Annotated in this window: 44 protein-coding genes, 1 pseudogene and 1 riboswitch (1 of these 46 running past the window's edge); of the genes and pseudogenes, 22 read left to right on the top strand and 23 right to left on the bottom strand. The window is 38.5% G+C overall.

What is annotated here, in order from left to right:
• The 6 genes and pseudogenes from AC27IF_RS17380 to AC27IF_RS17355 all read right to left on the bottom strand — a co-directional run.
• On the bottom strand, positions 1-167 hold the beginning of the coding sequence (locus tag AC27IF_RS17380; protein ID WP_487055610.1) for an AAA family ATPase. 649 nt of this gene lie to the left of the window's left edge; 167 of the gene's 816 nt are visible here — the first part of the coding sequence; the start codon lies at positions 165-167; the stop codon falls past the left edge of the window.
• 115 nt (positions 168-282) lie between these two features.
• The gene (locus AC27IF_RS17375) at positions 283-591 is read right to left on the bottom strand and encodes a cupredoxin domain-containing protein (protein WP_487055609.1); all 309 of its coding nucleotides are present in this window, start codon (positions 589-591) and stop codon (positions 283-285) included.
• Positions 592-606: 15 nt separating this feature from the next.
• Complete coding sequence (locus AC27IF_RS17370) at positions 607-1554, bottom strand: 4Fe-4S binding protein (protein ID WP_487055608.1); 948 nt, start codon at positions 1552-1554, stop codon at positions 607-609.
• Positions 1555-1732: 178 nt separating this feature from the next.
• Positions 1733-2977, bottom strand: a complete 1245-nt coding sequence (locus AC27IF_RS17365) for an ethylbenzene dehydrogenase-related protein (RefSeq protein WP_487055625.1) — start codon at positions 2975-2977, stop codon at positions 1733-1735.
• 3 nt (positions 2978-2980) lie between these two features.
• Positions 2981-3532: pseudogene (locus tag AC27IF_RS17360) on the bottom strand (NapC/NirT family cytochrome c); the annotation flags it as partial.
• Between the two features lie 242 nt (positions 3533-3774).
• Positions 3775-5403, bottom strand: a complete 1629-nt coding sequence (locus AC27IF_RS17355) for a cytochrome D1 domain-containing protein (protein ID WP_487055607.1) — start codon at positions 5401-5403, stop codon at positions 3775-3777.
• 295 nt (positions 5404-5698) lie between these two features.
• On the opposite strand from AC27IF_RS17355, the gene AC27IF_RS17350 reads away from it, so the two are divergent.
• The 19 genes from AC27IF_RS17350 to AC27IF_RS17260 all read left to right on the top strand — a co-directional run bounded on the left by AC27IF_RS17350 (position 5699) and on the right by AC27IF_RS17260 (position 26082).
• Positions 5699-6265, top strand: a complete 567-nt coding sequence (locus tag AC27IF_RS17350) for a bacteriohemerythrin (protein ID WP_487055606.1) — start codon at positions 5699-5701, stop codon at positions 6263-6265.
• 343 nt (positions 6266-6608) lie between these two features.
• On the top strand, positions 6609-7001 hold the full coding sequence (locus tag AC27IF_RS17345) for a c-type cytochrome (protein ID WP_487055605.1): 393 nt from the start codon (positions 6609-6611) through the stop codon (positions 6999-7001).
• A gap of 10 nt (positions 7002-7011) precedes the next feature.
• Positions 7012-8259, top strand: a complete 1248-nt coding sequence (locus AC27IF_RS17340) for a cytochrome D1 domain-containing protein (RefSeq protein ID WP_487055604.1) — start codon at positions 7012-7014, stop codon at positions 8257-8259.
• A gap of 2 nt (positions 8260-8261) precedes the next feature.
• Positions 8262-9371, top strand: coding sequence for a siroheme decarboxylase subunit beta (gene ahbB, locus AC27IF_RS17335; protein WP_487055603.1), 1110 nt, complete (start codon positions 8262-8264; stop codon positions 9369-9371).
• A complete protein-coding gene (locus AC27IF_RS17330; protein ID WP_487055602.1) occupies positions 9364-9855 on the top strand; it encodes an Lrp/AsnC family transcriptional regulator in 492 nt (163 codons plus the stop codon). The genes ahbB (AC27IF_RS17335) and AC27IF_RS17330 overlap by 8 nt, the downstream gene beginning before the upstream one ends.
• Positions 9830-10390 carry a siroheme decarboxylase subunit beta gene (gene ahbB / locus AC27IF_RS17325; RefSeq protein ID WP_487055601.1) on the top strand — a complete coding sequence of 187 codons (561 nt, stop codon included), beginning with the start codon at positions 9830-9832 and terminating at the stop codon, positions 10388-10390. The genes AC27IF_RS17330 and ahbB (AC27IF_RS17325) overlap by 26 nt, the downstream gene beginning before the upstream one ends.
• Before the next feature lie 25 nt (positions 10391-10415).
• A complete protein-coding gene (gene nirJ, locus AC27IF_RS17320; protein WP_487055600.1) occupies positions 10416-11630 on the top strand; it encodes a heme d1 biosynthesis radical SAM protein NirJ in 1215 nt (404 codons plus the stop codon).
• A gap of 38 nt (positions 11631-11668) precedes the next feature.
• The gene (cobA, locus tag AC27IF_RS17315) at positions 11669-12544 is read left to right on the top strand and encodes a uroporphyrinogen-III C-methyltransferase (protein WP_487055599.1); all 876 of its coding nucleotides are present in this window, start codon (positions 11669-11671) and stop codon (positions 12542-12544) included.
• A 16-nt stretch (positions 12545-12560) separates the two neighbouring features.
• The gene (locus tag AC27IF_RS17310) at positions 12561-14165 is read left to right on the top strand and encodes a cytochrome D1 domain-containing protein (protein WP_487055598.1); all 1605 of its coding nucleotides are present in this window, start codon (positions 12561-12563) and stop codon (positions 14163-14165) included.
• 623 nt (positions 14166-14788) lie between these two features.
• Positions 14789-15184: a MerR family transcriptional regulator gene (locus AC27IF_RS17305; protein ID WP_487055597.1), complete on the top strand. Its 396-nt coding sequence runs from the start codon at positions 14789-14791 to the stop codon at positions 15182-15184.
• Positions 15185-15224: 40 nt separating this feature from the next.
• Positions 15225-16394: an isovaleryl-CoA dehydrogenase gene (locus tag AC27IF_RS17300; protein WP_487055596.1), complete on the top strand. Its 1170-nt coding sequence runs from the start codon at positions 15225-15227 to the stop codon at positions 16392-16394.
• 150 nt (positions 16395-16544) lie between these two features.
• Positions 16545-18152, top strand: a complete 1608-nt coding sequence (locus AC27IF_RS17295; protein WP_487055595.1) for a carboxyl transferase domain-containing protein — start codon at positions 16545-16547, stop codon at positions 18150-18152.
• Between the two features lie 25 nt (positions 18153-18177).
• Positions 18178-18972 carry an enoyl-CoA hydratase/isomerase family protein gene (locus AC27IF_RS17290; RefSeq protein ID WP_487055594.1) on the top strand — a complete coding sequence of 265 codons (795 nt, stop codon included), beginning with the start codon at positions 18178-18180 and terminating at the stop codon, positions 18970-18972.
• A 33-nt stretch (positions 18973-19005) separates the two neighbouring features.
• Positions 19006-21021: an acetyl/propionyl/methylcrotonyl-CoA carboxylase subunit alpha gene (locus tag AC27IF_RS17285; protein ID WP_487055593.1), complete on the top strand. Its 2016-nt coding sequence runs from the start codon at positions 19006-19008 to the stop codon at positions 21019-21021.
• Positions 21022-21025: 4 nt separating this feature from the next.
• Positions 21026-21952 (top strand): hydroxymethylglutaryl-CoA lyase, encoded by a 927-nt coding sequence (locus AC27IF_RS17280; protein WP_487055592.1) that lies wholly within the window; start codon positions 21026-21028, stop codon positions 21950-21952.
• A gap of 38 nt (positions 21953-21990) precedes the next feature.
• Entirely contained in the window at positions 21991-22704 is a 714-nt protein-coding gene (locus AC27IF_RS17275) for a CoA transferase subunit A (RefSeq protein ID WP_487055591.1), read from the top strand.
• Positions 22705-22707: 3 nt separating this feature from the next.
• On the top strand, positions 22708-23364 hold the full coding sequence (locus tag AC27IF_RS17270; protein ID WP_487055590.1) for a 3-oxoacid CoA-transferase subunit B: 657 nt from the start codon (positions 22708-22710) through the stop codon (positions 23362-23364).
• Positions 23365-23460: 96 nt separating this feature from the next.
• Positions 23461-23558: riboswitch (cyclic di-GMP riboswitch) on the top strand.
• 61 nt (positions 23559-23619) lie between these two features.
• Entirely contained in the window at positions 23620-23979 is a 360-nt protein-coding gene (locus AC27IF_RS17265; protein ID WP_487055589.1) for a DUF3718 domain-containing protein, read from the top strand.
• A gap of 477 nt (positions 23980-24456) precedes the next feature.
• Positions 24457-26082, top strand: a complete 1626-nt coding sequence (locus AC27IF_RS17260) for a methyl-accepting chemotaxis protein (RefSeq protein WP_487055588.1) — start codon at positions 24457-24459, stop codon at positions 26080-26082.
• 133 nt (positions 26083-26215) lie between these two features.
• Here the strand turns inward: AC27IF_RS17260 and AC27IF_RS17255 are convergent, their stop codons facing one another.
• From AC27IF_RS17255 to AC27IF_RS17240, 4 genes are read right to left on the bottom strand one after another with little or no spacing between them, the layout of a single operon-like run.
• Positions 26216-27190 carry an aldose epimerase family protein gene (locus AC27IF_RS17255; RefSeq protein ID WP_487055587.1) on the bottom strand — a complete coding sequence of 325 codons (975 nt, stop codon included), beginning with the start codon at positions 27188-27190 and terminating at the stop codon, positions 26216-26218.
• A gap of 13 nt (positions 27191-27203) precedes the next feature.
• A complete protein-coding gene (galE, locus tag AC27IF_RS17250) occupies positions 27204-28223 on the bottom strand; it encodes a UDP-glucose 4-epimerase GalE (RefSeq protein WP_487055586.1) in 1020 nt (339 codons plus the stop codon).
• A gap of 16 nt (positions 28224-28239) precedes the next feature.
• Positions 28240-29388: a galactokinase gene (gene galK, locus AC27IF_RS17245; protein WP_487055585.1), complete on the bottom strand. Its 1149-nt coding sequence runs from the start codon at positions 29386-29388 to the stop codon at positions 28240-28242.
• A gap of 9 nt (positions 29389-29397) precedes the next feature.
• Positions 29398-30444 (bottom strand): UDP-glucose--hexose-1-phosphate uridylyltransferase, encoded by a 1047-nt coding sequence (locus tag AC27IF_RS17240; RefSeq protein ID WP_487055584.1) that lies wholly within the window; start codon positions 30442-30444, stop codon positions 29398-29400.
• Between the two features lie 119 nt (positions 30445-30563).
• On the opposite strand from AC27IF_RS17240, the gene AC27IF_RS17235 reads away from it, so the two are divergent.
• On the top strand, positions 30564-31601 hold the full coding sequence (locus AC27IF_RS17235; protein WP_487055583.1) for a LacI family DNA-binding transcriptional regulator: 1038 nt from the start codon (positions 30564-30566) through the stop codon (positions 31599-31601).
• Positions 31602-31754: 153 nt separating this feature from the next.
• Complete coding sequence (locus tag AC27IF_RS17230; protein ID WP_487055582.1) at positions 31755-32660, top strand: hypothetical protein; 906 nt, start codon at positions 31755-31757, stop codon at positions 32658-32660.
• Here the strand turns inward: AC27IF_RS17230 and AC27IF_RS17225 are convergent.
• The 13 genes from AC27IF_RS17225 to AC27IF_RS17165 form a co-directional block, all read right to left on the bottom strand.
• Positions 32647-34506 carry a CRTAC1 family protein gene (locus tag AC27IF_RS17225; protein WP_487055581.1) on the bottom strand — a complete coding sequence of 620 codons (1860 nt, stop codon included), beginning with the start codon at positions 34504-34506 and terminating at the stop codon, positions 32647-32649. The genes AC27IF_RS17230 and AC27IF_RS17225 overlap by 14 nt on opposite strands.
• A 50-nt stretch (positions 34507-34556) precedes the next feature.
• Entirely contained in the window at positions 34557-35909 is a 1353-nt protein-coding gene (locus AC27IF_RS17220; protein ID WP_487055580.1) for a family 16 glycosylhydrolase, read from the bottom strand.
• Complete coding sequence (locus tag AC27IF_RS17215) at positions 35909-38698, bottom strand: Ig-like domain-containing protein (protein WP_487055579.1); 2790 nt, start codon at positions 38696-38698, stop codon at positions 35909-35911. Before AC27IF_RS17215 ends, AC27IF_RS17220 begins: the two co-directional genes overlap by 1 nt.
• 97 nt (positions 38699-38795) lie before the next feature.
• Entirely contained in the window at positions 38796-39506 is a 711-nt protein-coding gene (locus tag AC27IF_RS17210) for a DUF6445 family protein (protein WP_487055578.1), read from the bottom strand.
• A 6-nt stretch (positions 39507-39512) separates the two neighbouring features.
• Positions 39513-40268, bottom strand: a complete 756-nt coding sequence (locus AC27IF_RS17205) for a hypothetical protein (protein WP_487055577.1) — start codon at positions 40266-40268, stop codon at positions 39513-39515.
• A 10-nt stretch (positions 40269-40278) separates the two neighbouring features.
• Positions 40279-41673, bottom strand: coding sequence for a family 16 glycosylhydrolase (locus AC27IF_RS17200; RefSeq protein ID WP_487055576.1), 1395 nt, complete (start codon positions 41671-41673; stop codon positions 40279-40281).
• Between the two features lie 73 nt (positions 41674-41746).
• Positions 41747-43501: an Ig-like domain-containing protein gene (locus tag AC27IF_RS17195; protein WP_487055575.1), complete on the bottom strand. Its 1755-nt coding sequence runs from the start codon at positions 43499-43501 to the stop codon at positions 41747-41749.
• A 74-nt stretch (positions 43502-43575) separates the two neighbouring features.
• The gene (locus AC27IF_RS17190) at positions 43576-47223 is read right to left on the bottom strand and encodes a TonB-dependent receptor (RefSeq protein WP_487055574.1); all 3648 of its coding nucleotides are present in this window, start codon (positions 47221-47223) and stop codon (positions 43576-43578) included.
• 94 nt (positions 47224-47317) lie between these two features.
• A complete protein-coding gene (locus tag AC27IF_RS17185; protein WP_487055573.1) occupies positions 47318-48742 on the bottom strand; it encodes a sulfatase in 1425 nt (474 codons plus the stop codon).
• A gap of 10 nt (positions 48743-48752) precedes the next feature.
• Complete coding sequence (locus AC27IF_RS17180) at positions 48753-50186, bottom strand: aldehyde dehydrogenase family protein (protein WP_487055572.1); 1434 nt, start codon at positions 50184-50186, stop codon at positions 48753-48755.
• Positions 50183-51334, bottom strand: coding sequence for a mandelate racemase/muconate lactonizing enzyme family protein (locus AC27IF_RS17175; protein WP_487055571.1), 1152 nt, complete (start codon positions 51332-51334; stop codon positions 50183-50185). Before AC27IF_RS17175 ends, AC27IF_RS17180 begins: the two co-directional genes overlap by 4 nt.
• Positions 51335-51874: 540 nt before the next feature.
• Positions 51875-53329 carry a sulfatase-like hydrolase/transferase gene (locus AC27IF_RS17170; RefSeq protein ID WP_487055570.1) on the bottom strand — a complete coding sequence of 485 codons (1455 nt, stop codon included), beginning with the start codon at positions 53327-53329 and terminating at the stop codon, positions 51875-51877.
• A gap of 32 nt (positions 53330-53361) precedes the next feature.
• On the bottom strand, positions 53362-54879 hold the full coding sequence (locus AC27IF_RS17165) for a sulfatase-like hydrolase/transferase (RefSeq protein ID WP_487055569.1): 1518 nt from the start codon (positions 54877-54879) through the stop codon (positions 53362-53364).
• 379 nt (positions 54880-55258) lie between these two features.
• On the opposite strand from AC27IF_RS17165, the gene AC27IF_RS17160 reads away from it, so the two are divergent.
• On the top strand, positions 55259-57671 hold a 2413-nt coding region (locus AC27IF_RS17160), incomplete at its 3' end, for an alpha-amylase family protein (RefSeq protein WP_487055568.1).

Raw genomic sequence — 57671 nt, 5'->3', positions numbered from 1 at the left:
GCCATATGAGCAACAAAACGAGTTTTGCCGCAACCTGTAGGGCCTTTGATCAATACGGGCAATTGATGTTGATAGGCATAATCAAATAATGAGACTTCATTAGCCTGCTCTTGGTAATAAAGTTCATTTTTTGGTTTGATTGATGTTTGAAAATTAATAGCACTCATAATGACTCTGTTAGGTTTATAGTGTTAAATAGGTGATCTTAACCTTACGTTACGCTTAACACTTGTATTTAACAAACCTCAAATAACGCTTAGTTGATGCGGATCAATAGATTTTTTATTTGACGGTAACCACACCCTGCATTTTCGGATGTGGGCCACATTCATAAGCAAATTCACCCACATAATCAAAAGTTCGTTGATAAGACTCGTCAGGGAAAAAGTAATCTGGCTCGTCATTATCTAGCTGCTTAAACCAAACATTATGGTACTGGCGCTTTTCAATATTTTTCCAAATAACAGTATCACCTTTGTTAATGGTAACTTGAGCTGGCAGAAATTTTTTCTTATAAATTTCAACCACAACGTCTTTTGCTATGACATTCGTACTTATTAACAAGAGTATGAGTAGAGTAATTTTTTTCATATTTTTAGCCCTGTATTATTTTAATTCCTTAAAAGCTATTTCATTTTTTTTAATCGACCTAACGGCGCGATCAACCTCAGTAGCTTCTGGACCATTCACCCAAGTCAATAAGCTGCCCTGTGGATCATGCTGTTGTGCTTCACTACATGCAGAAATACATTGCACACATTGAGTACATGTAAACTTTGCTCGTTTCATATTTCTGGTGGGTAAACGCATTGGGCAAGCAACATCACAAGGCGCAGAGCCACCTTCAGTTTTTAAGATGCACTCTCGACATGCTTTAGCACGTTTGCGATTGAATTTAACAATTTGCGCTTGATTGTTTGCCATCCAGATCAAGCTTTGAAACAAACCTAAAGCACAGCCATATTTGCAAAATATATGACGTGCAAATAGAAAGTCTAAAGTGAAAACTATAGTGGAAGCGCTAATGAAAATGCTCGAACCAAAACCTAAGTTCCCTGTTACTAAATCAATCAATAATGTTTTCGGATCGAGCAAATAACTAAGTAAACCCACAGACCAAATAAAAGCCATACTGATAGCCGCAATAAAAACAATAAGCCATGGCAAAAAACCTCTACTCGCTTTACTGGCTTTTTCCCATATTGTTACTCGGTTGAGGTATTTCAGCATCAGCTCATTTATGAATTCGACGACTGAAAAATGTGGACAAAGCCAGCCGCAGTAAATTCTCCCAAACTTCCATATTAATGTTGCCGTTATGGCGATAAATGCTATTGCTGGAAGAAGCACTCGAGTAAAGATTTTGATTGCTGCATCAATCGCATTGCCATCGCCGTACAGGATTGGTTCGATAGAAATAGTCCATGCTTGCCCAAAAATAATGAAATGGCCAAGCTCTAGATCAAACCGAAATAGATCAAGTAAAGGAGCAAATAAAAAAAGTAAAAAAAATCCAAGCTTAGTAAGTGCTCGTGATTGTTGCAGCTTCAACAAAGGTGTAACCCTATGTAAGTAGATTAATCCTCATTATAAAAAACTTTATGTTTAGATAAATTAACCTAGATCAGAAAAAAGCCTCTTAACCTACCTTATTTTGGGGGTAAAATAAGGTTAATTAAGAGGCTGGTAATAAATTAATAGATAGCATTAATTTAAAAAACTTTGAGTAAATCTACTGCTTTATGGCATTAATTTCAGCTTGTTCGTTATCAAGTGCTAACTTGTAACCAAAAGATACATGGTGATAACGAGCACTTGAGTAATCATCATGAATAGCAAAGCCAAAGTTATAAACCTTTCCTGGTTCAATACTGACATCACCTGCACTATCTGAGACAAGTTTACGTTTAACCACTACCGACCAAGTGCCATTTTTTAGTGCCGCTTCAACGGTTGCACCTTGACCACCATGCATATCACGTGAAGCTAAGATTTGACCATCTTCTATTTCACCTGTTCCTGATTTATAACGAACAATATCCATAAATTGATCAGCTTCTTGAGCCGCATTAATATCAGCTTCATCTTTGAGCTTATCCCAACCACCTAATGCTTTTCCGCCACGACCTTTTAATTCTAATTTTGTACGAGACTCTTTTAAGTATTTGGTAATTCCCAAGCCAGTGCCCGTATCAAAGTTCAAACGTTTAGCTAAATCGCTACCTTTTAAAGTCTCACCATCGGGTGCAAATGGCATGGAGTTAGCATCTGCGTGACAAGTTCCCCAACAACCTGCTCTATCAGCATATTCTGCATCATCAGTCGCTATCATAAAGGCAAGCTTCATAGGATTTTCAGGATCCATTTTACCGCCGTCAACAAAAGGTACTGGCGCATGTTCACCGTCACTCCAAGAAAATCTTAAGTATAGATTTTCTTCATCATGGGTGGCGTCAATTTGAACATCAATACTGCCACGTTTACCTGGAATAAGGTTGGGCTCTTCAATTTTCTCAGATTCTCCCGTAACAATGTTTTGACCAATATCCGCAATCTCTTCACCATGACATTCAGTACAACGGTCGCCTTTAGTAAACGCTCGTTTTCCGCCATGCTTACGCCCTAATATCCATTCAATTGAAGCTGTACCAGGATAGAATACGCCTATATCTGTTGCGCTCGACTTACCCCAATCCACATCTATATTACTTGCTGACGATGATGATTTTTCTGCTTTCGGTTTTGGCTTAGCACTTGAGCTTTGATTCGCTAATGCTTGAGAGACGGCAGCAGAGATTTGTTGTTCAACCTTCTCTTGCTGTGCGATTTTTTCTGCCTTCACCTGCTCTTTTTCGGCTGCTTCTTTGGCTTCAATTCTTGCTAAACCATCTTTATAAGCTTGCGGTACCTCTCGGATATAATCAGGGTTTGGCGCTTCGAGTTTTTCTAGTTGTTCATCTGATAACTTATCTCGCACATCGTGGTGGGCTATACCTTTATGGCAATCGATACACGTTTGTCCGGTTTCGAAGGCATTTAAATGTTGCTTACGTGCACGCGGTTTTTGAAATTCAGGATTCATTGATTCAAAATTATGACAGTTACGACACTCTCTTGAGTCAGTATCCTTCATGGCCTTCCAAACATTTTGGGCTAAATCAAACCTGTGCTCTTCAAACTTTTCTTTAGTATCTATTTTTCCTGTTAGCCAAAAAAACACTTCTCGAGAAGCTTGGATTTTACGAACAATTTTATGAATCCAAGGTCTAGGCACGTGACAATCAGGACAACCAGCCCTAACTCCGGTACGGTTAGAGTAGTGAATAGTTGGTGTGTACTCTTGATAAACATTAGCTTCCATTTCATGACAGCCAATACAAAATTCGGTAGTGTTTGTTGCTTCCATTGCCGTATTGAAGCCACCCCAAAAGATAATACCAACAACGAAGAAGATGACGGCACCTGAAACGGTAGTACCAAGTATCAGTCGTCTAGACCAAAAACTTGGTTTTGAAAATTTGTTATTAGCCATAGTTAGCTCTCAGTGGGTAATACGTTTATAAATTGTTTTGCTAAGTATTTTCTTAATATCGTTAACAATAAAAAAGCATGACACCTGTCATGCCTTTAATGTTAAATTTGTCGCACTAATTCAAACTAGGGTTTAGCTTGCAGCCACTTCGTTCAAATTCGAGGAGAAAGCGCGGAGTTGACGTTAGTCATGAGCACTTTCGACAACTAAGTTGGACGAAATGGCAATAAGATAACCGTTATTTAAGTTTTGTGGTTCATACGGTTGTACACGTTGAACTTACCTGTTGGGGTAGTTAACCCTTTAATACGGGCAATTTCTTTAAGTGTTTTGGCATCATAAACTACGATTTCACCCGTTGGATTCTTCGCATCTTTACGATTCCAAACAGATACCCAAACTTCGGTACCACCTTTGTTAAATTCCATGTGTAATGCCGCTTTACCAGGCTCTTCTGTTACACGAATGGTTTTAACAATTTCACGTGTTTTCTTATCAAACACTTGCACAGATTGTTGAATCTCTGGCTCAGGATGTTTCAACTGATCAGCCCAAACATAATCTGAGTTTTCATGAGTTCGGATAAATACCCCTGCACCATCAGTTTCCACTTCGTAACAAAGTTTCCATGCTTGATCTGGATGACCGATTGGATCGTTCCCCCAAACAGAGACTAAACCCACACCTAAGTGAGTAGTGCCGCCTACTGGACCACACTTGTGATCTACCCAGTTAGCACCTGGGCCTGGATGCGGTAAACTATCAACTTTGATAATTTTTTCTAATGCTCGCTCTTTTGTATCCACAACAACCATGGCATTAGATGCATTAGCCGCAATTTGGAAGTAACGACCTGAAGGGTCGAAGAAACCATCGTGTAAGAATTCAGCTGAGGCAATTGATGTGATCGTTAAGTTATCTAAATCATCATAGTCAACTTGTAACATTTGACCCGTTTCTTTTACTGCAACAATGAAAGAATTTGTATTTGGCGCAGTATAAATAGCGGCTACACGTGCTTCATTGATGAACTCACCTTTAGTGTTGTAACCACGGGTTGACACCACTTTAAGTGGGTTTAATGTCGCTGCATCCATGATAACGAAATGCGCAGGCCAGTAACCACCTGCAATAACGTATTTTCCGTCACCTGAAACAGCAATATCACGAGCGTCATAAGCCATTTTAGTTTCAGCAACTAACATTTTTTCAGGTTTTTGCCATAAATCGATTTTGTTAACTTTACCGTCACGACCAATGGTGAACCAGAAACGGCCAACATCTTTCGCGTTACCTAATTTATGTTTTTCAGTCCCTTTAATTACGTGTACTGCATAACCGGTATCGATATGTGTAACAATCTTTTTAGTATCGCCATCAACAATTGCCGCAGTACCTGCATCACGTTCGATTACAACAAAGAAGTTTTTCCAATTTAAACCGTGTAATGGTTTAGTTGGGTAATCTTTTTGCGCGACAAATTCTTTAGTATGTGAGCGCATTTGTTCAAGAGACATTTCCGGCGGTACCGGTGGCGTCATTTGAATAAAGGTGGCTAAATTTGCGATTTCTTGTTTACTGAACAAATCATCAAAGTTGTTCATACCGCCTTCAGTACCTAATGAAATAATTTTCTCTAGACGCTTTTGGCCTTTTTTCAGCATATTTTTAGGCTCTAAATTTTTACCTGTTGCACCTTTACGCAACACACCATGACAACCTGCACAGCGTTGAAAGTAGTGTAATTGGGCTTTTTCAAAGTCAGCTTCAGATAAGGTTGGCTCTGCCGCAGAAACTGTCATGCTGAAACCACCAGCAGCCATCCCTATAGCTAAACCAAGCGCTGAAAGACTGTGTTTTATGTTTTTCATCGGTTACTCTCCAGATTTTATTGTATTTACGTGTTAGTACCGTGATAAAGAGTGTTAAATCACAGTCACCAAATGTTTCTAAATGTAACTATCTGCCTATTTCCGTCAAAATTATGTGATTCAGATCAAGTTTTTTTACAAAGATAATTAATGGTGTATTTAACTTGATCGAGGTCAATAAATAGGCAGACATTTACTCGCAGTAGTTAAAATAATCAGAATTATTAAGTAAGCTATATGTTAGAGCACATTTATTAACCCTAGTAATTTTAAGGGTTTAGTAAGAAGGGAAATTATGAACAGTCGCAGCAAGTCCTTTATCTATGCCAGCATTATCGGTTTAATCGTAGTCGCAATATTTCTGGGTTTTTTATCTAGTTTGAGTAATCCAGTTTCTTGGCTACTCATCGCCGTGTTATTTCTTATTCCTGTCTTTTATCGACAAACGGATCAGTTTAAAAAAGTAAAATGGAAAGATGAGTACAGTGTTGGTATTACCCATATCGATGACGACCATAAACAACTCATTAGTTTATTAAATCAATTTACCGTGGCTTATGATCATGCCATGAGTGAAGAATTTGAAAAAAAAGCGTTAAATGAGTTAATTGATTACACCAAATATCATTTTGAGCGCGAAGAAGCGCTGATGCGTGATAATAATTATCCTGATTTTGCAGCTCATCAAGCCAAGCATCATGAGATGATTGCACAGGTGAATACCTTTGTCGCGCTATACAATGAACGAGGACATGAAGCCCTCAATGAAATAAGTGAATACCTAACAGTATGGTTAATTAGTCATATTAACGGTACCGATAAAGAATATAGCCAATATTTAAATAGCCGAGGAATTCATTAACTTTCTTACTCGCTAAATTTCAATAAGAGCAGATTTTAAGCTGCTCTTATACCATTTTCATTAAGATTGTGATCTTGTTTTGCGTAGGAAAAATGATTTAGGGCAAGGCGCTTGATTGAGCAATAGCTGGCTAATCTTTTACCAATATTAATCCCTATAATTCAAATAAGTTACCTCGGTTTGATTTCTGTGCAATTACTGCTCAATTTACACTTTACTGATTTAAATCAATAAACCTTCTTTTATAGAGGTTTTATTATTGAAAGATGATCTCAGGCAACAAAACGCCCTTTCCTTCTCTATACACTTTATTAAAAGCTTCAAACGGCAAGGGATAGTTAATATGAGTTCAGCCATAGGCAAAATTACTTTTGTGGCAGCGGCGTTAGTCGTTATTTTTTTTCTCTTCAACAATCAAAGTTTAGCCACAGAAAATGAGCTATCAGATACTCGAAAGGTTGAGCTTATTCATATTGTTAAACAAGACTGTGGCTCTTGCCATGGTATGACATTAAAGGGGGGATTAGGTCCTGCTTTATTGCTAGAAGACCTTCAAGATAAGCCACTACTCTTTATTCAAAATACTATTCTATACGGCCGTTCAGGCACTGCAATGCCACCATGGAAATCATTACTTTCTGAGCAGGAAGCCTTGTGGATAGCCAAACAGCTAAAACAAGGCAAGGTTACTCAAGTTCAAACACAGAGTCACAAAGCGTTAAATAAGAATAAATAAAGGAACTGACATGAAAAACACTATTTACCAAGTTATTTGTATCGCTGCGCTTAACTTTACCCTAACGGCTTGTAGTAATGACACACAAGCTCTAGTTAACGATAACCAATCAACATTACGAGCAACAGGCGATATGGGGGTGATCATAGAGCGAGCAACCGGACAAGTTCAAATTATTGATCACAGCGACCAAGCAATAGTTAGTGAAGTTGATGGTCTAGGAGATTTATCTCATGCCTCAATCGTTTACTCTCGTGATCAAAGATTCGCTTATGTTTTTGGGCGTGATGGTGGCTTAACTAAAATTGATTTACTCAAAGATAAAATTGCTAAACGTGTTATTCAATCTGGAAACAGTATTGGTGGCGCCATCAGTCAAGATGGAAAATTAGTTGCCGTTTCAAACTACACTCCAGGTGGCGTCAAAGTGTTCAACAGCGACACATTAGCATTAGTCGCCACCATAGACAGCACTATTTTAACCACTAAACCTAAAAATAAAGATGGCAGTCCTGTACGCTCTAAAGTGGTTGGCTTGGTTGATGCGCCTAATAACAAGTTTGTTTTCAGTCTTTTCGATAGTCACGAAATTTGGGTTGCTGACTTTTCAGGTATTGAAAACGATGAGCAAATGAAAATCACCAAGTTCGAAGATATTGGTTTATTCCCTTACGACGCCTTAATCAGCGGGGATGGTCGTTATTATATCGCCGGCTTATTTGGTGAAGACGGCATGGTACTACTCGATTTGTGGCATATTGAAAAAGGGGTAACTCGTATATTAAGTGACTACGGGAAAGGCGAGCAAAAGTTACCTGTTTATAAAATGCCTCACCTTGAAGGATGGGCTATTGCCGGCGACCATGCCTTTGTGCCTGCCGTTGGACAACATAAAGTACTAGTGATCAGCACTAAAACTTGGCAACAAGTGGCAGAAATTCCCGCGCATAGTCAGCCTATTTTTGTTATGGCGCAACCCGATAACAGGCAAGTTTGGGTGAACTTTGCCTACCCTGATAATAATACTATTCAAGTATTTAACACCGAAAATTTTGAGTTAGTAAATACTTTAACCCCAGGGCCTGCAGTACTGCATATGGAATTCACACCTCGCGGTGAACATGTTTGGATGTCAGTAAGAGACAATAACGAAATTCAAATTTACGATACCCAAACACAAACACTACAAAAAACCCTGAAATCCAAAAGCCCCAGCGGCATATTTTTCACGAACCGTGCTCACCAAATAGGCTTGTAATCATGACATATTCAAACAACCTTATCGCAAAAAAGATATGCCCTAGCGGTATTACACAACTTGAGCAATACCTTATTAATAACTTTCAAAAAGGCTTTCCTTTATGTGAACGCCCCTATTTAGCCATAGCCAAACAGCTAAGTAATCCCGGATATCTATTAAGTGAACAAGCTGTATTTTCAGCCCTAACTAGCCTAAGCCAACAAGGTGTGATTTCACGAACTGGGCCAGTCTTTGATCATAAAAAGGCAGGGGCTAGCACGCTAGCAGCGTTAGCTGTCAGTGAGGAAAACCTTGATAAAATTGCCAGTATTGTCAATCAATTTGCTCAGGTTAATCATAATTATGGGCGCAGCTCTCATTATGATACTACCCAATATAATTTATGGTTTGTCGTTACGGCAAGCGACCCTGTCGTCTTACATAATACCTTAACTCGTATTGAGCTTTTAACCGGCTTGGCGGTTTTAGTACTGCCAATGGAAGCTTCATATCATCTAGATTTAGCTTTTGCCATTAATGTAACGGGTCAAGGAAGTCCGGTTATTCATAATCCACAAAGAGTAATACCTGATTCAAAAAAATCAGCTTTGCTGCCATTAACTGATTTTCAAAAAGCGCAGTTACGAAAGTTATTAGAAGCAGGCTTGCCAGAGCAACTACAACCATTTAAGTACATCGCACATGAGATAAGTGCCACACAGTTCCAAGTTTTGTCACAAATAGAAACTTGGCAGAAAACAGGTTTAATACGCCGTTTTGGCTTAGTGATAAAGCACCGTAAATTAGGATTTAATGCCAATGCTATGGTGGTATGGAATATTGATAAACAGTATGTGGATGCTATCGCGGCTGAGCTAGCCAAGCGTGATGAAGTGTCTTTATGTTATCGAAGACCACGTCGCCCTTACTGGCCCTACAACTTATTTTGTATGATCCATGGCACTGATAGAGGCTATGTATTACAGCAAATTAAAGAGCTAACGGAGCAATTATCTCTTCAGTCCATTAAAAAAGATATTCTCTTTAGCGATACCGCCTATAAGCAAAAGGGGGCTTGTTATCAACAAGGTAATAGCTTAGCAATAAATAAAGAGCTAGCTCATGGATAAAGCCAGCAACACAGCAGTGAGTGAATTATTGGCCCTTGATAAAGCACTAATAAATTTATTACAAAAAGGCTTACCTGTATGCCTTAGACCTTTTGACGATGTCGCAAACACATTAAATTCACAAGGGTTTGATACTAATGAACAAGAGGTGATTAAACACTTACAAGATTTACGAACCAGTAAAGTCTTAACTCGTTTTGGTCCTATGTTTGACGCCGCATGTCTTGGTGGAGCCTTCACGCTAGCCGCACTTGCCGTACCAGAAGAAGACTTCGAGCAAGTTACCGAACAAGTGAATAGTTTTGAGCAAATTGCCCACAATTATCGCCGCGATCATACCTTTAATATGTGGTTTGTCATTGCAACAGAGTCCCAACAAGAGATTGAGCAAGTAATTGCTGATATCGAAGCAAAAACACAATTACCTGTACTTAACACCCCAAAATTGGAGGAGTTCTATGTCGGCCTCTACTTACCCGTCTAAAGCATTAACTTCGTTAGAAAGACAATACATTTTAGCTACTCAGCAAGGGTTACCTATAGTTGAACGCCCCTATGATGTGATTGCCGAGAAACTAGGTATCACAGTTGAGCAGGTACTTGAACTTACTAAAGATTTACAACAGCGTGGCATTATTCGCCGTGTAGCCGCAGTGCCGAATCACTATAAAATAGGCTATAAATTCAATGGTATGACAGTTTGGGACATCGCTGATGATAAAATTCAAACTATTGGTAAGCGTATTGGTCAATTGCCTTTTGTCAGTCACTGCTATCAAAGACCTCGCCACCTTCCTCATTGGCAATACAACTTATTTGCCATGGTTCATGGTAAAAATCAGCAAGAGATTCAAAAGTACAGGAGCCAGATCAAAGAAATGGTAAATGATGCCTTAATGCACCGTAGTCATGATTCAGGTCAAGGTAGTGTAATTAAAAGTAATGATATGTTAACCAGCACACAAATACTGAAAAAAACGGGTTTACGACTTAAAAACAAGTCAAATAGTCTTGATTGAATACCGTTAAGGGAGCATGAGTATTATGTTTAGAATTTCACAACTGTTAACAACCTTACATAATGATTTAACCGAATTTAAACCGGTCAAAGCCACACGGAAAATGCCTGGTCCTGTGGTTATTTGGAATTTGATTCGTCGTTGTAATTTACGCTGTAAGCATTGCTATTCAACATCACTAGATATCGACTTTAAGGATGAACTCACTACTGAGCAAATTAAAGCCACTATTGATGATTTAAAAGTGGCTCAAGTACCGGTATTAATTTTATCAGGCGGCGAGCCTTTACTGCGTCCTGACATTTTTGAAATAACCGCCTATGCCAAAGCCAAGGGATTTTATGTGGCGCTATCTACCAATGGCACCTTAATAAATGAATCAAACATAGCGCAAATTAAAGCTGCTGATTATCAATATGTAGGTATTAGTATTGATGGCTTAGAAGAATTTCACGATGAATTTCGACGTCAAGAAGGCAGTTTTAAAACGTCAATGCACGCCATAAAATTATGTAAAGAAGCCGGTATTAAAATTGGTATGCGCCTTTGCCTAACCAAAGAAAACTTTAACGATATTCCTGCCATGTTGGACTTAATGGAAGAAAATCAGGTGGATAAGTTTTACCTTTCCCACCTCAATTATTCAGGCCGAGGTAAACGTAGCGCAGAAAACGACGCCATGTTTAAAATGACCAAAGCAGCCATGGAAATGTTATATGAACGCGCTTGGTCTCATATTAATCAGGGTATCATTACTGATTTTGTTACTGGCAATAACGATGCCGATGGCCCCTTCTTATTACATTGGGCAAGTAAAAAATTTGCCAAAAACCACCCTGAAGCTATTGCTAACTTAAAGCAGCGCCTTATTAATTGGGGTGGAAATGCCAGTGGTGTCAATGTAGCCAATATTGATAATACCGGTACTATTCATCCTGATACTTACTGGTGGAATCACCCAATTGGCAATGTCAAAACAGAAAAATTTTCAGACGTCTGGCTGAATACTCAAGACCCCTTAATGCTGGGTTTTAGAGAAAGTCCACGTCCGGTAAAAGGACGATGTGCAAACTGCGATTACTTAAACATTTGTGGCGGTAATACCCGCACGCGTGCGTTTGCACAATCAGGAGATGCTTGGGCTGAAGATCCCGGTTGTTACCTTGAAGATTTTGAAATAGGAATTACCAACAGCAAGCCACAAACCATCAATACAGCAATTCCTGTGATATCAATTTAACAAATCACCATAAGAGTGAAGCAATAGAGAGCAGCAAGATGAATACAATCAACCCAGTAGTTAATACCTCAATGTCGATGAAAGCTAATGGCAAATCTCACTTAGCAAGTGGTGAGGTTGCTTTAGTTGGTTCAGGTCCTGGTGATGCAGAATTACTTACCATTAGAGCGGCACGTTTTATTGAACAAGCAGAAATCGCGATTTACGATCGTCTCGTCAGTGAAGAAATCCTAGCTTTGCTCCCCAAAAACTGTGAGCGTTTTTATGTCGGTAAAGAGCAAGCTAAACATTGTGTCCCTCAAGACAAAATTAACCAAATACTCGTTGACCAAGCCAAATTAGGAAAAAAAGTTCTTCGCTTAAAAGGCGGTGATCCTTTTATCTTTGGCCGTGGCGGTGAAGAAGCTCAATATATGTTAGAGCGTGGTGTCAGTTGCCATATTTGCCCAGGAATAACCGCAGCATCAGGCTGCACCACTTATGCTGGCATTCCTTTAACACACCGCGGAGTCGCTCAAGGCTGTACCTTTATTACAGGTCACATTCAAAATAATGGTGAATTAAATTTACCATGGCAAAGTATTAGCTGCGACACTCAAACCGTCGTGTTTTATATGGGTATTAATACCTTGTCAAAAATTACCACAGAGCTAATCGCTCATGGTAGAGATGCCAATACCCCTGCCGCACTGATTCGCAAGGGTACGCAACCAGAGCAAAAAACTTATCGTGGCACATTAGGCAGCCTAGCGGCGTTAGTTGTACAACATAATATTACTCCGCCCACTTTAATTGTAATTGGCGAAGTAGTGAACCAGTTAACCAGCAAGCAGCTTAATATCCCTGGCTTTTTAGATGCCAATGATCATCAACAATTATCTGCTGATAACGAAAAGCTAGTACAAACAGCATAGCTATTAAGGTTAGGTTATGAAAATACAAACATTATTAAACCGCTTGTTCTACTTGAGCTTGACACTAAGCCCTATTTATCTCAACGCGACAGAAAACAGTGCTTCTACACCTCATGCTAGTGCTGAAGAGCTTTACCAAATACACTGTCAAACCTGTCACGGTGTTGGCCGTTTAGGTGCGATGGGGCCAGCATTATTTCCTGAAAATTTATCTCGATTAAGAAAAAACAAGGCGGTAAAGGTTATCTCAAAGGGTCGTCCTGCCACCCAAATGCCTGCGTTTAATAAGGTATTAAACAAGGAAGAAATTTCGAGCTTAATTGACTATATCTACACACCAGCTAAAGAATTACCTAAATGGACGTTAGCGGACATCAAGGCTACTAACATTCAACATTTCGAGCAAAACAAGCTGCCTAATGAACCTCAATTTACTGCCGATTTAATGAATCTATTTATCGTAGTAGAGCTAGGCGATCACAGCGCGACTTTACTTGATGGCGATAGCTTCGAGCCAATCACTCGCTTTAAAACTCGCTTTGCTCTACATGGTGGGCCTAAATACTCTCCTGATGGCCGATTCGTCTATTTTGCTTCTCGTGATGGTTGGATCAGCAAATATGACATTTACAATATGAAGACGGTTTCAGAAGTAAGGGCTGGTATTAACACACGAAACTTGGCAGTTTCTAGTGACGGTAAATACGCTATCGTCGGTAACTATTTACCTCATAATGTTGTTATTTTAGACACTAAAGACTTATCGCCAATACAAATGATTGACACCATTGGCGCTGATGGCATTAGCTCTAGAGTTAGCGCTGTCTATAATGCTCCTCCTCGCCATAGCTTTATCGTGGCGCTAAAAGATACCAAAGAAGCGTGGGAGATCCCTTATAGTGATAAAGGTGGTGTTAAAGTTCATAAAGGTTGGGCACATGATTATCGTAAAGATAGTGGAGAAGGAAAGATTGAAAATTGGGAAAGCGATGCTAAATTTCCTATACGCCGAATAGCAACAGAAGATTTTTTAGATGACTTCTTTTTCGATCCAGATTATATCAACCTTATTGGCACAGCACGTAATAGTCATAATGGCCAAGTTATAAACCTTGATACCAAGAAAAAGGTTGCCACCATTGAGCTTACGGGTATGCCACATTTAGGCTCAGGTATTACTTGGGATTACGATGGTAAAGAAATATTCGCCTCTCCCAATATTAAAGAAGGAAAGATCACAGTTATCGAAATGGAAAACTGGCAAGTGATCAAGGAAATAAAAACCGAAGGGCCTGGTTTTTTCATGCGAAGTCACAGTCAATCTCCATATGCTTGGGCTGATGTGTTCTTTGGCCCTAATAAAGAAAAAGTACATATCATCAAAAAAGATACTTTAGAAATTGTTAAAACATTGGCTCCTGCCCCAGGAAAAACTGCAGCACACGTTGAGTTTACTAAAGATGGTAAGTATGTATTGCTCAGCGTTTGGGATAATGACGGCGCAGTGATTGTTTATGACGCCAATACTTTAGAAGAAGTAAAACGTCTACCGATGAACAAACCTTCTGGAAAATATAATGTTTATAACAAGATAAATTATGAACGAGGTACCAGCCACTAACAAAATCTCTGTTAATAAATTACCATGAGTATTCAACGAACAATTCAGTACTTATGGTAATCGTAAAAAGTGACCTAACCATTAAATCCAAATGATTCACAAAAAGCCGGCATTACCACGTAACTTGCAATGCTCTTTTCTTTTAAAAAGACACTGAAAAAAATAATTTTAAACAGTAATACCATTCCGTCTAAGAAAGTGAGCGCTTAGCGAGAATTTAAAGGTATAGAGGCAAGGCATTGATTTTAATAATAGTTATTCTATTGTTAAAATCAATAACGCTGCATATAAGCCTTTAAAACTCGCCCTTCGGGAACGTATGGGCATCATGATAAAGGCACAAAATTTGTTTGATGTAGGATAACTATATCTAAACATATTTTATTTGTTCTCATATCGCCCATGTAGTTCTAAGTAGCCACTTCTTTAGGTGGATTGGTATAATCTAGTGGTTGTACAGCAAGCCATATTCAAACAAAAGTTACAGCAGAAAACAAAAAAAACAGCCAGTTATTGTAATTCAACTACACTTCTAATTAATTATAGCATTTAATAATACCGCACTTTACGTTTACGTAAACTTCCTGTAAGGTTACTTTATTATTAATATTTAAGAAAAGCTCATGTCTACAAAAGTGAATCAAGCAAATTACTCAATTGGCGACTTATCAAAAGAGTTTGATATTACAACTCGCAGTATCAGATTTTATGAAGATCAAGGGTTGTTAGCGCCTACTCGCAAGGGGCAAACGCGTATTTACAATCAACGAGATAAAGTTAGGCTAAAACTAATTTTACGTGGTAAACGCTTAGGGTTTTCACTCGCTGAAACAGGTCGTTTATTTGAACTTTATGATGCAGATAAATCCAGTGCTAAACAATTGTCTAGCATGATGGAGTTGATTGCTCTTAAAAAAGATGATTTGAAACAACAGCTTGATGATATCAATGCGGTATTGATTGAGCTCAACGCATTAGAAGACAACTGTCAGAGTATTTTGACATCGTTAACCAAATAACAAACTGCACTGTTAGTTGCATACTTAGTAAGGAAAAAACATGATTTCTGCATTTAGCTCACTTAACTTTAACCTAGGTGAAACTGTTGACATGATTCGCACCCAAGTTAATGCTTTCTCACGTGATGAAATAGCTCCTCGTGCTGAACAAATTGATATAGATAATGAATTCCCTAATGATTTATGGCGTAAATTTGGCGACATGGGCTTACTAGGTATGACTGTAGAAGAAGAATACGGTGGCTCAGGTTTAGGTTACCTTGAGCATATCGTTGCGATGCAAGAAATTAGTCGAGCTTCTGCTTCTGTAGGGTTAAGTTACGGCGCCATGTCAAACCTGTGTTTAAACCAACTTCGTAAAAATGGCTCTCATGAGCAAAAGTTAAAATACTTACCTAAACTATGTACTGGTGAACATGTTGGTGCATTAGCCATGAGTGAGCCTAATGCAGGCTCAGATGTTGTCAGTATGAAACTTTCAGCTAAAAAAGTGGGTGATAAATATATTCTTAATGGCAATAAAATGTGGATCACGAATGGTCCTGATGCCGATGTTTATGTCATTTATGCAAAAACTGATATCAATGCTGGCTCAAAAGGTATTACCGCTTTTATCGTTGAACGTGATTACCCTGGTTTCTCTCGACATCAAAAACTCGATAAGTTAGGTATGCGTGGCTCAAACACTTGTGAACTAGTATTCCAAGACTGTGAAGTGCCAGCTGAAAATATCTTAGGCCAAGAAGGTAAAGGTGTGCGTGTTTTAATGTCAGGTTTAGATTATGAACGCGTGGTTCTATCTGGCGGCTCTTTAGGCATTATGGATGCTTGTATGGACTTGGTTGTGCCTTATGTACATGACCGTAAACAATTTGGGCAATCTATCGGTGAATTCCAACTTGTACAAGGGAAAGTTGCTGATATGTATACCCAAATGAATGCAGCTAAATCCTATGCCTATATGGTTGCAGCGGCCTGTGATCGTGGTGAAACAACCCGTAAAGATTCTGCCGCAGTTATTTTATATGCCGCAGAATTAGCAACTAAAATGGCTTTAGATACCATACAGTTACTTGGCGGAAATGGCTATATCAATGAATTCCCAGCTGGGCGTTTATTACGCGATGCTAAATTGTATGAAATTGGCGCTGGTACTTCTGAAATTCGAAGAATGTTAATAGGTCGTGAGTTGTTCAACGAATCTAAGTAAACAGTTATTTTATTGCTAGTTAGCCCAACTACGTCGTTAAAAATACTCATGACTAACGTCAACTCCGTGTTTTTGCCTAGTAGTAAAACTAACTAGCTGCAACCTAAGCTGTTACTTATTTCATTTTAATGAAAACAAAAGGTTTTTATCGTGGCAAAAATAGTCAGTAAAATAAACATCCGCAGCCAAGATTTTTTAGACAATGCGGCACACATGAAAACACAAGTTGATGACTTACGTACAAAGCTTGCTGATATTAAACTCGGTGGCGGTGAACGTTCTAGAGAGCGTCACCTTAGTCGCGGTAAATTATTACCAAGAGATCGAGTGAATGCACTTTTAGATGATGGCTCCGCATTCATGGAGTTCTCACAATTAGCGGCGTATAAAGTTTACCAAGATAATGTTCCAAGTGCCGGAATTATTACTGGGATTGGTCGTGTTTCAGGGCAAGAATGTGTGATTGTAGCGAATGATGCAACCGTAAAAGGTGGTACTTACTACCCATTAACCGTTAAAAAACACCTTAGAGCACAAACTATCGCCCAAGAAAATAACTTACCTTGCATCTATTTAGTGGATTCTGGTGGGGCAAACTTACCGAACCAAGATGATGTTTTTCCAGATAAAGAGCATTTTGGTCGTATCTTCTTTAATCAAGCTAATATGTCAGCTAATAACATTCCACAAATTGCTGTGGTGATGGGTTCCTGTACAGCTGGTGGTGCATACGTTCCGGCGATGGCCGATGAATCAATTATTGTCAAAGAACAAGGCACTATTTTCTTAGCAGGCCCTCCACTAGTGAAGGCAGCTACAGGTGAAATAGTCAGTGCAGAAGATCTCGGTGGTGCAGATGTGCATTGTCGAACTTCAGGAGTTACAGATCATTACGCTCAAAATGATAACCATGCGCTTGAAATCGCCCGCTCGGCAGTTAAAAATTTAAATAGAGTAAAATCTATCGATATAAATATTCAGCAAGTTAAAGAGCCTGAATATTCAATATCCGATATCTACGGCATCATTCCTAAAGATACACGCCAACCTTTCGACGTTAGAGAAATTATTGCTCGTATTGTTGATGGTAGTGAATTTGATGAATTTAAAGCTCTATATGGTAATACCCTGGTATGTGGCTTCGCCAATATTTTTGGCTATCCAGTTGGAATTATTGCAAATAATGGTGTTCTATTTGGCGAGTCTGCTGAAAAAGGAACTCATTTTATTCAGCTATGCGGTCAACGTAAAATTCCTCTGATCTTTTTACAAAACATAACTGGCTTTATGGTGGGCAAACAGTATGAATCTGGCGGCATAGCAAAGCATGGCGCTAAAATGGTAACGGCGGTTGCCACCGCTCAAGTGCCTAAATTTACTATTTTAATTGGCGGTAGCTTCGGCGCAGGTAATTACGGTATGTGTGGTCGAGCTTACGACCCACGCTTCTTATTTATGTGGCCAAATGCTCGTATCTCTGTAATGGGTGGCGAACAAGCAGCAGGTGTTATGGCACAAGTAACTCGAGATAAAAAAGAAAAGCTCGGAGAAACTTGGAGTGAAGATGAAGAGCAAGAATTCAAACAACCTATCATCGACAACTATGAGCATCAGGGTCACCCATATTATGCCTCTGCTCGCTTATGGGACGACGGTATAATTGATCCTGCAGACACAAGGCAAGTACTTGGATTAGCTATTTCAGCATCACTCAATAAAGAAATTAAAGACACCAAGTTTGGTATTTTTAGAATGTAAATACCTTCGCGACTATAGGTAAAATATGAACAATAATGATGAAAAAGTATTGTTTGAGGTAAACGAGCAAGGTGTTGCAACGGTTACTTTAAACAATCCTGAAAAGCATAATGCTTTTGATGACAATATCATCAATCAGTTAACAAATATCTTTAGCGATATTACTAATAACGATGACATCAGCATTATGATCCTAGCATCCAATGGTAAAAACTTTAGCGCAGGTGCTGACTTAGCCTGGATGAAGCGGATGGCCAGTTATTCCTATGAAGATAATTTAACTGATGCCAATGCGTTAGCTCAAATGTTAAAAGTACTTAACTTTATGCCACAAACCACGATTGCCAAGGTACAAGGGGCTGCGTTTGGCGGTGCTGTCGGCTTAGCCAGTTGTTGTGACATTGTTATTGCCAGCAACAAAGCCAGCTTTTGTTTAAGTGAAGTGAAATTAGGGTTAATACCGGCAACTATCAGTCCTTACGTTATCAATGCTATTGGATTGAAAGCGAGCCGTCGGTATTTTCAAACGGCTGAACGTTTTTTTGCTGACAAGGCTCAATTACTTGGCTTGGTGGATGAAATATGCGAAACAGACAAACTAACCGATGAAGTCAATTTAATGGTAACAAAGCTGCTTGCAAATGGTAACCAAGCAAGAAGACAAGCTAAAAAGCTTAGCCAAGACATCGCCTTTCAATCTATTGATGAAAACTTACTAAAAGATACCAGCGAACGTATAGCATCAATTAGGGTTTCAGTTGAAGGGCAAGAAGGTTTAAGCGCCTTTTTTGAGAAGCGCACGCCAAACTGGCAAAAATAAAAGTATTAACGGTACTTATTGAAGGAAACAAATATGTTCAATAAAATTTTAATTGCCAATCGTGGTGAAATTGCCTGTCGAATAATAAAAACAGCTAAAAAAATGGGCGTACTGACTGTTGCCATATATTCAGATGCTGATAAAGATGCTCTGCATGTTCATATGGCTGATGAAGCGATATATATCGGCCCTTCCCCTTCAAGAGAAAGTTACCTGCTAGGAGATAAAGTTATCGCAGCTGCCATAAAAACTGGCGCTCAAGCGATACATCCGGGCTATGGTTTTTTATCTGAAAATGCTAACTTTTGCCGTGAGTGTGCCAAGCAAAATATAACCTTTATTGGTCCGCCAGTTGCTGCAATTGAAGCGATGGGCTCTAAATCTGCTGCTAAAAACATTATGGAAAAAGCCAATGTGCCTTTAGTTCCTGGCTACCATGGAGATGACCAATCAAGTGCAGTAATTAAACAAGCAGCCGATGACATGGGTTACCCTGTATTACTAAAAGCCACTGCTGGCGGCGGCGGTAAAGGAATGCGTCAAGTATGGAGCGAAGATGAGTTTGAAGAAGGTTTTGCGGCTGCTAAGCGCGAAGCACTGTCATCTTTTGGTGACGATACAATGCTGGTTGAAAAATACTTAACACAACCTCGTCATGTTGAAATTCAAGTGTTTTGTGATAATCATCAAAACGCAGTATATCTATTCGAGCGTGACTGCTCAGTACAACGTCGTCATCAAAAAGTTATCGAAGAAGCACCTGCTTTTGGCATGAGTGAAGAATTGCGCGAAAAAATGGGTAAGTCGGCAATAAAATCTGCTCAAGCTATCGGTTACCAAGGAGCTGGCACAGTTGAGTTTTTACTTGATGTAGATGGCTCGTTCTATTTCATGGAAATGAATACTCGTTTACAAGTAGAACACCCTGTAACGGAAATGATCAGTGGTCAAGATTTAGTTGAATGGCAGTTACGAGTCGCTGCTGGAGAGATCTTACCAAAAACACAATCGCAACTAGTACTCAATGGCCATGCTTTTGAAGCACGCATTTACGCAGAAGATGCCAACAATAACTTTTTACCTGCAACAGGTAAGCTATGTTTATTAAAAACACCGGTAGAAAGCGATAACGTACGTATTGATACTGGCGTCCGCCAAGGCGATGAAGTTAGTGTTTTTTACGATCCCATGATTGCTAAACTCATCGTTTGGGATGAAAATCGTGATAAAGCGTTAAAGCGTTTAAGTAAAGCCTTGAGCGAATATCGTATTAACGGTGTCACTACCAATATCGATTTTCTCTACAATTTAGCCACTTCAAAACCCTTTATCACTGAAGACATAGATACAGGCTTTATAGAAAAAAATCATACTTTAATCTTCCATGATACCAAGCAAGAGCTAATAAGCGAATTACCTATTGCAGCTATATTTCTTGTTTTATCAAATGAAGAGCAAGCACAAAAAGATGCGCTTCAAAGTAACGACCCACACTCCCCTTGGCACCAAACCAGTGCTTGGCGATTAAATGAAGCTCAAGTTCATAACCTAGTGCTGGCACATAGCGACATTGAATATAAAGTTAACGTAGAGCAAAAGCGACAAGGTAGTGATGCATTTTACTTAATTAATATTGATGGTCAGCAATTTGATTGCCAAGGTAGCTTAAATGGTGATGCCATGGTTATCAATATCAATGGTCACCGAAGTCAAGCAACCATCAGTAAAGATGATAATGTTATCAGTTTATATCGCAGTAATGGTGTTTTCAATTTTACTCATATTTTGCCAGATTGTGGTCAACAAGATGGTGATGAAAGTCATGGCGGATTAACAGCACCTATGAATGGCACTATGGTAAGTGTTTTAGTAAAAGCTGGTGCAAAGGTAGAGAAAGATCAAGCGTTAGTCATTATGGAGGCCATGAAGATGGAGCATACTATTAAAGCACCTAGCGATGGTTGTGTTGATGAAATATTCTTCCAGTCAGGTGATATGGTAGATGGCGGCTCTGCTTTATTGGCATTTACGCCATCAGAAAAGGGTTAATCCTATGACGTTTTTAAACACCTCTCATGTAAATAAGGTAAAAATAGTCGAAGTTGGTCCCAGAGATGGGCTACAAAATGAAGCCACACCAATTAGTGCCAATGATAAAATCACATTGATTGAGATGCTCAGTGATGCTGGCCTTAGCTATATTGAAAGTGGTAGTTTTGTCTCCCCCAAATGGGTACCACAAATGGCTACTTCTGCTGAGATATTTGAAAAGCTCAATCGCACTGAAGGAATAACTTACGCCGCCTTAACGCCAAATATGAGAGGGTTTGAAGGAGCAATGGCAGTAAATGCCGATGAGGTCGCCATCTTTGGCGCAGCATCTGAAAGTTTTAGTCAAAAAAATATCAACTGCTCTATTGAAGAAAGCCTTGAGCGTTTCATGCCTATTATGACGGCGGCGAAAAAAGCGAATATCAAAGTACGAGGTTACGTTTCATGTACATTAGGCTGCCCTTATGAAGGTGACATTGCGCCTGAGCAAGTAGCAAAAGTTGCTAATAAACTCTATCAAATGGGCTGCTATGAAATATCACTGGGCGATACTATTGGTGTTGGTACCCCAGCTGATGTTATTAAAATGATACAAGCCGTTAACAACCATGTTCCGCTAGATAAGCTCGCTGTACATTTTCATGATACCTACGGGCAAGCGCTAACCAATATTTATGCCGCATTACAATTAGGTGTGACAGTCGTCGATAGTGCTATTGCTGGCTTAGGTGGCTGCCCTTATGCTAAAGGTGCATCTGGCAATGTCGCTACTGAAGATGTGGTTTATATGCTCAATGGTTTAGGTATTGAACATGATATAAATTTTGAAAAGCTGCTCCAAGCAGGTTGGTTCATTAGTGAAAAGTTAGGCAAAGCTCCTATCTCTAAAGTATCAAATGCTTTTTTAGCTAAAAACTCGAATAACTAATTACCACAGATTATAAAATATTCATTTAGGAGAAGATAATGGCAGGGTTTGACAAAGTAGTCACAAGCTACGAAGAAGCCATGGCTGGATTAACCGATGGCATGACAGTTATCGCCGGCGGTTTTGGCTTATGCGGTATTCCTGAAAACTTAATTGCAGAAATTAAGCGCAAAGGTACTAAAGGTTTAACATTAGTGTCGAATAATTGCGGTGTCGATGACTTTGGATTGGGTATTTTATTACCTGACCGCCAGATCAAGAAAATTATCGCCTCTTATGTTGGAGAAAATGCTGAGTTTGAACGTCAAATGATGGCTAATGAACTTGAAGTAGAATTAACCCCTCAAGGCACATTAGCTGAAAAAATGCGTGCTGGTGGTGCAGGTATTCCTGCTTTTTTCACTGCCACTGGCTTTGGTACTCCAGTAGCTCAAGGTAAAGAAGAGCGACAATTTAATGGCCGTGATTATATTCTTGAAGAATCTATTGTCGGTGATTTTGCCATCGTAAAAGCATGGAAGGCCGACCGATACGGTAATTTAGTTTTTAGAAAAACAGCGCGTAATTTTAATCCTTTGGCGGCAACCGCAGGAAAAGTCACAGTCGTTGAAGTAGAAGAAATTGTTGAACCTGGCGAATTAGATCCTGATCAAATCCACACTCCAGGTATTTACGTTAATCGTTTAATTCAAGGAAGTTTTGAAAAACGTATCGAGCAACGTACTATTCGTTCATCTGAGCAAGAGGATTAACACATGGCTTTATCAAGAGAACAAATCGCTCAGCGAGTAGCACAAGAGCTACAAGATGGCTTCTATGTAAACCTTGGCATAGGTATTCCTACTTTAGTCGCCAATTATGTTCCTGAAAATATGGAAGTAATGCTTCAATCAGAAAACGGCTTACTTGGCATGGGGCAGTTCCCCACTGAAGAAGAAATTGATGCCGACTTAATCAATGCCGGAAAACAAACGGTAACTATGGCCACTGGCGCATCAGTGTTCGATTCGGCTGAATCATTTGCCATGATCCGTGGTGGTCATGTTGATTTAACCGTTTTAGGCGCATTCGAAGTCGATGTTAATGGTAATATTGCCTCTTATATGATCCCCGGAAAGTTAATCAAAGGCATGGGCGGTGCAATGGACTTAGTGGCTGGCGCTGATAATATTATTGTAACCATGACTCACGCGTCAAAACATGGTGTATCTAAATTATTAAGTAACTGTTCATTACCACTTACCGGTAAAGGCTGCATCAAAAGAGTATTAACAGACTTAGCTTTTATTGAAATTAAAGCGGGTAAATTCCATTTATTAGAGCGTGCACCGGGTGTTTCTGTTGAAGATATAATTAAGTTAACTGAAGGTGAATTAGTTGTTAAAGGTGATATACCTGAGATGAAATTCTAATAATCCAGTAATATTTCGACTGTATTTATCGTAAAAGAAACAGTTAGTTATAAATACAGTTGCAATTCGTTACAGTTTTAGCGATACTTAATCTTGACAAAGAAAAGGCAAAATACGCGAAAACGTATTACGCAAAACCACCGGCCTAAGGAATTTTCTAATACTGGAAAATTTACGGCAGCGGAGTCACCTCGTTAATAGGTACATCCCGTGGTTTTTTCTTTTAATAATCCATTTATATAAAAGGTTACTAAAATGAAAAAATTATTAATAGCTTCTACCATCACTGTTTTAACATTAACGTCTGTTGTATCGACGCCTCAGGCACAAGCTGCGAACATTGCTCAAAGCATATGTGAGTATGTGGCTGCCGATGACAAGAAACGCATGCGTTCATTTTTAAAGACGAATAAATTAAAAATTCGTCGTATCTTCGACGGTATTCAGTGTAATGGTAAAAACTTATTAGAGTTTGCATCAACAAGCGGCTCAGTAGCTACAGGTTCTTTGATGATTTCAAAATTACCAAAGAAAGTTGTTTCTGCTAATTTAGCTGCGTTGCAAACTGGATCGCAACCATTGATTGATGCTGCAAACGCTCGCGTTAGCAGCTAATAAATTATTTTCAATAGGCATACGCTTAACATCATTCCTACCTTTTAGGTAAGAACAGTGAAAAGTAGAAAGTTAATTGTTAATAATTCTATGTCATTTTAAAAAGCCAACTTTTATAGTTGGCTTTTTTTTATTTAAAAATGACAGTTATTCTCATGCTCCTACTTTATTACTCAATGATTCACTATATATCTAAGCTACGGCTTCATTTCAAGAAAATATAGAATTAATAATATACGGCTACTGACACTTTGCATTAATACCTATTGATTATTAATTCCCCACTTCCTATTCGTCTCTTTATCGTTAAAGCATCACCGTATTTACTATGTAAAACCAATAAAATTGATTAATTATCTTTAACGACTAAAGTTAAAGATAAATAATCATGTTATTTATTACTGTAACTATTTATTAACAACTGTTAATAAATCATAATGCGCGCCTTTATAGAACTTCAAACGACAGTGAGAATAAATGTCTAATCTTAGTATTAAAATAAAGTATTCAATCCCATTATTTATTGCACTAATGGCTCTGCTATTTACCATGGTAGCAAATAGGTTACTAACAAATACTCTAGAACAAAACGCAAGTGTATTTCCCAATCTTTTTATGCCTGCAATTAGTGAAGTACTTAATGCTGACCGAGACTTATACCAAGCACGTGTAGCAGAGATTGAATTCGTAAATAATCCTACAATCAACCAATCAAATTTAGATGATTTTACTGAAAATGCGAAACAAGCAAAAGATCGCTTTAATCAATACAGAAAGTTAATGCAACATCACCCCGATGTACTCAGTCAATTAAATGAGTTCGACAAACTATATGAAGATTGGTCAAACAATGTTTTGCTAGTCATTTCTACTCGTAAAAAAGGTGATATTCAAAACGCTACTTTATTGATGAATGAAAACTCAGCGCGATCTTTTTCCTCTTTAAGAAAACTCTATAACCTAGCCGGTGAAAGTGCTTTTGAAAAGGCAAAAAAACTACAAAATGATATTGAGAGCACCAATGACAGTGCTAAATGGGTAACCTTACTAGTCACAATTGCCATTACTATATTTACTGTGGTTGTTGCTTATTATAGCCAAAAGATGCTGTTAACTAGATTAGCTGAAATTAAAACTGGCATTGAGGATATAACCTCTGGAGGAGGAGATTTAACTAACAAAATAGTTATTAATCATAAAGATGAAATTAGTGATCTCGCTATTGCATTTAACTCTTTTGTAGATAACTTAAAAGAACTAATTATTACGGTAAGAAATGATGTGGTATTACTCGATTCAAGTAGTGTCCATTTAATTCAATCTGCTGAGAAAGGTCACGCTGTTGCAGAAAAACAAAATACTGCGTCAGAAATGATTGTGAGCGCTGTTCATGAAATGAGTATGTCGACAAAGGAGTTAGCCAATATTGCTTTAAAAACAGCGGATGAAACCAAAGGTGCAATGGAAAAATCTCAAGAAGGCGTAGAAAAAATTGGAGAATCTGTTGTTCAAATTGAACAACTATATTCTACGATTGAAGGAGCTTCTGCCGGTACCAATAGACTATCTGAAGATTCTACTAATATCTCAAGTGTACTTGATGTTATAAGAGGTATAGCAGAACAAACGAATCTTCTCGCCCTTAATGCTGCAATTGAGGCTGCTCGAGCTGGAGAACAAGGTAGAGGCTTTGCTGTCGTTGCAGATGAAGTAAGAAATCTAGCTCAGAAAACTCAAGAATCAACGGATAGTATCCAAAAAATGATTGAATCATTACAAACAGGAGTTCAAGAAGTAGTTGACCAAATAGGTGATGGTTTTAAAAAAGTAACTAATACTGTATCTCTATCAAAAGAAACAGAAAACTCACTAACTCAAATCTTAACTAGCGTCACAACGGTAAGTGATATGTCAATACAAACGGCAACTGCTACAGAGCAACAAACCGCAGTAACTGATGACATTAACCGAAATTTACATCATTTAAATGAACAAATAATTACCACCACCGAGATTGCTGCTGATACTAATGAAGCATCCTCTCAAGTAAAAGACTTAGCTAACAGTATCAATGAGGGAGTTGGCCGATTTAAAGTTATTTAAACTCCATTTTTGCAATAGCTTATTTTCTATCAGTAAGCTATTGCTCAAATGACCATGCAACAGCATTAATGATTAATACAACAATTTACCAAAACAACAGGGGAAGTTATTTAAGTAATGAAAACCTATAAAACTAACAAACCTCAAATTGATAAATAACAGTTTTGGCATAATTATCATTTACCTGCAATACACTCTCGGGAAAATGCTTAATATTGACTGCATTGGTATAGTTTTGTGCTTCTAAGCATATTCCTTGATAAGGCGTAAATTCATCAGATAAATAATAACCGGTATAGAATTGCACCGACTCTTGATTGGTAAACAAGGTCATTTTAACTTCATTATTTTTAGACGTTAATATCGCACTTGGCTCACCTAAATCAACATTATCAAGGGCATAACAATGATCGAAACCATTCATCGCTTTAAGCGCTGCATCAGTAATGTTTTTCTGTTTATGACCTATATTAGCCATTTTTTTAAAATCAAAATCGGTATCAGCAACAGGGAGTAACTCCCCACTTGGTAGCGCATTTGATTTACGCTCGAGTATCTTTGAAGCATTTATTTGTACATCTAATAACTCACCGCTCTTCTCACCTAGGGTAAAGTAAGCATGGTTGGTTAAATTAATCGGCGTGGCTTCATCTGTCGTTGCTTGATAGTTAATAACGATTTGATTGTCATTTGTTAACTGGTATTGAACTACAACCTCAAGATTCCCGGGAAAGCCTTGATCTAAATGTTTAGAAGATAATGCTAACGTGACGCTTGATGCCGTGGCCTCTTTAACCTGCCAATAACGAAACGAGAAGTTATCGACGCCGCCATGCAAGCAATTTTCACCTTCATTTGGCGTAATTGAATATCTCTTCCCTTCTATTTCAAAGGCAGAGTTTTCAATACGATTACATACTCGACCGCAGGTAGCTCCTAAATAAAAAGCATCTGTTAAATACTCTGCTGCACTTTTATAACCTACAAGCATCTCAGTCAACTCCCCTTTTACAGGAAATAGAACCGATTTAATACGAGCGCCAAAATTTAAAATTTCGACAGACATACCATTTTTGTTTGTTAACGTAACAGATGCTAATTTATTCATTTATACCTTTCTCTTAATAGCCATTTGGATTTTCTGATTGCCAACGCCATGTATCAACCATCATGTCTTTAAGGTTTTTGGTTGGAGTCCATTTAAGTTCACTGCGTGCTTTATCACTGTTCGCCCAAAACGCTGGCAAATCGCCATTTCGTCTAGGTGCTATTTCAAAAGCAATTTTTTGCCCAGAATATTGCTCAAAGCCCTTAACAATGTCAAGTACTGATAATGGCTCACCAGTTCCTAAATTGAAGGCTTCGCAACAACCTTCTTCTTGTTTAAACAACCAGTTCAATGCATCAAGATGACCTACAGCCAAATCGGTAACATGAATATAATCTCGTAAGCAGGTACCATCCTTAGTTGGATAATCATTGCCAAAAATAGATAGTTTATCACGCTTACCTACCGCAACTTGTGCTACGAACGGCATTAAATTATTTGGAATGCCATTTGGATCTTCACCAATGTGTCCGCTAATATCGGCGCCAATAGGGTTAAAATACCTAAGGTTCGCAATTTTTATCAAACTATCGCTTACAGATAAATCCATTAAAATCTGCTCAACCATGGCTTTTGTTTTGCCATAAGGACTAGTTGGATTGCCCAAGGGTTGTGTTTCAATATAAGGCGGTTCATTTGTTTCGCCATAAACTGTTGCTGATGAGCTAAATACTAACTTATCCGTATTAAAAGCTTTCATCACTTCGACTAATGTTAATGTGCCTTCAACATTATTTTGATAATAAGCTAGTGGTTTTTGAACTGACTCACCTACTGCTTTTAATCCGGCGAAATGTATTACCGCACTAATGCTTTCTTGGCTAAAAATATCGCTAAGGGCATCTTTATCTCGAATGTCCGCTTCAACAAAAGTCACTGACTTTCCAGCCAGTTTCTCTACACGATTTAAAGACTCTTGTGATGAGTTGATTAAGTTATCAACCACCACAACTTCGTAGTTATTTTCTAACAAAGCTAAGACAGTATGACTGCCAATATACCCTGCGCCACCAGTTACTAAAATTTTACTCATTTTAACTCTCCTCGTTTTATAAAAGCGACACGCCTTTTACCGGTTGGCTAATATAAACAGATTCTTTTAATCCTGTGTTAGCTTCATATTTACGCTCAACAGTAGTTATCACATCATTCACTAAATTATCAGGTACTAAGGAAACGACACAGCCACCAAAACCACCACCAGTCATACGCACACCGCCCTTATCAGCCAACACATCGGCAATGATTTCAACAAGAAAGTCAATTTTTGCTGTGGTAATTTCAAATAGCGACTTCATCGACTCATGGCTGCCTGCCATTAAACGACTAATAGCAGCAATATCGCTATTATTGAATGCTGCCATAGCATCTAAAGTACGTTGGTTTTCATAAATAATATGCTCGGCACGTTTTGCTACGACTTCGTCTAATTGTTGCTTTTTACTTTCAAACTGTTCAATTGAGACATCACGTAAATGGCTTACGCCAAAAAACTCTGCAGCAGCTTCACATTGCTGACGACGAACATTATATTCACTGTCAACTAAGCCTCGTTTAACGTTTGAGTTAAACATTAATATCGTCATGCCATCAGGAATAGAAACATCAGTTAAAGAAAGGCTTCGACAATCGATACCTAATGCCATTTGCTCTTTACCACAAGCAGAGATTAATTGATCCATAATGCCGCATGCACAACCGACAAAGTTATTCTCAGCAGCTTGGCTAATTAGGGCGATATCTTGTTTAGCAATATTTAATGAGCATAATTGATCAAAGGCATAGGCAACCCCCACTTCTAATGCAGCAGAAGAGCTTAAACCTGCACCTTGAGGCACATTACCCGTAATGGCAAGATTGCAGCCTTTCAAAGTGTGGTTTCGCTTTTGTAACTCTGATACAACACCACGCACATAGTTAGCCCACATTTTATTTTCTACAAACTCAAGAGGCTCATTTAACGAGAACTGGTCCATTTCATCGCTATAATCCAAAGCAATTACGTTAACAATGTCGTCTTCCCTTGGCGATACCGCTATTAAGGTGGCGTAATCAATGGCACAAGGTAGTACAAAGCCATCATTATAATCAGTATGTTCACCAATTAAATTGACTCGCCCAGGCGCTTTCACTACAAAGTTTGGTGTTTGAGAAAAGGCTTGTTCAAAGCCGTCATTTACTTTTTTAACTAAATCCATAATTTAACCTTACTTCTTTGATTGCTTTGAGTAATGCACGTTAGATAAAGCCGCAAGCCTTTCTGCAGCTTGTTCAGCGGTTAAATCACGTTGTGCTTCCGCCATCATTTCATAACCTACCATGAACTTTTTCACGGTGGCAGATCTTAATAATGGCGGGAAGAAATGTGCATGTAATTGCCATTCACCATGCTCTTCTCCATCATACGGAGCACCATGCCAGCCCATAGAATACGGGAATGAACACTGAAATAGGTTGTCATACTTGGCCGTTATTTTTCTCAAAATGTCAGCTAAAGACTTTTTTTGTTTACTATCTAGCTCACTCATGCGCGCGACTGAAAACTTAGGTAATAAAAGAGTTTCAAACGGCCATGCTGCCCAAAAAGGCACACACACTAACCAGTCTTCATTTTCTACAACAACGCGAGTTTGCTCTTTCTCTTCTCGTTTAACATAATCGAGTAACAAGTTTGAGTTATGCTCTTTTTGGTATTCGCTAAAACTAACTTGCTTCTTTTCAACCAAGGTTGGCAGTTGATTTTGAGCCCAAATTTGACCATGAGGGTGTGGATTAGAGCACCCCATTACGGAGCCTTTATTTTCGAACACTTGCACCCAGTTATATTTCTCGCCAAGTTCAATACTTTGCTGCTGCCAAGTATCTACAACCCCAGACACTTCATCTAATGACAACTCAGGAATTGAGCGACCATGATCAGGTGAAAAGCAAATAACACGACTTTCGCCCTGCTCTGCTTTTAATTTAAATAGCGGATCATTTTGTTCAAAATCTGGTGTTTGCTCATTAAGTGCAGCAAAATCATTTGTAAAAACGAAAGTGCCTGTATAGTCAGGATTCACTTCGCCATTGATACGAGTGTTACCTTTACATAAAAAACAGCTTTCATCGTAATCTGGCTTTTCACTTATATCTGCGGCTTCTTCCTGCCCTTGCCAAGGTCTTTTAGCGCGGTGAGGAGAAACTAAAACCCATTCTTGGGTCAATGGGTTATAACGACGGTGTGGATGTTCAGTTGGATCAAAATCAATCATGGCACTTCAGCTCACTTTAAGTTAATGAGAAAGACATAACAAAAGGGTAAACGTTTACCCTTTTTATTGCAAGTTAATTTTTATTACAAATATAAAGCTTGATTACACTAAGGTTTATAATGCACAATCAGCAATCAATAAAAGCTAAACGTTTACCTATGACTACAATTAAGGACATCGCCAGGGTTGCTAATGTTTCTGTGGCAACCGTATCCCGAGTAATGAACAATGGACCAAAAGTTGGCATAAAAACTCGCCAAAGGGTTCAGTCTATTATGAATGAATTAGGCTATACCCCTAATGAAAATGCTCGAGCCTTAGTGACTAATACTAGTACAACTATTGGTGTTATCATTCCTGATGTTTCAGATCCCTTCTTTGCTGCCCTCGCCCATGGCGTAAATAATATTGCTAAGCTAAAGAATATGCAGTTACTAATCAGTACCAGTGACATTGGTGCTGAATCTGAAAAGCAAGCGATACAACTATTAAAAGAAAGGCAATGCCGCTCTATTATTATCCACAGTAAAAAAATTCCAGATGATGAATTAAAAGCTTTATGTGAAGAAATCCCTGGTTTGATTTTAATTAACCGTCACCTTAATGGCTATGACCACCGTTGTATTTGGTTGGATAATGAAGAAGGGGGAAAAATTGCTGCTCGCCACCTTATGTCATTACACCATAAAGATATCGCTTGTATTAGCAGCCGATATGAAATTGAAGATCCTATGCTTCGTTTAAAAGGCTTTGTCGATGAATTAACCGCTCAGCAATTAGCGATTGAAAACGAACTTCTCGTGTATTGTGAGCCAAACCAAGCGGGAGGTGAGGAAGCAGCACAAAAATTAATTTCATCAGGTAAACGTTTTACCGCTATTTTTGCCTATAACGATGCAATGGCTATTGGCGCTATATCAACGTTAGAAGATAATGGCTTTCGGGTTCCAAGAGATGTGTCCATTATCGGCTTTGATGATGTACTGTTATCACAATACTCTCGCCCGAAGCTAACGACTCTGTCTTACCCGATAATACAAATGGCCGAAGATGCTGCTATGCTTTCATTACAGCTATTAACTGATGAGACATCTGTCGATAATGATAATAAATTTTTGCCTAGGTTAATTCGAAGAGAGTCGAGTATTGAAGCTTAATATGAGTTAAAACTTCTTTTTCTACCTTAGGTTTTTGAAAAATGCTTAGTATAAGTCTATTTTAAAAGGTAGGAAGGTTCAATTTGTGCTATTTAACGGATAGTGAAATTAGGGATAAGCGATAATAATTGTTAACCAATAATGGGACGTTAAATGTATAGTTTTAAAAGTCACCTATTTACCTTAGCATTACTCTTCTTTACCGCAACTGCCTCAGGCAATAACACCATTTATAAAATCGTCATCAGTGCCGCAAGTTATGATATTGATGATTATAATCTTTGGCTTAATAATAGGCCTTGCTCTGAAATAACCAACTATCAACATCCATTAGCAAACCGAGCCACCATTGAGAACTTAATATTGTGTAAAGCGCTATATTATGGGGGAATAGAAACCGAAATTAGTTATAAATACCTACCAAATTATTCTAGGAGTTTGCGTGAAGCACAAAAAGGTAATATCACCTTCGCTTCCGATACAGTCTGGGTAACTCACATAGATAGCAAGGAAAGTTATCAATCAATCCCTATCTTTGATAACTATACTTTTGAAAAAGGTTTTTATGTTTTACCTCACCTAAAAAGTGAAATAGAAAGCGCCCTTAAAGGAAACATGCAAAACGCCATTAAGATATTACAAAAATACAAAGTGGTTTCTTCTAAACTATGGGAAATAGACTGGCAAGCCTTACAAGTATTACAGCTGCCAACCATTAGCACAGCTAAAGCTGAACATATGTGTTCCATGATGAAATATCAACGTGCTGACATCTATTTAGGCGAGTTGGTTATGCGTGGAAATAAAGAGCTTTCATTAAACTGTAATGGCACTCTTTTAGTACCTATTCATGGTATTAAGATAGCCTTTAAAGAATCAAGACACTTTGTACTCGCTAAAGCTTATCCAAACAGTGAAGTTATATTTAACGCCTTACAAATTGGTTTAAAAAAAATGGCAAGCTCTAAAGAGCTAGACAAAGCTCTTTTTCCTTTTGAAGAAAATAAGAGCTTAGTAAACCAGTGGAAAAACCTATTACCTATGACTAACGAAGAATAATAGTCTTATTAATCGACTCACTTGTTACTACCCGCTTAACGCCATCACTCCACACTACATTTATCATGGCTAGTTCATCACATACGCCCAAGCCAAAATGAAGGATACGATTATAACTTGATGAGTAGGCGGCACCTGTAGCGCCTACGCGTTGCTGCTGGCTATTATCACAAGACTTAACTGTAACTAAGGCCCCTAAGGAGTTAGGTTTATTACTGATTAAATTAATATTTATATAATTATTTTCATTTTTGCTATTATTTTCAAATAAATGCCACTTTCCTCGCTCATTACCAATAACAATATCTATATCACCATCAAGATCATAATCGAGTGAATTAATCGCTAAACCAAATGCACCAAGATCTGTCGAAACTACGCCATGACTGAGCACTTTTTCAAAAGTTCTTTGTCCATTTAAGCCCTGACGATTAAGCAAGACAGTAGCATGATTCTCAAAAACCATTTTACCACGCTCAGAGATAATGATGTCGTTAAAACCATCATTATCTATATCTGCTGTTGTCACAGCATTACTGTGATTTGTTTGCTTCAATCCAACAGTCTTTGAAACGTCAACAAATTTACCTTTTTGATTTTCTAGCAAGGTGTTCATTAACCCATTTTCGTGTTTATATTCAGGGTAACTTGTAACACCAGATACAACAGCTGTCGCTTGCGAGAATATATCACCCGCAATACGCCACTTATCATTGCCGATATAACCAATATACAACCCTTTACTTGTTAATTTATCGGGAAAACCTAATGCTTCACTGCTAGCTAACGTCACTTGTCTACCGGAGTGTGTTTCACCAGGGAAAGTATATTCGTATGTAGACTCACCCACTGAAAAGGTTCGATGTGGCCATTGAGTTTGTAAATTATCAACCGCTAAAATTTCGCCGGTATTAAGGGTGAAATCGAATTTTCCACGAGTATTAAAAAAGGCCCAGTTTTTAGTGTCACTATTATAAAATGTCTCCCCTGCAATAAAGTCCTTACCTCGAGTTATGAATAAATCAAAATCACCATCATTGTCATAATCTAGCTCAACCATACCGGTAATGTTTTTGATGTTACTGGGCAAAATTTTTGTAGTCACTTCTTTGAAACTTAAATCCCCTTTGCCTTGAAATATTGACAGTGCTCCATGACCATAAATACATAAATCAACAAACCCATCTTGATCAAAATCTGTCAATAATGTTTTTTGACCATCACTTTTAATTGCTGGCAACATACTGGCAATAGTTAAAGCACCTTTACCATTATTCTCGTATATATAGTTCTCACTAGCACCATGCCTCTCTTTACTTGGATAAGCAAAGTTGAGTAAATCTAAATCGCCGTCATTATCTAAATCCACAAGCTTTAAAGTGCGACCACGCATTAGCGCTAAAGGTGGTTGAAACTCTGGTATAGCAGAGAAACTTCGATCTTTTTCTGCTCGAAAAATTTTAGCATTACGAGCATTACTACCTGATCCACCACCACGAGATACAATAACTTCAAGCTTGCCATCATAATTAATATCACCGACAGCTACGCCATGAATATCTCCCATAATCAGATCATAGGGTTTGGCATATCGTCCTTGGTTATTCCACATCACGCGAATACCGTAGCCATGTTCATTAATGATCATGTCAGGAAAACCATCTTGATCAAGATCAGCTATCACGGGTGCATCCCATTTCCGTCTATTTTTTTCTTCTCGATTAAAGTGCTCCCTTGCTTGTGTAAACTCGACCAGAGCTGAAGTATCGTATTCTTTGGCATAAACAGTGTTAGCTTGCAGCAGATATATAGCCAAATTGAAAAGTGAAAATATAAAAAATTTCATAAGTATTATTAAAAGCCTGTATTATTAGTCTGTAATTAAGAAGTGCTAATCTATTGTTCTACAATGGTTAATCTAGCTTTATCACCATCAACTTGGCCGTAAATTTTTTTACCATTTGATGATTTAAATGATGGTACTAAGGAATAATAATGGCCATTCTCTAACGAATTACTTGCTGGCAGATCAGATATATCAAGACTAAAGCTCACTTGACCACCATATTTATTTTCATCTTCAACAACACTAACATCTGTAACCGTTTTAAGCGTTCGAACATAACCTAATTGATTTTTTTCAATAATCTTCAGCGTCAGCCCTTGTTGATTATCTAAAACCACATAATTATTACTACCACCATGATAATGAACAGTGATATCAAGGTTATCGCTACCGATTCCAGCATTAGTGTTACCAATCACCTTTGTTAATTGAACATCGCTACTTTCAAGCCATACTGAGGGCTCAGCATGCCATACTTTCACATAGTCAATTTGCATAGTGGCATTTTCAGGAAAGCCCTTTGCAGTGATATTGGCAGGGTTTGGATCTGCTCGCTGACACTTAGCATTGAATTTTATAAACTGCCTTCTTAAGCCCATTGAAAAAATCACATGCATAGGCCTGTGCCAATATAAGTTTTCTTTAGAGCCAATGAGTTTACCGTCAACATACCAAAATATTTTATCTTTCCTGTTCTCAACAGCGTAAGTATGAAAACCAGCAGAAGGATCAAAGGATGCCTCATAACGGATTAACTGCTCTTGTGGAAATGCTTTAGGTCGTCGCCAGAAGGTTTTACCATTTTCCCCAACAATCCTAGTGTGGAGATTATGATCCATCACATAAATACCATCAGCATCATCAAATTTTGGACCGTGCCAATCAGCTTGTTGCAGCTCAACTATATCTATTTCACTATAATCAACAGAGCCAGCAACACCTCTGTCAGCATACGGATGCCCTGTACTATAAAGCCAAAAAGCAGGGCTAAGACCAGGAAATAGCTTTACTCCTTTCATTCTTGCCTCATAGTAACCGTACACACCTTTTGCTTTAGTTTGTACTGCGCCAGACTTGTAATACAGCTCTCTATCAACCGTTTTTCCTTTTAAGCAAACATCGGTAAAAGGACGAGTGTGGGTTTCTTGTGTTGCCTTAATGTTTAACTTACCGTCGGCAACAAAGGCATTATTATCCGAAAACGTCCACGCCCCAACATTTAGTTGTTTAGGGGCATTATCCCACTTGCGTTCATCAAGTTTGTTTTGCTCAAAGTTATCAGAGCGATTACCTTTTAATTTCCATCTAACTTGGCCTTCTTCTGTACTTAATGGTCTATCCGCAAACGTAGGAATGCTATAGGTAACAGCAAAAATGACGCTAAAGAGTCTGATTTTATCCATTAACTTAATAAACCTTTTTGGAATGAGATTGATTGATTCATATTTTTAATAATCTTTGTTTTATGACGATAGAGCACACTTACCAACACAAATATCAGCAGATAAATAGCCGCTCCGCCGCCACTAGTTTTTGCCTGTTCTTGGCCTTCACTTTGCTCTGGTATATCAACATTAGTTACTGTCAATACTGTGTTTGCTGATACTAAGCCCTGAGAATTACTTACCTGAATATTAGCCGTACCTTCATTGATAGCCGTCACCTTCCCACTCGTATCAACGGTGGCGACGCTTTCATTATCAGATGACCAAAGTAACGTTCTATTGCTGGCATTGTTTGGGGTTATTATCGCGCTAAGTGTTTTGATTTCTCCCTTTGTCAACCCAAGCTCAGCACTGGACAAATCAATATTGGTAATATCAATGACGGTATCCTCAACATTTTCGCTATCAATTGATAGCAGTAAAACATCCATTGGTAACATAGAAACTAAAGCGGTGGCCTCTTCTCCCGTTATGACATTTAAAACACTGGTGGGACTGCCAGCACGAGTAGTTAAACTGACCTTTACAGTGTCTTGCCTAGTATTGATTAATGACACAATCGTTCGCCCAGTTTCGTCATTATATTGAGAGGAAAACACGCCATAAGCTGTGCGGTTTTGTTCGTTTTTAGATTCAACTAAAATTGTTTGTACCGGTTTTCGCTCAGCCAGAGCTATGGCTAAATCATCCGCCATTGAGAGTATGTCTGAATAGACTAAAGAGCTTATTAAACTCAAACTTGAATTAAGCGCCCTAGCAGCCCCTAACTCATTTTTAGTAAAGTTATTCGCGCTGTTAAACATCACAACACTTCCACCCGAACTAGAAAACTGATTAAGTGATGCTAAGTCTTCATCTGAAATAAATTGGGTCGGTGAAATAACTAACGTTTGTGTGGCTTTGTTGACTTTATTTAACTCACTCGGGGTAGTGAAGCCTATCGCTACATCTTGCAGTTTAAGCGCCTCATAGACATCGGCTAATCTTTGGGTATAGCTTGGGTCTTGTATCGCGGCATCTTTATTGTAATACAACACAAATGGACGCTCTTTAGGGATAAGAGCAGCTATTTTATTCCCATGTGCATTTAACTCTTTTAGTGCTCTTCCGTATGCATCTAGCTGAATAGGTTGAGTAACGCTAGTCCCGATAAAATCAGCACGGGGGTCTATTGAGCCATCAGGTTTACGGTTCCACACCCAAGAAGTTAAGGAGCCAAGACCATGTGTGGCGCCATGCCACAAGGTGCTTCTAACATACGCTGCAGACATATGAAAGTCACGCCACCTTGCGCCTGATAAACCATGCCATTCAGAGTCATAAAAGTGCTTATCTGGCACAATTGATTTATTAAAATCTAACATCATGGCTTGAGCGCGCCATTCAAGACTATAACGCTCTCGCCAGTTTTGCTCATGACGTAAATCCCACTGTGCTGCTAATGAGCTAGTTTGATTATCTGAGCCAGGCATATCGACTAATTTAGCAATTGCTTCAAAATCTAACCCCTCATCTTGATAAGGCGTCATGATTGAACGCTCTCCCATCACTTTAATATGAGTTTTTGCGTTAGGATCGACTCGGTGGACACTATCATGTAAATAAGTAAACCAATCATTCACCCGCTCCATATTAAATTTATGCCAATCATACCAAGGTGCAGTCCCTTGATAACTCAAAGATAAAGGGATGGTGTAAGTTTCTTTTACTTGTGAAAATGAAGTAAAACTTGTGCTGTACTCTTCATTTAACTGGCCTATGGTTTGATATTTTTCTTCAAGCCATAAGGTGTATTTATCTAAGGTATAATCGGATACCCCACGGTGAGCATTAACACCGTCTTCTCGAATAGCAAAAGTAGGTTCATTGGCAATCATATGAACATTTTCTGTATCGCCTAATACTTCAATACCGGTAGATAATTGCTCTGCAAACAAGGTTTCGAACCAGTCTTTCACATTAGGGTTATCAATATCATAATCGGTAAATAAACGTGATCCCTGAGCGAAAGCTTGTGGATATTTTTCTCTTATCCAATTATACGAAGGCACAATATGCCCCCAAAAAAACTGCATAGGGCTTCGAGAGCTAAGTTTTTGCTCAGCAATACTGTTCAGAAAATTACCATGTCGCCACGAATTTAATGTGCTTTCATTTGCTAAGTCTTGTACTGAATAATAGACTTCCCCGCCATAACCAAATGCTTCATTAATGTCTGGATTGTTTGGCTGCCAAAAAAACTTACCGGCGATAATTTTTTTACCATTAATTTCATAATCACTACCATTAAGTATCACCTTCCCCTCTTTAAAATTAGGCGGCGTAGCTAGGACGATTTCTCCGTCGATTTGCCGTTGTAATTGCATAATAGCAGCATCAGCTACCTCAATACTGTCAGCAAGTTCATCAAAAGGTAATCCTTCTGGCCCCACAGGGTCAAACTGACTAAAATAAACTGCATCATACATAGCTTTAACTTGAGCATTGTTAGCTTTATCCCAAGGGGCAAAAGAGTCTTTGAATAATTTAATGGTTACTTGTGACACTTGTGCATAATCGACATTAAGACCTAGGGCTTTCGCCTGAGCAACTTTACCGTCTAATAGCTGACTTTTTGCCATGACATCGGCTTGTAATTGCGTAAATGTTTCCTCGTCTGTGTTACCACTATAGATGCCGGCATAAAGCGATGATGTAACAAATATCGCGGCAACCAGCACAAATTTAATTAGTAAAGTAAGTTTCATTTTTATATTTCTTTTTTGTTTTTGTTTTTGTTTTTGTTTTTGTTTTTGTTTTTGTTTTTGTTTTTGTTTTTGTTTTTAACTGTAATTATTGAATTGGTTATTTGAATTTAATAAAGAAATTAGCACTAAGACGGCCCATCTTAGGGTCGGAGCAAATATCACGTTGTGGCTTATCAATAAAGGCCGAGTGTAAAAGTGTCGCGGGATAAATAACTAATCGGTTTGCTTTATAGTCAACTTTATGAATCAATTGATAATGCTCTGTTGACTCAGTAAAATAACCCTGTTTGGGTTCACCATGTTTGTTCATATATTGTTGACAAGCATGTAAGTATTCGTTTTTCCTGCCTGATGTTATATTCTCAAAACCAGTCGGTATATGACGGTAAAAACCAGTGCCACCAAAGTCTCCCTCATTTAAATAATGCAACATGGCAAAGCTGAAGGTCTCGTTATTATCAAAATGTGGAATACATTGTAGTAGCTCCATCTCATGCTCTGGCTTAGTAATTAACGAATAACTACCATTTTGAGGATAAAGAGTCAGCGCTTTTGGAACACTAAATATCTGATAAAATATCGAAGCCATTTGCTTTAAAAGCGCCATGCCATAATCGGCACCAACTGACGCTCTGATACCAGGATAATAAGCACCGACACTATCTTTATCACTGGCATAACTTAGTTTTACAGCTTCATCAATAGCACCTTGGTAATCCAACATAAAATCGTCAACAATAACGATAGGGGTTTGTTCATTACCTAGCCATATGACTTGATGACTTAGGTTAGAATTAATTTCAAACATTTCGATTTACTCAGCGATACTTTCAATTAAAGTGAAATGTTTACCAAACTTATCGCTAACTTCATTCATCATTCCTGTAGGCGTTAGGTAAATTACCCAAGCATATTTACCTGGTGGAAAGTCTTCAGTTAAATGACTTAAAGGCAAGGTCAGATTACCCGGCTCTGTCACTGGATATTTTAAAGTGCCAAACTCTTGCCAATTATTACTATCAAGCAATTTAATGTGTAAATCTCTTGCTTGTGAAATGTCATATTGAATGGTTAATCTTGCTTCTTGAATACCCACAATTTCCTCTGGCCAATCAACAGAGTTAATTTTATCGCTTTCACTAAAGCTTATTTCTTTAACATAAACATCTTCTTTAACAACCGTAAACTCTGCGTGTTTTGTTTGCCCTATTCGCTCATTCCAGCTTTTGCCTCGTGGTGCTAAATAAGTATCGATACGATATTTTCCAGGCTCAAGATCTTCTATTGGCAGTTCAAAATGGTATTTCCCTGACTTTTTAATGCGTTTCATCGTACGTTCGATTGTTTTCCAGTCATCCATATTTTGTACTGCGACATGTAAATCTCGCGTTTTTTTGACCTCCAGTTCAGCAAAGACTTTCACAGTCTCATTGATGCCAATGTTTTCAGTGGCAGTAAAGCTATTAATAACGTCTTCTGCCAATGTATTCGCAGACAATAATAGTGATATGAATAAAAGAGCATATTGCCCATATGATTTGAGTTTTTTTATTGTTATTAGTGAAATCATACTCTCTACCTTATTTATTTATTTTTGAAATTTTTATATTATCTAACGCTAGCTCGTTAATACCTGCAGACAAATCATCATTGTTAAAGACAATTCTTATACGATCATTACTTGCTGAAGCTGCCCCTCTAGTAAATGTTTGCGAGACACTTACCCAACGACCTTTTGCTTTAACCGTTAAATCGATAGGCTTAATTTCTAACCAAGGGTTCTCTAAAATAATTTTCAGTACGCTAATTTGTGAGTGCTTAGGTATAAAAACATCAACAGATAAACGATAATCACCTTGAGGTAACTGCACAGAGCCATCAGGTGAAAATGCTACAATGTCAGGATTTAACTTGGCTTCGGGTAACTTGCCATCAATTGAGAGATGTAAGCTTTTTCTCCCAGTTGAAAAAAGATCATCACTCGCTTTGGTCAGATTAAGGTACTTCAACGATTTTGGCTCTATCCACCAATGTTGTTCATATTTACCGCGAGTTTGTGGTTTATAAACTATCTCGCTAATATATGGACCTTCAAAACCAAAAAATGCCGGTTGTAATAAGTTATCATCAGGCTTTTGCCACACTCGAACGTAATCAATTTCAAAGTCGACAGGTAACTCAGATTTATTAGGAATACCATGCCAAGGGAATACTTCAGAGTCGAACCACAATTCTAGTGGGTTATTTAATACCCAAGCATCTCCCATTTCTTCTTGGCGTACTTGATGTACTAATTCACCTTCAAAATACATATTTAAGCCATCAGCTAGCCACTCCACGCCATAGGTATAAAAACTGTCAGTACTTCTACCTGGCATGTTATGACCGTGTTTCCACACTTTATTTTGTTTTGGGTGATTTGGACGCCAATCATGAATAGAAGTGACGAAAGTCGTTTCCGGCTTTCTGCTACCAGTTTTAACGCGACCAATGAGCTCAAATACATCTAGCTCTTGCTGATAACCTGTTCCCCAAAAAGCACCTGTCATCGCTGCATCAGGAATTTTCACTCTAACTTCCATATAGCCATATAGAAAATTGTTATGACTGATAATGGCGCCAGTAGTGATATTTTCATACGCGTTAATTTCTTGCCTTTGTGGTGGTTTACCAACAAAAGCATAATCTGGCTGCCATTGAGTGCGTATTTTTAACAAGCCATCTGTTAATAAAACATTATGTGGGGCGAATTGAGAAGGCGCTCTGCCTTTCCATAAATAGAATTCTTGATTCTCACCTTGGATGTACCATTTTGATCTATCTAAATTTTTACTATTAAATTCATCACTAACGTCAGGGTTTAACAACCAACCATCTTTATTTTCAGGATCGGAGGCAGGAAAAACGCCTTGCGCATAAGATATATATGAAGTGAAAAATAACGTAATAGCGGTAACTAGGGGTATGATATTCATAAACGTGGCTCAAATTATTTTGATCATTAACAAAAGGCCACTCATATCGAATGGCCTTTCCAATACTTGGTAGTTATTTAACTTCAACTACTGAATAATTATCGAGCATGATGGTATCGCCATTAGCAAAACCGTACATATCCCAAGTTTGAAATAGTGCTGTTGGTACATTAAAATGAGCCGGAACTGACCATTCACTGGTACCTGTTAGAGGATTAATCAATTCAACTAACTGCCAATCTAAGGTCGGTTTAAGTACGGCACTAACCGTTCCTACAACACCTGCATCATGACGAGCAGGGAAGTTAGCTAAACCATCACAACCATCACAATTCCAAGGAATTAAAGAGTGCTCTAATTTAACTTCTGCTGTCGGTAATTGACCTAACTTAGCCCAAACAAAGAACTTAAAGGTTCTGCCGATAGAAGCATCACCACGACCATAAGTAGCCGCATGGAAGTTAAATACTTGATTCCATTGTTGCTGTGTAACATTGGCATAAAAGGCACCGTCATCTGTTGAAGTTATTTGCAAAGCATTACCATCTAAACCGCCTGCAACATGAGTAGCATTACCACCCCAGTTACCACTGTTTAAAAGTAAATCAGATGCATACCACACATCGCCATCGGCATTAGGCTCTGGGTCACATGCATAGTTTCTTTCGGCTGTTAAAGTAACCATTTGCGCTTGAATATCATCAGCGCTAGTGGCACCTGTATACCCTGTATTATAACCAACAGTGACTTCAGCCGTTTCACCCGTTGCTAATGTATTAATGAATCGTCCTGTAGCACCAAAAGCACCGTCAGATTCTTCATTGGCTAATACTTGGCTAGACGTCCAGTCATAAGTGTAATCACCTGTTAACTCATCAGCGACAATAGACGGCTCGACTGTTACCCCAATGGCAGAACACGTAGGCACTGGTTTAGTACCCAATGGTGCACCAATGTCATTAAAGTCTTGATTAGTGATGGCAAGATTAAATCCTGCTGTCACATTAATAGCGGCCGTCGTACTTAGTGCTGGGTTTTCTTCACTAGCCACAGTGATCGTCGTTTCACCTTTATTATTACCAGTAACCATGCCATCAGTATCAACACTAGCTACGGTTTCATCGGCGATATCGTAAGTTAAATCACTATTGCAGGCATACGTAGGCAAAGTTGCAGATAACATGGGTGTGCTATCACCTGAAGCTACTGCAACATCGAATGCTTGCACACTTTCAACAGGGTCGCTGATAGCATTAATAGTAAGCACTAATATGCGAGAAGTTCTCTCTATGCCAGGGGCTAATTGATAGCCATTATCTACAACAAATTCAATATCATAAGTTATTGATGTTGGAAAATCGCGTGTACCATCACCGATCGGATTACCATCTTCATCAAAATCACCACGCTCATCGGTTTCATCACACATTCTCAAAGCGTCCCAATAGGCATCAGTATCAATGTCTAGCGTTACACCATCGTCGCCAACAGTGAAAGGTGAAATACCTTGATTGTTTGCAATACCTTCAGCTTGTGGCGTGGTAAAAGCATCATTACGTGCAACAAAACTAAAGTTGGTAATATGGATAGGCGACGTTGAATTGTCTAATGTCAATGCCTCTCCATTAACCATTGCGCCTTCTAATAAGTTTACTTGTTGAATCCCTGAAACTTCACCATAAGTTGCATTTATTGTAGTTGTTGAGTACTCAACCGGGAATTCATTCTTAAAATTGTAGGCATAACCTTCTTCTACGCTATCGCCACAACCAGCTAACGACACTGATATAGCGGCTAATATCGTTGTTTTTTTCAGTAAGCTGTTCATCTTACATCTCCAAATTTTTTTATTATTTGATTGATGGTAACCATCAATCATTTAATTCATTCCAAAGCGTTTAATTAAAACGTTCCACGAATACCTACACGATACTGACGGCCATTTTTATACACGTCAGCGGTACGGCTTTTGGTAACATTGTTGTCAAAAACATTACCTTCGTCATAAACAACTTCACCATCTTCATTTTGAATATCGTAAGCGGTGTAATAGTTACGATAAACCTCATCAGTGATGTTGGTTGCTTGGAAAGTTACCGCAAAATATTTATTGATTTGGTAACTAGAGCTAAAGTCAAGAAACCCAATTGATTCCTGCCAGATAGCGCCACCAGTAATACCATCATCAACAAGTTGTTCTCCAGAATAACGATGAGCTAAACGTAACGATAAGCCATATTTCTCATAAAAAAGCGTAGTATTAGCTGAATGCTCAGGAGTTAGTTCTTGTGGAAGTGGTTGAGTAAACAGGCCCGTAGTACCTATTTCCTCAGGATCTTTCTCTGATGATTGATAAGTATAGTTAACACTTAAACCTAAACCTGACCAAACCCCTGGTAACATGTCATAGTTCTGGGTATAACCAAGTTCAAGACCATGTATTTCAGCTTCTTGACCATTTTTTTCAATAGCAATAAGTGCAGTATGACATTCAATCTGCCATGAACTAGCACCAAAACCACCAACATAACGATGTGGCATACAGTCGTCAGCATCACCAGGTACACGATTAGGATCATAATCAAGTAGAAGGTTTGCATCTTCTAACTCATAATCACTACGCACATCTTTATAATGATATGGTGTTACAACAGTTTCAGGAAAGTCAGTCATTTGCTTATAAAATAATGCTGCTGAAATCATGCCTGATTCGTTAAAGTACCATTCATATGAGATATCTAAGTTATTAGATTTAAGCGGTTTCAAATTTACATTTCCGGCTTGGCCTTCAGCTGTTGGCCCCCATACATTCTCATCGATTTGTAAACGTGGATTAAGTGAATCAAAACCAGGGCGTGTCATAGTTTGTGATACGGCAAAACGTGCGATCATGTCTTCATTCAGAGCGTAATTTACATTTAAACTAGGTAAAAGTAGAGAATGACTCGCTGTACCACTTGTAGGAGCTTCACGTTGCCAAGAGTTTGTATTATTACCATTTGGTCCAACAAATGAGGTTGATCTGTCTAAATATGGCCAAACCTCGCCTGCAGCGCCAAATTGTCTATGTGTTAACGCACTGGAATCAACTAAATTACCATTAACATCCATAATTTGATTAGGTAAATCAATTAGATTGAAACCATCGCTTGCATTACCAAAGACTAAACGGTTGGTATCAACACCGCCCGGCAAAACCCACTGACCATCAACATAGGGAGTAGTACCATCTTTCCAAAAGTCATAACCATGGCTAATAGCCCAGTCCCAACAGCCAGATAACTGATCTTCATTTTGTGGTGCCCAACGGGTATCCGATCCGCCTGTATCAGGATTGAGTCCCATAACAGCATCAGGACATGTCTGTTGACCTTCGATAGTACCTAAGCCACGTTCAACCAACAGGTTATAAGGGTCTAATAAATGTGGTGGTCGGTAATAATTGATGCCACCATAACCTGAAGCTTTATTGGAATCTTTAATATAACGTAAGCCAATGTTACCCGTTAATCGTCCATCAACCCCCTCAAAACCAACTTTTATATATGCCGCGTTAGTTTCTGTTTCAATTTCTCGAGTGCCTAGATTATTAGTTGCAGTACCCACTGTACCTGGATCTCTACCTACGAATTCAGCAATCGCTTTATTAGAGTCTAACATTGGCCAGCCACCAAAAAAGCTGTTACTTCTGTCACCAGTTAAGTCTTCACCAAAATTATCGTACGGGAAAGCTTCACCAGATAGCATATCGATTAAATTAATAGAGCCCATGCCCACTGTTGCATAACTAGTATCTGGGTCTGAATTATCGATTAAGGCAGTACCTGTGTTTACAGAGGTATTTTGTGTATAAACATCTTTAGTTCGTTTAGCATACTTAAAGCCAAACTCAAGAGTGGTGATATTGTATTCCTGTATTTCCCAATCAAAATTCACATGTAACGACTGGTTTGTATCTTCTTGTTTATTATCACGAAAATTCAACGCACCTAAATGATTTGCCTCTAAATCAAACGGATTAAAAGCACTAGTTACTGAATTCACACTACCATCATAGGGGTCAAAAACACTGGCTACAGTGCCAGTGGTATATGAACAGTTTCCACCACCTGCGGTACAGTTTAATCCTACTGGTTCAAGTTGATCTAAAGGAACAGATTCTAATATTGTATTTCCTATCGTTCCCCAAGTTGCAGTATTCAAACCAACATGATCAATAGTTTCATCAACAGTATTTGAATAACCAAGATTTACATTCATAGAGAAATCGTCACTAAAATCATGATCCAGTGACAAGGAAACTACATTGGTTTCTAAATCACGTTCACCTTGACTACGGTGAAAATTACCACTTGATTTACGACTATATGATTTATCTAAAGTGCGTGTGTCTAAATTAACGCCATTCCAATCAGCAACAGGATCAGCACCTGATACCCCCGTTAGCGGCGCAAAATTTAAACGAATGTTGTGATAGTCAGTATCAACGGTTTGATTAGTATGAGTAATATCTAGCTGTATATTAGTGCTATCTAGGGGCGCCCACTCTAAACCGCCAGATATCGAAACACGATCACGTTGATTTGCTGATGTAGAAATACCCGTGTAGTTTCTTGCTAATACATTTAAAGGGCCTTCATGAGCAATTTGAGTATCAGGATCCCAGTTAACAAGATCGTCGGTCGTTTGACCTTCGCCTAAAATCCGAATGTATTTACCTGTAGCTAAATCATGACCTGTGCGACCACTATCTGCAAATAAATCAACGACTGGAATTGCAGCATCAGTCCAATCAGTACTTAATCTATCTTGACGTGTTGTTTGGGTATCTTTAGTAGCAGTAATAACAAAACCAAGAGTGTCATCTAAAAATTTATCAGAAAAGCTACCGGTAATACGACCATCATTTGCACCTGAATACTCATTGTATCTACCTTCAACATTTATCGAGCGGCGAGGTTCATTTAATGATAAAGGTTTAACGGTTCTTAGTACGACAGTAGCACCTAGTGAGCCTTCATCTTGATCGGCAGATGAAGTTTTTATCACATCAATAGACGATAAAATATCAGATGAAAAAGAAGATAAATCAACACTTTGATCTGAGGTAGGGTTAGCCCCTTGATCACCAGACAAACCGCTGGTTAATGCTACACCATTCATTTGAATTTGGTTCATTGATGGTCCTGTACCACGAATAGAAATACGCGTACCTTCACCACCTTCTTCCTGAACAGAAATACCTGTTACTCTTGAGAGTGCATCGGCAATATTTTGATCGGTAGATTTACCAACATCTTCTGCAAAAATAGAATCTGAAACGGTATCAGAAAATCGCTTGTTATTCATTGACTTGCGAAGACTTCCTTTAAAGCCTGTCACTTCAATAACTTCAATATCTTCCTGTTGTTGTTTTCTCTCAACAACTTCTACTGCTGTCGCATCATCGGTCGACTTGACCTGTTCAGCTTCAGCACCATAGATTGGAGTAGCAATAAATGATGCCATTACAGCAGCAGAAATCGCCTTCAATTTAAACTGAGTATTCATGTAATCTCCCCGTTTTTCTTGTTTTTATAGACATCTTTACCGCTAAACGCGAAATATCTATTTTTTTTTTAAACACTAACAATTAGTGCTTTACCTAGTTTTTCTTTTCTAAATCGACTCGCCAATATTCATCCATACGGTTGATATCGTAATTCTCGAATTTTCGTTTTAATAACCACCGAGGTCGCTCAAGTGTTGATTCCCATGTAAACAACTGTTTAAACAGCTTTTTTACTTTCTCTGGATGTTCACTAGCCAAATTATTGGTTTCTCTAATATCTGCAGGAATGTTATAGAGCTCTGCTGGCCTATCAGGAAAACGAATTAGTTTCCAATCACCACTGCGAATAGCAGCCCGCGTATCTTTTTTCCAATATAAAAATTCATGCGGCTCAGTGGTGTTTTTTTGTTGGATATAAGGCATTAGATCTACCCCATCAACATCGATTAAATTCTTGTTGTTACCGCCTGCTGCAACATAGAGCGTTGGTAATAGGTCAAATAAACTAATAGGTTTGTCAAAAGTAGAGTTGGCAGCTATTTTTTCTGGCCACTTCATTAAAAATGGTACTCTAATCCCACCTTCTAAGTGGTTAGATTTAGTGCCACTAAAAGGTGCATTACTTGAAGCATTTTTATCACTTGGACCGCCGTTATCATTGGTAAAAATAACAATGGTATTATCATCAATGCCTAGCTGCTTTAACTTGTCCATAATTTGGCCAGAGGCTCTATCTAACGCTAATGTCATTGCCGCTAAAGTTTTTAAGTTACCGCTTAGATTTGGAAATTGCGCTAAATCTTCTGGTGTTGCATCCATTGGTGTATGTACAGCATTGAATGATAAAAAGGCGAAGAAAGGTGTTTGTTTTTTGACATTTTTCTCAATAAAGCTCATGGCTTCATTGGCGAGTACGTCAGTATAATAACCTTCATGCTCTTCAAAATTACCAAAACCGCGTTCATTTAAATCTAAGTGACTAGCTGGTATTTCTGAGTAAGGAAAATAACTTCTTGCGCCGCCTCTAAAACCATAAAACTCATCAAAGCCACGCTTGGTTGGGTGAAACTTATCAGCCCCACCTAAATGCCACTTGCCATAAAAAGCTGTCGCATAGCCTTGATCTTTTAAATACTGACCCATTGTTTTTTCGTTTACTGGTACACCCATTTCATTTTGATCAACAATGGAGTTGGTACTCATAAAGCCTGGAACATTATTTTCTTCAAAACCAAAGCGCTGTTGATATTTCCCTGTCATTAAACCGGCACGTGAAGGGCCACAAGTTGGATCCGTTACATACGCTTGTTTAAAAATCATCCCTTGCTTAGCTAGAGCATCTAAATGAGGGGTTTTCATAATTTTGCTACCATGAAAGCCAAAATCGGCATATCCGGCATCATCAGAAAATAACAACACAATATTCGGCGCTTGTTTATCCTTGTCTGTACTCGCTAATACAGGCATAGCACAGCAAGTAACAAAACATAAAAAATAACTGTATAAAAACTTATTCATTGAAAAACCTTTAATCATTAACCAAAACAGATACACGTTTATTAGATAAATATTCTGACAAACTATATTTAGAACAATCTTTCCCTACTCCACTTTGCTTTAAGCCACCATGAGGTAAGTGGATCCCGTAGTGAACTTCATTAATACAAACACTACCCGCTTGAATTTGATCCGCCGCTTGTAAAGCGCGCTTTAAATTTTCAGTGTAAACATAAGCAGCTAAACCAAATTCACAATCATTCGCCATGGCAATGACATCATCACTATCTGAAAATGGGATAACAGCTAATACTGGGCCAAATATTTCATTACTGGCTATCGCCATGTGCGGGGCAACATCGGCTAATATGGTTGACTCTAAGTAGAAGCCAGATTTATCTTCTGGGGAATTTCCACCGAGTAATAACCTCGCACCTTGTGAAATAGATTTTGCGATAAGACCTTGAATTCTCTGACGTTCGTTATCAGTAATAAGAGGGCCCATAATGCGACCTTCTTCTCTTCCTACACCTAAGCGAATTCCTTTTGCATGCTCAATAGCTTCACTAAGAAATTGTGGATAAACCGACTCATGCACAAAACAACGGTTTGGCGACACACACACCTGTCCGCTGTTGCCGTATTTCAAATCAACAATATTGTGAGCTGCTCGTTTGATCTCAGCATCGTCATAGACAATCACCGGGGCATTTCCCCCTAGCTCAACAGAGAAGTGCTTTACGCTAGTACAAGCAGTTTTCATGGCATTAACACCCGACTTGGTTGAGCCTATCATGGTGAACATTGCAGGAATGTCGCTGGTTAGTAGAGGGTTAGTTACCTCATAATTATTGCTGGTGATAATATTGATTACACCGGCAGGAAACCCAGCCTCAAGTGCTAGCTCTGCGCAGCGAAGACTTGCTAATGGTGTGACTTGTGAAGGTTTGATCACTGCCGTACAACCAGAAGCTAATACTGGCCCTAATTTATAACCTAAATTTAACAGCGGAAAATTCCAAGCTAGATATCCGACAACTACGCCTAAGGATTGGCGTTTTATAAAGTGATGAAAGCGGCCATCTGGATCGGTAATTACCGGCTGTTCTACACGCTTCATCTCTTCAATAAAGAAACGTAAACATGTAGTAAGCATGTCAAAATCATACTCAGCATTATCAAGAGGTTTGCCTGTTTCACTGATTAAAATATCAACAATTTCATCTTTATGTGATTCTAGTAACTCTGCATATTTCAGTATCAAGGTTTCACGTTCAGTTATTGACGTTTTTGACCAAGAGGCAAATTGTTCATTAGCACTATTTAAGGCTTCAATCACTTGCTCTGGTTCAATATCAGGCACATTGGCAATAACTTCACCTGTCGCTGGATTTAACACTTCAAAGCTTGTTTTTGAACTGGTTAACTGGCCGTTTATTAGCATATTGTATTGAATGTTATTCATTTTGATTCCGTCGTATGTAGTGAAAATTGTGATAATGCATCTAAGTTAATCTCAACACCAAGTCCCGGTGTTGTGGGTACAATGGCATTTCCATCAGATACTTCTACATTTATTTTATACAATTCATCTCGTAATGGGTTCTCTGTTCTATCATATTCAAGATATAAAGGCTTTGACTCGGCTCTTCCTGGCTCTGAATAAGCGGTTGCCAAAAAGTGCGTCGCTGCTGCTAAGTTTAGTTGCGTTCCCCACACATGCGGGATCATATTTATGCCATTGGCTGATGCTAGCGTTCGAATCTTCAGTGCTTCACTTGGACCGCCACAATAAGCAAGATCCGCTTGTATTAATTGCACGCCGCCTTGTGCAATGAGTTTTTTGAAACCGAAACGTGTTTGCTCACATTCGCCAGTCGCAATAGCAAGGTTGCATTTATCTTGCAGCTGCCTAAATAATTCAGGATGCTCAGGAGATAACGGCTCTTCAAACCAGATATAGTTATTTTCATCAAGAAGCTTGGCAATACGTATAGCCTCAGGTAAATCATAAGCATGGTTTGAATCAGCCGCTAAAATGGTTTCCGGTAAGGCTTTACGCATGGCAACAATCAATTTTTCATCAAAGTCAGGGTTTTTACCCACTTTAATTTTCATGGCTTTAAAACCTTGCTCAGCATAAACAATCGCTTCTTCTACTAAGGTTTTAAGTAACATGTTTTCAGGTAAATCTTTGAAGTACATCCCGGTGGCATAACATGGGACTGTATCTCGACAAGCGCCTCCCATTAATTGACTAACACTTTGATTTAATAATTTACCTTTAAGATCCCACAATGCCATATCGATACCAGACATTGCCGCCATCATGATACCTGAGCGAGCAAAGTCTAATGATGAACGCCACATATGATGCCAAATTTGATCAGTTGAATAGGCATTCATGGCTAAAATGCGTGGCGCGTAAAATTTTTCTACTGCACTTTGAATAACATCGGCTGGTCCATAACACTCTCCCCAGCCCACAGTGCCGTCTTCGGCAATAATTTCAACTAATAAGACATTTCGTTGCCCATAAGACCATTGAGAAAAACCAAAAGGTTGGTCTAGCTGACAATTAATATGATGAGTTTTAATACAAACAAGTTTCATTTTCTATTTAACCTAATTAAGGGGAACACTCTCAAAATTCAATCGGACTTCTCTAAACAAGAAATATCTAAACAACAAAACACATCATTCGATTGATACTAATTAGTTAAACATATGATGTTTGCATTTACAACAAAAATGACTGATTTTTTAGCTAGTCTAGGAGCAATATCGAATAAGACTTAATTAAGCTACTGATATTTAAGGGTATAAATTAAACAGATATATTTAAAATGGTTTTTAGGCGGTAAGTATTTCTGGTTTGCGCAAGGGGAAAGATAAAAATAATCGGAAATTAATTAAGTTTTTGTTTTAAATTCAAAGTGAATTGCAGCATTAAATATTTTTTAAATACCTGTTGTTGAAAATAAGACTACAGCTGGGTTGTCAAACTTTGCAGTGAAAGTTTGTTATAAAAACATCAAAAGTTATTGAATACACAAATGTATCGCATTGCTCTATTTTCTAAAAGAATGACAATAGAGCAATGCTAGCAGTGAAAAAGCCATTAATCATTAATAGCTATGCAGGTAAAGTAAGTTACTCTGATTGGTCTGAAAAAGTTTCATGAAATCTAGGCATAGCCTTTTCACGCCATAGAGTGCCTTCTTTATGAATATGAAACCACTGAGGTTGTGAATGTGACCAACTCCATACTTCCATTTCCGCGATCATTTCTCTTAATATATTAGGATATTTAGCACTTAAGTCATTTGTTTCTGACATATCTTTCTCTACATCAAACAACTGCCATTTTTTGCCATACTTTACTGCTTTATAGTTATCCCTTCTTGCTGATACCTCAGAAAACCCATTGCGGTGCCGCATAGCATAAATCATTTCTGTGGGCCTTGGACTAGTATTATTTTGAATATGGCTAAGCAGATCTTTACCATCAAGCTTTTTATCAGGGGGAATACTTGCTTTGGCTAAACGAGCGAAAGTTGGGTAAAAATCTAAAGTACTTACGGGGTGCTTAAAGTGTTGCCCTTTGGGGATTTGTTTTGGCCAGTGAAAGAACATTGGTGTACGAAAACCACCTTCTAACACATCACCCTTTTTTCCTCTAAGTGGCGCATTGCTCGCTCCCAATTTTGGTTTTCCGCCGTTATCACTTAAAAAGACAATTAAAGTGTTATCAAACTGCCCTGTTGCTTTTAAACTTTCCACCACTTTTTTAACACCGCGATCAACCGCATATACCATGCCAGCGTAGACTTTGCGCTTTTCATCTTTTATCGTTGGAAACTGCGCCATATCTTCCTCTTTAGCTTGCATGGGAGAATGGGGCGCATTATAAGCAAGATATAAAAAAAATGGCTGTGCTTTATCCTGGGCTGATTTTTCTAAAAATTTCACCGCTTCACGTGAAAGTCCATCGGTTATATATTCTTTCTCATCAACTTGTTTACCATTATGCTCTAACGGGCTTAAGTACTGAAAAATCGCATGGTTTAACCCCCTCTTCCTTTGCTTTTCATAAGCTGGTTTAAATTGCTCAGGAAAGTAATCATGACCACCATTTAAAAAACCATAGAATTCATCAAAGCCTCGACTATTAGGATGATACTGCGCTTCTTCACCCAGATGCCATTTTCCCACTGCACCAGTAAAGTACCCCGCCTCTTGCAAGACTTTACTGATATAGGTTTCACTTGTTGATATTCCTAAACCACCAGAGCGACTTACCCGAGGTAAATTAAACTGAGAGCCTATAAGGTGAGGATAACGTCCTGTCATGATACCCGCACGACTTGGCCCACAAAATGGGTGTGCGTTATACGCAGAGCTAAATGTAGTGCCCTGTGCTGCAAGTGCATCAAGGTTGGGTGTTTTAATATCTTTTGAGCCATTAAAACCAACATCGGCATATCCCATATCATCCGTTAAAATCACCAAAATGTTAGGTCGACTAGCTTGGTTAGCTGCGAAAGATGATTGAGATAACAAAGCAAATAACATTAAGCTTGTTAATAATTTTTTTGTAGTAAACATGTTTTCAACTCGTCCTTATTAATAGGGATAGTTTATAAATAGGCTTTGGCGTGATGCTCTAACATCTTAAGTGAAGGATCTGCCACTCGTTTTAGCTCTGCTTTTAACAGCTTCACCATAGTTGCGCGCTGTTTTATATAGTCAGGCGATTTAATAAGATTGGTGATTTCGCCAGGGTCTTTTTTCAGATCATAAAACTCATCGCGGTTATCCCCCGGGTTCCAAACAAACTTAAATTCAGGTGTTCGCACTGCTCTAATACCAAACCACGAGCCGTTATACCATTCGTAAGCATATAGAGATAAATCTAACTGCCCTGCTTCTGCCTCATCTCCCTGCACCATTAGTTGATGTAAACTATGGCCATCAACATCACCGTCAGGTGCTAAACTCATCAGCTCAGCAAGCGTTGGGGTCACATCAATGAGTGATACCTGACGATTAATTACTTTCGGTTTTAGGCTTGGGTTTTTAATCAATAAGGGCATACGCATTAACTCATCATACGCATAAGGACCTTTATCATATAAAGCGTGCTCACCTAACATGCTTCCTTGATCGCCCAACAACACAATATGAAGATCGTCATACATGCCTTCATCTTTTGCTGTTTGTAATAGCTCGCCAACGATACGATCTACCATGGCAATAGCGCCATAATAATAAGTGCGTGATTTACGCCAATCCATATCACTCATGTGACCAACATCATGCCATGGCCACCAAACACCATCTTGTGCCAGTGGTTTATTTTCGCGTTTAGCTAAATGATTATCTGGCAGTTTCACAGTTTTAGGGTCATACATACTGGCATAGGGCTCAGGAACTCGATAAGCAGGGTGTGGCTGATTAAAACTCACCACACCAAAAAATGGTCTGTCGTCACGAGCGGCCTGCTTCAGCATTTTTTGTCCCGCAAGTAGTTTTTTATAAGCGTTGGTATCTTCATAACTCCCTTCGAGTGTGAGGTAATACTCGTGCTTTTCATTATTTTTATCTAATTTACCTTGATAGTAACTTTTAACTTGAGGCACTTTAGAATAAGGAGTGTAAACACGGCTAAAACGTTTACGGGGCTCATGACCATGAACAAGATCTATTTCCGCACCGCGCATTTCAGTCCCTCTCGCACCTAAATGCCACTTACCAACATGGCCAACTAAATAGCCGGCATCAGAGGCACGTTGCAGCAAGCCACCTTCCTTAGGATCTAATTCAGCTAGACGCGTATGGTAAAGTTCAACATTATCATCTAAACCATTTTTATGTCCCCAGCGACCAGTATATAAAGCGGCGCGTGAAGGTGAACATAACCCTGTTGTCGTCATAGCATGGGCAAACTGTGTTGACTCTGCAGCTAACTGATCAATATTCGGTGTATGAACTGGACCGCCGCGATATGAAAAGGTATCAAAGCGCATATCATCGAACATCAACACCAGTACATTAGGCTTTTTACTTTTAGGTGAAGCTACAACATCACCAAGCCCCAACATCATGACGCTGATAACACATAATGCCGATAACGAAATTTTTACTTTATTAAACATTTCCACCATCCTAGTTAATTAAAATCAAGAGTAAGTAACCGTTCTAATCAAGGTATTACTTCTGCATTTAGGTAAATTTTGAACCTGACTCAAATAAGTAGTGAACAGTAATTCACTTACAATTTGATAGCCTATAAAAGATATTGAAAACAAATTATTCTAATAACTACTGATATACAGCTCGGCTCGTCACAACACGAATACAGTTATTAATATTTGATATGTTAAAAATATCAGAGCAAGCATGATTCAAAATAGCACACAACACAAACATATGATGTTTGACTTTGTCCTATGTTATAGTATATTAATGGTACAGTCTAGAACAATAACTCAATATACTGCTTACCTAAGTGCAGTACTAAAATCGGATAAGAATATGAAAAAAAAACTTTTAGCAGTCACTATTACATCTGCATTATTGCTAACAACAGCATGTAATCAGCAAAGTGAAACTCAGCTTAATTCTTCACATAAAGCGACTGAATCAACTCGCTCACATAAAATTGAAATAAGTCCTTTAGAACAAGAAGCTCGAAGTAAGTTAATCACACTGAACCGTATGATGGATGAAGCCCGACAAAACAATATTGATGTCACACGTGAAGAAACCTTAGTGTGGTTCTCAGAAGAGTTTTTAAAATTTGCCAATTGGGATGAGGCTAACCCAGAAACCATAGAAATGGCGTTTGGTTACGAACGATACTATGCAGCGGACAAGGAAAAACTTGCCGCAGAGTTACCTAATTTTGAACGTAGAAAAGTCATCCAAATACTTGATAAAGGTATAGATACCTTAGCTCAAGAGCTGAGTGGTGAAATCAAGCGACGCCCTGTGAATAAAGTAGACTGGCAAGGAACAAAAGCTGGCGATAATATGTTTATTAGCAATGGTAAGCCTATTTTTCCTTATGACTACTTTTCTAAAACCGTTGGACAGCCACTGACGAATACCGATGTTTATAATGATCATTTAGGTGCCTTATATCACGGAGGCGAAAACTTATACGAAGTAGATCATGACAGAGCGATTAACTCCTTCCTTTTGAAAGAAGATGGTACTTTTGACCAAGATTTAATGGAAAACCTAACCAGTATTCCTGATACTAATATTGGCTTTTTAGTGTATTGGATCATGGGTATCCCTGAATGGGTCGAAAAATTAGAGCCTGAAGTTCGCAAAGGACGTTCGTTATTTACCGGCTTCGATGTTGATAACCCATTAGCACGTGACGTTTGGAGTAAAGTAATTAGGGAAACTGCACGTTTAACTAAAGATAAAAAAGTAACTGAATTAGGCTTTGTATTAGCCAATGAGCCGCACTGGTATTCAGAAAAGGGTCACTGGACACACCAATTTAAAGAAATGAATTCTATTTCTTACTACACACTAAATAAATTTCGTACTTGGTTAGATAAAAAGTACGATAACGATATCGCCCGTTTAAATGCCAATTGGAACACAACATACGAGGGCTTTGCCAATATTGAAATTGAGATCCCTTTAGACACTGTTCATAGAGGTGAGCCTATATGGTTTGACTGGATGCGCTACAATATGGATCGTGGCACTGAGTGGTTCAAGTTTATGCAAGATGAATTACATGCCATCAACCCAGATGCCGACACTCACGTAAAAGTAATGCCACGTATGTTTATGTATGACGAACGTTCAGGAGGTATTGATACTGAAGCATTAGCCGAATTAACGACCATGGTAGGTCACGATGCCAAATCTTTTGGTAGTAAAAATATTCGACCGGGTAAATCTTCAAAATGGCTTGAAAAATACAGCTATGACTGGGGAAGCGTAGCAATGTTTCATGATTTTATGGAATCTGTCGCACCAAATAAAATCAATATTAATTCAGAATCTCATTTCTTATCTTCAGGTCAATGGCGTGATTTAGATACCCGTACCAGTTATATTCGTAGTGTTTACTGGTTAGCGACCTTATTAGGAATGGATGCTAACATGGGATGGTTCTGGGCTAGAGACCCTGACGGCTCACCAGAAGATCGCCTTGAAGGTGACTTAGATTTCTTTGATCCCGGTTTAGGTGGTGCTTACGCTGGCTCTAATAACATGCAACCGCATGTTACCAACGAAGTCACTCAAGTGATGTTTGACTTAAATACTTTCTCAGAAGAAATCATTGAGCTACGTGAACAACGCCGCCCATTACGTATATTCTACTCTGAAACTACTGCGATAAATATTAACGATTACATGAGTAAAGGTTACAAACTTTATGAAGAGTTATTCTTCGAAGGTTTTCCATTAGGGTTTGTGACTAAAAATATTATTGAAAAACAAAACAATGATTTGTGGGATAGCATCGTTGTTTATCGTAATCAATATGTTACCGACTCAGAATTTGCTAGTTTACAAACTTATCTCAGTAATGGTGGCACTATTATTTTAGATTCAGAAAAGAGTTTATCACTTAATGAATATGGTCAAAAACGTGCTGAAAAACTAGTTGCGAGCAAAGGAAAACTCATTGTACTTGAAACAGATGATATCACTCAGATAAAGCAAGCAGCACTTGCAGAGGTTGACGAAAGTAGCTTGTCGGATGTCATGTTAAGTGAAGATAATTCCTCAAGCCATAAAACCACAACTTGGCGCACTGTTAAACAAGCAAACGGCAGTTACTTAGTTAATATTCTTAATATGGGGCATAACACGGCAAAATTAACGCTGAAACTACGCAACGAACAAGCGTTTACTATTAAGGATTTAATGACAAGCAATAGTCTAGATTCCAAATTTGAACTAGCTTCAGAAG

The organism is Colwellia sp. KS18-150 (genome assembly GCF_057551365.1).
This window is presented reverse-complemented; position numbering and strand designations above follow the sequence as displayed.

Excerpts from the sequence above, each read along its gene's own strand:
- AC27IF_RS17225 (WP_487055581.1), bottom strand. The coding sequence starts at position 34,506 with ATGAAATTTTTTATATTTTCACTTTTCAATTTGGCTATATATCTGCTG.
- ahbB (WP_487055601.1), top strand. The coding sequence starts at position 9,830 with ATGTCGGCCTCTACTTACCCGTCTAAAGCATTAACTTCGTTAGAAAGA.
- AC27IF_RS17175 (WP_487055571.1), bottom strand. The coding sequence starts at position 51,334 with ATGAAACTTGTTTGTATTAAAACTCATCATATTAATTGTCAGCTAGAC.
- AC27IF_RS17220 (WP_487055580.1), bottom strand. The coding sequence starts at position 35,909 with ATGGATAAAATCAGACTCTTTAGCGTCATTTTTGCTGTTACCTATAGC.
- AC27IF_RS17285 (WP_487055593.1), top strand. The coding sequence starts at position 19,006 with ATGTTCAATAAAATTTTAATTGCCAATCGTGGTGAAATTGCCTGTCGA.
- cobA (WP_487055599.1), top strand. The coding sequence starts at position 11,669 with ATGAATACAATCAACCCAGTAGTTAATACCTCAATGTCGATGAAAGCT.
- AC27IF_RS17305 (WP_487055597.1), top strand. The coding sequence starts at position 14,789 with ATGTCTACAAAAGTGAATCAAGCAAATTACTCAATTGGCGACTTATCA.
- AC27IF_RS17355 (WP_487055607.1), bottom strand. The coding sequence starts at position 5,403 with ATGAAAAACATAAAACACAGTCTTTCAGCGCTTGGTTTAGCTATAGGG.
- AC27IF_RS17190 (WP_487055574.1), bottom strand. The coding sequence starts at position 47,223 with ATGAATACTCAGTTTAAATTGAAGGCGATTTCTGCTGCTGTAATGGCA.
- AC27IF_RS17205 (WP_487055577.1), bottom strand. The coding sequence starts at position 40,268 with ATGATTTCACTAATAACAATAAAAAAACTCAAATCATATGGGCAATAT.
- AC27IF_RS17310 (WP_487055598.1), top strand. The coding sequence starts at position 12,561 with ATGAAAATACAAACATTATTAAACCGCTTGTTCTACTTGAGCTTGACA.
- AC27IF_RS17180 (WP_487055572.1), bottom strand. The coding sequence starts at position 50,186 with ATGAATAACATTCAATACAATATGCTAATAAACGGCCAGTTAACCAGT.
- AC27IF_RS17340 (WP_487055604.1), top strand. The coding sequence starts at position 7,012 with ATGAAAAACACTATTTACCAAGTTATTTGTATCGCTGCGCTTAACTTT.
- AC27IF_RS17300 (WP_487055596.1), top strand. The coding sequence starts at position 15,225 with ATGATTTCTGCATTTAGCTCACTTAACTTTAACCTAGGTGAAACTGTT.
- AC27IF_RS17165 (WP_487055569.1), bottom strand. The coding sequence starts at position 54,879 with ATGTTTAATAAAGTAAAAATTTCGTTATCGGCATTATGTGTTATCAGC.
- AC27IF_RS17275 (WP_487055591.1), top strand. The coding sequence starts at position 21,991 with ATGGCAGGGTTTGACAAAGTAGTCACAAGCTACGAAGAAGCCATGGCT.
- AC27IF_RS17280 (WP_487055592.1), top strand. The coding sequence starts at position 21,026 with ATGACGTTTTTAAACACCTCTCATGTAAATAAGGTAAAAATAGTCGAA.
- AC27IF_RS17215 (WP_487055579.1), bottom strand. The coding sequence starts at position 38,698 with ATGAAACTTACTTTACTAATTAAATTTGTGCTGGTTGCCGCGATATTT.
- galE (WP_487055586.1), bottom strand. The coding sequence starts at position 28,223 with ATGAGTAAAATTTTAGTAACTGGTGGCGCAGGGTATATTGGCAGTCAT.
- AC27IF_RS17375 (WP_487055609.1), bottom strand. The coding sequence starts at position 591 with ATGAAAAAAATTACTCTACTCATACTCTTGTTAATAAGTACGAATGTC.
- AC27IF_RS17200 (WP_487055576.1), bottom strand. The coding sequence starts at position 41,673 with ATGAATATCATACCCCTAGTTACCGCTATTACGTTATTTTTCACTTCA.
- AC27IF_RS17255 (WP_487055587.1), bottom strand. The coding sequence starts at position 27,190 with ATGAATAAATTAGCATCTGTTACGTTAACAAACAAAAATGGTATGTCT.
- AC27IF_RS17330 (WP_487055602.1), top strand. The coding sequence starts at position 9,364 with ATGGATAAAGCCAGCAACACAGCAGTGAGTGAATTATTGGCCCTTGAT.
- AC27IF_RS17260 (WP_487055588.1), top strand. The coding sequence starts at position 24,457 with ATGTCTAATCTTAGTATTAAAATAAAGTATTCAATCCCATTATTTATT.
- ahbB (WP_487055603.1), top strand. The coding sequence starts at position 8,262 with ATGACATATTCAAACAACCTTATCGCAAAAAAGATATGCCCTAGCGGT.
- AC27IF_RS17240 (WP_487055584.1), bottom strand. The coding sequence starts at position 30,444 with ATGATTGATTTTGATCCAACTGAACATCCACACCGTCGTTATAACCCA.
- AC27IF_RS17265 (WP_487055589.1), top strand. The coding sequence starts at position 23,620 with ATGAAAAAATTATTAATAGCTTCTACCATCACTGTTTTAACATTAACG.
- AC27IF_RS17185 (WP_487055573.1), bottom strand. The coding sequence starts at position 48,742 with ATGAATAAGTTTTTATACAGTTATTTTTTATGTTTTGTTACTTGCTGT.
- galK (WP_487055585.1), bottom strand. The coding sequence starts at position 29,388 with ATGGATTTAGTTAAAAAAGTAAATGACGGCTTTGAACAAGCCTTTTCT.
- nirJ (WP_487055600.1), top strand. The coding sequence starts at position 10,416 with ATGTTTAGAATTTCACAACTGTTAACAACCTTACATAATGATTTAACC.
- AC27IF_RS17345 (WP_487055605.1), top strand. The coding sequence starts at position 6,609 with ATGAGTTCAGCCATAGGCAAAATTACTTTTGTGGCAGCGGCGTTAGTC.
- AC27IF_RS17350 (WP_487055606.1), top strand. The coding sequence starts at position 5,699 with ATGAACAGTCGCAGCAAGTCCTTTATCTATGCCAGCATTATCGGTTTA.
- AC27IF_RS17290 (WP_487055594.1), top strand. The coding sequence starts at position 18,178 with ATGAACAATAATGATGAAAAAGTATTGTTTGAGGTAAACGAGCAAGGT.
- AC27IF_RS17270 (WP_487055590.1), top strand. The coding sequence starts at position 22,708 with ATGGCTTTATCAAGAGAACAAATCGCTCAGCGAGTAGCACAAGAGCTA.
- AC27IF_RS17230 (WP_487055582.1), top strand. The coding sequence starts at position 31,755 with ATGTATAGTTTTAAAAGTCACCTATTTACCTTAGCATTACTCTTCTTT.
- AC27IF_RS17195 (WP_487055575.1), bottom strand. The coding sequence starts at position 43,501 with ATGAACAGCTTACTGAAAAAAACAACGATATTAGCCGCTATATCAGTG.
- AC27IF_RS17210 (WP_487055578.1), bottom strand. The coding sequence starts at position 39,506 with ATGTTTGAAATTAATTCTAACCTAAGTCATCAAGTCATATGGCTAGGT.
- AC27IF_RS17170 (WP_487055570.1), bottom strand. The coding sequence starts at position 53,329 with ATGTTTACTACAAAAAAATTATTAACAAGCTTAATGTTATTTGCTTTG.
- AC27IF_RS17235 (WP_487055583.1), top strand. The coding sequence starts at position 30,564 with ATGCACAATCAGCAATCAATAAAAGCTAAACGTTTACCTATGACTACA.